General features: G+C 68.6%; 48 protein-coding genes (2 of these 48 cut by a window edge). 23 read left to right on the top strand and 25 right to left on the bottom strand.

Annotation, left to right across the window (positions count from 1 at the left end):
• The 6 genes from E2F49_RS08265 to E2F49_RS08240 form a co-directional block, all read left to right on the top strand.
• Positions 1-270: the 3' end of a family 43 glycosylhydrolase gene (locus E2F49_RS08265; RefSeq protein WP_165971166.1), read on the top strand. 1,296 nt of this gene lie to the left of the window's left edge; 270 of the gene's 1,566 nt are visible here — the last part of the coding sequence; its start codon lies off the left edge, out of view; its stop codon occupies positions 268-270.
• A 94-nt stretch (positions 271-364) separates the two neighbouring features.
• Positions 365-1,417, top strand: a complete 1,053-nt coding sequence (locus tag E2F49_RS08260; RefSeq protein ID WP_133393352.1) for a LacI family DNA-binding transcriptional regulator — start codon at positions 365-367, stop codon at positions 1,415-1,417.
• A 140-nt stretch (positions 1,418-1,557) separates the two neighbouring features.
• Positions 1,558-2,406 (top strand): 5-dehydro-4-deoxy-D-glucuronate isomerase, encoded by an 849-nt coding sequence (kduI, locus tag E2F49_RS08255; RefSeq protein WP_133393351.1) that lies wholly within the window; start codon positions 1,558-1,560, stop codon positions 2,404-2,406.
• 44 nt (positions 2,407-2,450) lie between these two features.
• Entirely contained in the window at positions 2,451-3,206 is a 756-nt protein-coding gene (gene kduD / locus E2F49_RS08250) for a 2-dehydro-3-deoxy-D-gluconate 5-dehydrogenase KduD (protein WP_133393350.1), read from the top strand.
• 82 nt (positions 3,207-3,288) lie between these two features.
• Complete coding sequence (locus tag E2F49_RS08245; protein WP_133393349.1) at positions 3,289-3,927, top strand: RpiB/LacA/LacB family sugar-phosphate isomerase; 639 nt, start codon at positions 3,289-3,291, stop codon at positions 3,925-3,927.
• 81 nt (positions 3,928-4,008) lie between these two features.
• Positions 4,009-5,118: a GDSL-type esterase/lipase family protein gene (locus E2F49_RS08240; RefSeq protein ID WP_133393348.1), complete on the top strand. Its 1,110-nt coding sequence runs from the start codon at positions 4,009-4,011 to the stop codon at positions 5,116-5,118.
• 33 nt (positions 5,119-5,151) lie between these two features.
• Here E2F49_RS08240 and E2F49_RS08235 read toward each other — a convergent pair whose 3' ends face one another.
• Positions 5,152-5,400: a hypothetical protein gene (locus E2F49_RS08235; protein ID WP_243713514.1), complete on the bottom strand. Its 249-nt coding sequence runs from the start codon at positions 5,398-5,400 to the stop codon at positions 5,152-5,154.
• Between the two features lie 61 nt (positions 5,401-5,461).
• Here E2F49_RS08235 and E2F49_RS08230 point away from each other — a divergent pair, with 61 nt between their 5' ends.
• Positions 5,462-6,238: an SDR family oxidoreductase gene (locus E2F49_RS08230; RefSeq protein WP_055249652.1), complete on the top strand. Its 777-nt coding sequence runs from the start codon at positions 5,462-5,464 to the stop codon at positions 6,236-6,238.
• An 18-nt stretch (positions 6,239-6,256) separates the two neighbouring features.
• Here the strand turns inward: E2F49_RS08230 and E2F49_RS08225 are convergent, their stop codons facing one another.
• Positions 6,257-6,913: a DUF4124 domain-containing protein gene (locus E2F49_RS08225; RefSeq protein WP_133393347.1), complete on the bottom strand. Its 657-nt coding sequence runs from the start codon at positions 6,911-6,913 to the stop codon at positions 6,257-6,259.
• Positions 6,913-7,602 (bottom strand): DUF4124 domain-containing protein, encoded by a 690-nt coding sequence (locus tag E2F49_RS16335; RefSeq protein ID WP_165971150.1) that lies wholly within the window; start codon positions 7,600-7,602, stop codon positions 6,913-6,915. Before E2F49_RS16335 ends, E2F49_RS08225 begins: the two co-directional genes overlap by 1 nt.
• A 611-nt stretch (positions 7,603-8,213) precedes the next feature.
• Here E2F49_RS16335 and E2F49_RS08215 point away from each other — a divergent pair.
• Together E2F49_RS08215 and E2F49_RS08210 are read left to right on the top strand one after the other, a co-directional pair.
• The gene (locus tag E2F49_RS08215) at positions 8,214-11,264 is read left to right on the top strand and encodes a TonB-dependent receptor domain-containing protein (protein WP_133393345.1); all 3,051 of its coding nucleotides are present in this window, start codon (positions 8,214-8,216) and stop codon (positions 11,262-11,264) included.
• A gap of 85 nt (positions 11,265-11,349) precedes the next feature.
• Positions 11,350-12,864: a tryptophan halogenase family protein gene (locus tag E2F49_RS08210; RefSeq protein WP_133393344.1), complete on the top strand. Its 1,515-nt coding sequence runs from the start codon at positions 11,350-11,352 to the stop codon at positions 12,862-12,864.
• A 246-nt stretch (positions 12,865-13,110) separates the two neighbouring features.
• Here E2F49_RS08210 and E2F49_RS08205 read toward each other — a convergent pair whose 3' ends face one another.
• The 10 genes from E2F49_RS08205 to E2F49_RS08160 all read right to left on the bottom strand — a co-directional run bounded on the left by E2F49_RS08205 (position 13,111) and on the right by E2F49_RS08160 (position 28,706).
• The gene (locus E2F49_RS08205; protein WP_133393343.1) at positions 13,111-14,595 is read right to left on the bottom strand and encodes an FAD-dependent oxidoreductase; all 1,485 of its coding nucleotides are present in this window, start codon (positions 14,593-14,595) and stop codon (positions 13,111-13,113) included.
• Positions 14,592-19,052, bottom strand: coding sequence for a glutamate synthase large subunit (gene gltB / locus E2F49_RS08200; protein ID WP_133393342.1), 4,461 nt, complete (start codon positions 19,050-19,052; stop codon positions 14,592-14,594). Before gltB ends, E2F49_RS08205 begins: the two co-directional genes overlap by 4 nt.
• A gap of 529 nt (positions 19,053-19,581) precedes the next feature.
• Positions 19,582-20,136, bottom strand: coding sequence for an L-threonylcarbamoyladenylate synthase type 1 TsaC (gene tsaC, locus E2F49_RS08195; protein ID WP_243713513.1), 555 nt, complete (start codon positions 20,134-20,136; stop codon positions 19,582-19,584).
• A 16-nt stretch (positions 20,137-20,152) separates the two neighbouring features.
• Positions 20,153-22,717, bottom strand: a complete 2,565-nt coding sequence (locus E2F49_RS08190) for a DNA topoisomerase I (protein WP_133393340.1) — start codon at positions 22,715-22,717, stop codon at positions 20,153-20,155.
• Positions 22,718-22,861: 144 nt separating this feature from the next.
• Entirely contained in the window at positions 22,862-23,848 is a 987-nt protein-coding gene (locus tag E2F49_RS08185) for an RDD family protein (protein ID WP_133393339.1), read from the bottom strand.
• A 38-nt stretch (positions 23,849-23,886) separates the two neighbouring features.
• Positions 23,887-24,876, bottom strand: a complete 990-nt coding sequence (locus E2F49_RS08180) for an RDD family protein (RefSeq protein WP_133393338.1) — start codon at positions 24,874-24,876, stop codon at positions 23,887-23,889.
• A 58-nt stretch (positions 24,877-24,934) separates the two neighbouring features.
• Positions 24,935-25,645 (bottom strand): GYF domain-containing protein, encoded by a 711-nt coding sequence (locus E2F49_RS08175; protein ID WP_165971149.1) that lies wholly within the window; start codon positions 25,643-25,645, stop codon positions 24,935-24,937.
• A gap of 159 nt (positions 25,646-25,804) precedes the next feature.
• Positions 25,805-26,278 carry a DUF494 family protein gene (locus tag E2F49_RS08170; RefSeq protein ID WP_055249642.1) on the bottom strand — a complete coding sequence of 158 codons (474 nt, stop codon included), beginning with the start codon at positions 26,276-26,278 and terminating at the stop codon, positions 25,805-25,807.
• A 33-nt stretch (positions 26,279-26,311) separates the two neighbouring features.
• A complete protein-coding gene (gene dprA / locus E2F49_RS08165; protein ID WP_133393336.1) occupies positions 26,312-27,460 on the bottom strand; it encodes a DNA-processing protein DprA in 1,149 nt (382 codons plus the stop codon).
• Positions 27,461-27,548: 88 nt separating this feature from the next.
• Positions 27,549-28,706, bottom strand: coding sequence for a LysM peptidoglycan-binding domain-containing protein (locus tag E2F49_RS08160; protein WP_133393335.1), 1,158 nt, complete (start codon positions 28,704-28,706; stop codon positions 27,549-27,551).
• Positions 28,707-28,841: 135 nt separating this feature from the next.
• Here E2F49_RS08160 and def point away from each other — a divergent pair, with 135 nt between their 5' ends.
• The 4 genes from def (at position 28,842) to E2F49_RS08140 (ending at position 32,543) form a co-directional block, all read left to right on the top strand.
• Positions 28,842-29,357 carry a peptide deformylase gene (gene def / locus E2F49_RS08155; protein WP_055249639.1) on the top strand — a complete coding sequence of 172 codons (516 nt, stop codon included), beginning with the start codon at positions 28,842-28,844 and terminating at the stop codon, positions 29,355-29,357.
• Between the two features lie 115 nt (positions 29,358-29,472).
• Positions 29,473-30,399 carry a methionyl-tRNA formyltransferase gene (fmt, locus tag E2F49_RS08150; protein ID WP_133393334.1) on the top strand — a complete coding sequence of 309 codons (927 nt, stop codon included), beginning with the start codon at positions 29,473-29,475 and terminating at the stop codon, positions 30,397-30,399.
• Positions 30,365-31,699, top strand: a complete 1,335-nt coding sequence (rsmB, locus tag E2F49_RS08145) for a 16S rRNA (cytosine(967)-C(5))-methyltransferase RsmB (protein ID WP_133393333.1) — start codon at positions 30,365-30,367, stop codon at positions 31,697-31,699. Before fmt ends, rsmB begins: the two co-directional genes overlap by 35 nt.
• A 10-nt stretch (positions 31,700-31,709) precedes the next feature.
• Positions 31,710-32,543 (top strand): glycosyltransferase family 2 protein, encoded by an 834-nt coding sequence (locus E2F49_RS08140; RefSeq protein WP_133393332.1) that lies wholly within the window; start codon positions 31,710-31,712, stop codon positions 32,541-32,543.
• Positions 32,544-32,649: 106 nt separating this feature from the next.
• Here the strand turns inward: E2F49_RS08140 and E2F49_RS08135 are convergent, their stop codons facing one another.
• Entirely contained in the window at positions 32,650-33,417 is a 768-nt protein-coding gene (locus E2F49_RS08135) for a glycosyltransferase family 2 protein (protein WP_165971148.1), read from the bottom strand.
• Positions 33,418-33,481: 64 nt separating this feature from the next.
• Here E2F49_RS08135 and E2F49_RS08130 point away from each other — a divergent pair, with 64 nt between their 5' ends.
• Positions 33,482-34,429 (top strand): glycosyltransferase family 2 protein, encoded by a 948-nt coding sequence (locus E2F49_RS08130; protein WP_133393330.1) that lies wholly within the window; start codon positions 33,482-33,484, stop codon positions 34,427-34,429.
• A 13-nt stretch (positions 34,430-34,442) separates the two neighbouring features.
• On the opposite strand, the gene E2F49_RS08125 is transcribed toward E2F49_RS08130, so the two are convergent.
• The 4 genes from E2F49_RS08125 to E2F49_RS08100 all read right to left on the bottom strand — a co-directional run bounded on the left by E2F49_RS08125 (position 34,443) and on the right by E2F49_RS08100 (position 39,218).
• Positions 34,443-35,999: a PH domain-containing protein gene (locus tag E2F49_RS08125; protein ID WP_133393329.1), complete on the bottom strand. Its 1,557-nt coding sequence runs from the start codon at positions 35,997-35,999 to the stop codon at positions 34,443-34,445.
• Positions 35,986-36,537, bottom strand: a complete 552-nt coding sequence (locus tag E2F49_RS08120) for a PH domain-containing protein (RefSeq protein WP_133393328.1) — start codon at positions 36,535-36,537, stop codon at positions 35,986-35,988. Before E2F49_RS08120 ends, E2F49_RS08125 begins: the two co-directional genes overlap by 14 nt.
• A complete protein-coding gene (locus tag E2F49_RS08115) occupies positions 36,534-37,454 on the bottom strand; it encodes a lauroyl acyltransferase (RefSeq protein WP_133393327.1) in 921 nt (306 codons plus the stop codon). The genes E2F49_RS08120 and E2F49_RS08115 overlap by 4 nt, the downstream gene beginning before the upstream one ends.
• Positions 37,455-38,351: 897 nt before the next feature.
• Entirely contained in the window at positions 38,352-39,218 is an 867-nt protein-coding gene (locus tag E2F49_RS08100; protein ID WP_055249630.1) for an outer membrane protein assembly factor BamD, read from the bottom strand.
• Between the two features lie 87 nt (positions 39,219-39,305).
• Between E2F49_RS08100 and rluD the strand changes: the two genes are divergently transcribed.
• Positions 39,306-40,295, top strand: a complete 990-nt coding sequence (gene rluD, locus E2F49_RS08095) for a 23S rRNA pseudouridine(1911/1915/1917) synthase RluD (RefSeq protein WP_133393325.1) — start codon at positions 39,306-39,308, stop codon at positions 40,293-40,295.
• On the top strand, positions 40,292-41,056 hold the full coding sequence (gene pgeF / locus E2F49_RS08090) for a peptidoglycan editing factor PgeF (protein ID WP_133393324.1): 765 nt from the start codon (positions 40,292-40,294) through the stop codon (positions 41,054-41,056). Before rluD ends, pgeF begins: the two co-directional genes overlap by 4 nt.
• A gap of 415 nt (positions 41,057-41,471) precedes the next feature.
• On the opposite strand, the gene E2F49_RS08085 is transcribed toward pgeF, so the two are convergent.
• Entirely contained in the window at positions 41,472-43,916 is a 2,445-nt protein-coding gene (locus tag E2F49_RS08085; protein ID WP_133393323.1) for a TonB-dependent receptor plug domain-containing protein, read from the bottom strand.
• Between the two features lie 232 nt (positions 43,917-44,148).
• Between E2F49_RS08085 and E2F49_RS08080 the strand changes: the two genes are divergently transcribed.
• From E2F49_RS08080 to gloA, 5 genes are all read left to right on the top strand, one after another.
• Positions 44,149-44,631 carry a DUF3574 domain-containing protein gene (locus tag E2F49_RS08080; RefSeq protein ID WP_133393322.1) on the top strand — a complete coding sequence of 161 codons (483 nt, stop codon included), beginning with the start codon at positions 44,149-44,151 and terminating at the stop codon, positions 44,629-44,631.
• Between the two features lie 26 nt (positions 44,632-44,657).
• On the top strand, positions 44,658-46,919 hold the full coding sequence (locus tag E2F49_RS08075) for a TonB-dependent receptor (protein WP_133393321.1): 2,262 nt from the start codon (positions 44,658-44,660) through the stop codon (positions 46,917-46,919).
• Positions 46,920-47,138: 219 nt separating this feature from the next.
• Positions 47,139-48,734, top strand: coding sequence for a SulP family inorganic anion transporter (locus E2F49_RS08070; RefSeq protein ID WP_133393320.1), 1,596 nt, complete (start codon positions 47,139-47,141; stop codon positions 48,732-48,734).
• Between the two features lie 140 nt (positions 48,735-48,874).
• The gene (locus E2F49_RS08065; protein WP_133393319.1) at positions 48,875-49,432 is read left to right on the top strand and encodes a DUF4166 domain-containing protein; all 558 of its coding nucleotides are present in this window, start codon (positions 48,875-48,877) and stop codon (positions 49,430-49,432) included.
• 38 nt (positions 49,433-49,470) lie between these two features.
• Positions 49,471-50,001: a lactoylglutathione lyase gene (gene gloA, locus E2F49_RS08060; protein WP_133393318.1), complete on the top strand. Its 531-nt coding sequence runs from the start codon at positions 49,471-49,473 to the stop codon at positions 49,999-50,001.
• A gap of 162 nt (positions 50,002-50,163) precedes the next feature.
• Here gloA and otsA read toward each other — a convergent pair whose 3' ends face one another.
• From otsA to otsB, 3 genes are read right to left on the bottom strand one after another with little or no spacing between them, the layout of a single operon-like run.
• Positions 50,164-51,537, bottom strand: a complete 1,374-nt coding sequence (gene otsA / locus E2F49_RS08055; RefSeq protein ID WP_133393317.1) for an alpha,alpha-trehalose-phosphate synthase (UDP-forming) — start codon at positions 51,535-51,537, stop codon at positions 50,164-50,166.
• Entirely contained in the window at positions 51,534-53,324 is a 1,791-nt protein-coding gene (locus tag E2F49_RS08050) for a glycoside hydrolase family 15 protein (RefSeq protein ID WP_133393316.1), read from the bottom strand. Before E2F49_RS08050 ends, otsA begins: the two co-directional genes overlap by 4 nt.
• The gene (gene otsB, locus E2F49_RS08045; protein ID WP_133393315.1) at positions 53,321-54,133 is read right to left on the bottom strand and encodes a trehalose-phosphatase; all 813 of its coding nucleotides are present in this window, start codon (positions 54,131-54,133) and stop codon (positions 53,321-53,323) included. Before otsB ends, E2F49_RS08050 begins: the two co-directional genes overlap by 4 nt.
• A 34-nt stretch (positions 54,134-54,167) precedes the next feature.
• On the opposite strand from otsB, the gene E2F49_RS08040 reads away from it, so the two are divergent.
• The gene (locus E2F49_RS08040; protein ID WP_243713512.1) at positions 54,168-54,599 is read left to right on the top strand and encodes a thiol-disulfide oxidoreductase DCC family protein; all 432 of its coding nucleotides are present in this window, start codon (positions 54,168-54,170) and stop codon (positions 54,597-54,599) included.
• 7 nt (positions 54,600-54,606) lie between these two features.
• Here the strand turns inward: E2F49_RS08040 and E2F49_RS08035 are convergent, their stop codons facing one another.
• From E2F49_RS08035 to E2F49_RS08025, 3 genes are read right to left on the bottom strand one after another with little or no spacing between them, the layout of a single operon-like run.
• Entirely contained in the window at positions 54,607-54,786 is a 180-nt protein-coding gene (locus E2F49_RS08035) for a hypothetical protein (protein ID WP_133393313.1), read from the bottom strand.
• A complete protein-coding gene (locus tag E2F49_RS08030) occupies positions 54,783-55,055 on the bottom strand; it encodes a hypothetical protein (protein ID WP_133393312.1) in 273 nt (90 codons plus the stop codon). Before E2F49_RS08030 ends, E2F49_RS08035 begins: the two co-directional genes overlap by 4 nt.
• A 17-nt stretch (positions 55,056-55,072) precedes the next feature.
• Positions 55,073-55,789, bottom strand: coding sequence for a glutathione S-transferase (locus tag E2F49_RS08025; protein ID WP_133393311.1), 717 nt, complete (start codon positions 55,787-55,789; stop codon positions 55,073-55,075).
• Positions 55,790-55,979: 190 nt separating this feature from the next.
• On the opposite strand from E2F49_RS08025, the gene clpB reads away from it, so the two are divergent.
• Positions 55,980-57,671, top strand: partial view of an ATP-dependent chaperone ClpB gene (clpB, locus tag E2F49_RS08020; RefSeq protein WP_133393310.1) — the 5' portion only. Its footprint extends 906 nt past the window's final position; 1,692 of the gene's 2,598 nt are visible here — the first part of the coding sequence; it begins with the start codon at positions 55,980-55,982; its stop codon lies beyond the right edge, outside the window.

Genomic DNA, 57,671 nt, shown 5'->3' with positions numbered 1-57,671 from the left:
ATGCATCGCTACGGCGAGGAGCGACCCACGCAGATCGCGCCCAGCGCGACCGGTGGCAAGCTGTGGATGCGGGTCAGGAACGACCAGCACATCGTCACCATCCACACCAGCACCGACGGGCAGACCTGGACCAAGTACCCGGTGCAGATGGAAATCTCGGGCTACCACCACAATGTCGCCGGCAAGTTCCTGGCGGTGAAGCCGGCGATCTACGCGGCCGGCGACGGCAAGGTGCATTTCCGCGACTTCCGGTTCCGCGCGCTCGACTGAGGCCCAAAGCACCCGGACGCTGCGGCGCCACATGGCGCGCCGGCATCTGCCGCTAGAATGGAAACCGCGCGACAACCGACGGACGGAACGGCCGATGCCCGCATCGAAGAAGACCACACAGGCGGGAACCGGGTTCGATCTCAAGCGCCCGGCGACGATCAACGACATCGCGCGCCTCGCCGGCGTGTCGAAGAAGACCGTCTCGCGGATCATCAACCACTCGCCGCTGGTCCGGCAGGACACCCGCGAGAAGGTCGAGGCGCTGATGCAGGAAGTTGGCTACGTGCCCGATCCGCTGGCACGCGGGCTGGCGTTCCGCCGTTCGTTCCTGATCGGCATGGTCTACGACAATCCGACCGCGCAGTTCATCGTCAACATGCAGTACGGCGCGCTGGACACCTTGCGCAATTCGGGTTTCGAGCTGGTGGTGCATCCCTGCGACAGCCGCAGCCCGAACTACATCGACGGCGTGCGCCGCTTCGTGCAGCAGCAGAAGCTGCACGGCGTGATGCTGGTGCCGCGCGTGTCCGAAGACCAGGCCCTGGCCGACATGCTGGCCGAGATCGACGTGCGCTACGTGCGCATCGCCGCGGTGTCGATGGACACGCCCGAGCGCATGGTCGTGACCCACGACCATGACGGCGCGGCCGAAGTGGCCGATTACCTGCAGTCCCTGGGGCATCGCGACATCGCGATGATCACCGGTCCGCGCGACTACCGCTCCTCGATCGAACGCACCAACGGTTTCATTTCCGGGCTGCAGCAACGCGGCATCGAACTGCCCAAGGCGCGGATCGTCGAGGCCGGTTACACCTTCGAGTCCGGCGTGGCCGCGGCCGAGAAGCTGCTGGGCGGCAAGAAGCGTCCCACCGCGATCTTCTGCGGCAACGACGAAATGGCCGCCGGCGTCTACCGCGTCGCGATGCGCGCGGGCATCAGCATTCCGCGCCAGCTTTCGGTCGTGGGCTACGACGACAGCCCGCTGGCCTCGCGCCTATGGCCGCCGCTGACCTCGGTACGCCGCGACACCCGCGACACGGGTCGCATCTCGGCCGCGATGCTGCTGCAACCCGAGGACGCGCCCCGCCAGCTCGCCAGCGTGCGTCCGCACCTGATCGTCCGCGATTCCTGCCAGCCGCCGGATTGATCCGCCCGCCGGGTCGCCCGGCCCGTGTCCCGCAGATGTCTCGCGCCACGCCCGCCATGTCGCGGCGCGGTATGACACCGGTTACCGGAGTGCCTACAATGGCGCGTGGGCGGGGGTGACCCTGCGTTCCGGAGGCCGGCATGTACGACAAGACGATCTACGCGACCCATCCCGGGGTCATGCAGGGTGTCGACAACGACACGCTGCGCGACCTGTTCCTGCTCGAAGGCCTGTTCGCCGACGATGCGGTCCGGCTGCAGTACACCCACTACGAGCGTTTCGTGATCGGTGGCGCGGCGCCGGTGACGGCCACGGTGTCGCTGCCGCTGCAGCACGAGCCGGCATCCGCCGCGGGTCGTCCGTTCCTGGAGCGCCGCGAGCTGGGCATCGTCAACGTCGGTGCGGGGTCCGGCACGGTCACGGTCGACGGCGTCGTCCATGCACTGGCGCCCCGGGACGGCCTCTACGTGGCGATGGGCAGCGCCGAGGTGGTGTTCGCCTCCGACGACGCAGCCACGCCCGCACAGTTCTATCTCGCCTCGACACCGGCGCATGCGCGCTTCGAGACGAAGAAGATCCCGATCTCCGACGCGGTGCCGCTCGAGCGCGGCGCACTGGACACCAGCAACGAACGCACGATCTACCAGTACATCGTGCCCGCTACCTGCCAGTCCTCGCAGCTCCTGCTGGGGCTGACGCTACTCAAGCCGGGCAGCGTCTGGAACACGATGCCGCCGCATCTGCACGACCGGCGCAGCGAGGTCTATTTCTACTTCGATCTCGGCGCGAACGATCGCGTCTACCACTTCATGGGCGAGCCGCACGCGCAGCGCCACATCGTGGTCCAGAACCACGAGGCCGTGGTCTCGCCGCCGTGGTCGATCCACATGGGCGCGGGCACCTCGAACTACGGCTTCATCTGGGCGATGGGCGGCGAGAACCTCGACTACACCGACATGCACGTGCTGGACATCTGCCAGCTCAAATGACCGGCCGCCCGGCCACCTCACGCATCGCAACAGGGAGCAACGCAATGAGCAATCCGTTCAGTCTCGAAGGCAAGGTCGCGCTGGTCACCGGCGCCAATACCGGCCTGGGGCAGGGCATCGCGGTGGCACTGGCGCAAGCCGGCGCCGACATCGCCGCGGCCGGCATCAGCCCGCCGACCGAGACCGAAGCCAAGGTCAAGGCGCTGGGTCGCCGTTTCGTGTCGATCGAGGCCAACCTGACCAGTATCGAGCCGGTCGCCCGCCTGCTGCAGGAAACGCTCGACGGCCTCGGCGGCCTCGACATCCTGGTCAACAACGCCGGCCTGATCCGCCGCGCCGACGCGGTCGATTTCAGCGAGCAGGACTGGGACGACGTCATGAACGTCAACATCAAGTCCGCGTTCTTCCTCTCGCAGGCCGTGGGAAGGCACTTCATCGCGCAGGGCAGCGGCAAGATCATCAACATCGCGTCGATGCTGTCGTTCCAGGGCGGCATCCGCGTGCCGTCCTACACGGCCAGCAAGTCGGGCATCGCCGGCATCACCCGCCTGCTCGCCAACGAGTGGGCCGGCAAGGGCGTCAACATCAACGCCATCGCGCCCGGCTACATGGCGACAGACAACACCGCGCAGCTGCGCGCCGACGAAGCCCGCAACAAAGCCATCCTCGATCGCATCCCGGCCGCGCGCTGGGGCGAGCCTTCGGACCTCGGCGGCACGGCGGTGTTCCTCGCCAGCCGCGCGTCCGACTACGTCAACGGCGCGGTGATTCCGGTCGACGGCGGTTGGCTCGCGCGCTGAGTCACGCACGTTTTCCGGCGAGCCCGCCCTGGCTGCGGGCCCGCCGCTTCTTCCCCCTTCGAACACGCAAGAGAGACATGTCATGAAAATCGCACTGATGCAGGAATTCAGCCAGGCCGCCAAGAACCCGGTCGTGCTGGAACAGCTCAACACGGTCGCCGCCGACAAGGGCCACACCGTCTTCAACGTCGGCATGGACGGCGACAACGACCACCGCCTGACCTACATCCACCTGGGCATCTGCGCCGCGCTGCTGCTGAACGCGAAGGCGGTCGATTTCGTCGTCGCAGGCTGCGGTACGGGCCAGGGCGCGATGATGTCGCTCAACGCATGGCCGGGTGTGTATTGCGGCTACTGCATCGAGCCGACCGATGCGTTCCTGTTCGCGCAGGTCAACAACGGCAATGCGCTGGCGCTGCCGTTCGCCAAGGGCTACGGCTGGGGCGCGGAAATCAACATCCGCTACATCTTCGAGAAGGCGTTCGACGGCGAGCGCGGCCAGGGCTATCCGGCCGAGCGCAAGGAATCGCAGATGACCAACGCCGGCATCCTGGCCGACGTCAAGAAGGGCGCCTCGAAGGATTTCGTTGAAGGCCTGAAGGCGATCGACCAGGACCTGGTGAAGCAGGCCGTCGGCGGCGAGCGCTTCCAGAAGGCGTTCTTCGACAACGCCCAGGACGAGGCCATCGTCGCCTACGTCAAGGGCGTGCTGGGCAAGTAAGCCCCGCGCGACACCGTTGTACGACGCAGGCCGCCGACGCGGCGGCCTGCGGTTTCGACCCGATTCGGACGGAGCGCCTGCATGAAGCAACTTCTGTTGTCGCTGCTGCTGTTGGGCGTCGCCGGCGGCGTATCCGCGGCGTCGCCCGCACCGCATCGCATCTTCATCGCCGGTGATTCCACCGCCGCGACCTACGGCGCCGAGCGCGCGCCACAGGCCGGCTGGGGCCAGAAGTTTCCCGACTGGATCCGCGACGGCTGGGAGGTCCGCAACCACGCGGTGGGCGGGCGCAGCACGCGCAGCTTCATCGACGAAGGCAGACTCGACGCGATCGCCGGCGAGATCCGCGCAGGCGACGTGCTGCTGATCCAGTTCGGCCACAACGATGCCAAGCGCGAGGACGCCACGCGCTACACCGATCCTGCGACCGACTACCCGCGCTTTCTCCAGCGCTACATCGAAGTCGCGCGCCAGAAAGGCGCCACACCGATCCTGATCACCCCCGTCGCGCGCCTGCTCTACGACTTCCGCGCGCTGGTCGACACGCATGGCCGCTACACGCTGGCGATGCAGGACCTGGCGACACGCGAGGGCGTCGCGCTGATCGATCTCAACGCGACGTCCAGCGACTGGATCCGCGTGCACGGTGAGGAGGGCGCCAAGCCCTACTTCATGTTCACGCAGGGCAAGGCCGACGGCACCCACTTCAGCGAGGCCGGTGCCGATGCGGTCGCCTGTCTCGTCGCGGCCGGCTGGCGCGGTCTCGATGTCGAAGCACCGGTGAAGGCCGTGACCGCGGACGCATGCAATGCCCTGCCGGCCCCGCCGCTGCCGCCCGTGTCGCAGTCGGTCGTCGTGCAGGAGCGCGACATCGCCATCGAACAGCCCGGGCCACACGAAGGACTCGGCACGACGACGGCATACCCGTTCTTCGCCGATGCCACCGGCTTCGATCTGATCTTCCGCAAGCGCGCCTTCCATCCCGGCGCGACCATCGGCGACCACGTCAACGACAAGGACGAGATTTATTACGTGCTGTCGGGCCGCGGCCGGTTGCAGTTGAACGACACCGTCCGCGAGGTCGGGCCGGGCGACGCGATCCTGACACGCAAGGGCGATCGCCATGCGCTCGCGCAGCTCGGTGACGAGGCGTTGGTGATCTTCATCGTCTACCGGCCGGTCGTGCGCTGACCGGTCCGGCCGTGCGTCGCGCGCCCGGCGCGCTCAGCCGCCGGCCGCTTCGATCGCCTGGCGCTGCTGCGCCGCCGCGTCTTCAACCGTCTTCTGCGTCTCGCGCGCCGCATCCAGCGGTTCGCGGATCGCATCGCGCAGGTGCGTGGCCGACGGCTCGACCGGTTTGTCGGTGGGTTCCTGCGGCGGTGGCGCGCAGGCGACGCAGGCCAGCGCGAGCGCACAGGGCAGGGCGGTGGCCACGATGCGACGCATCGTGGTGCACGTGGCGGACAACGGCATCGGCGGTCTCCGGGTGCGGGCTCGACGGTATGCTACGCCCATCGCAAGACGGGACACGACGATGGATCCGCACCGCTGGCGCCTGGATGGACAACTGGCCCTGGTCACCGGCGGCAGCGCCGGCATCGGCCGCGCGGTGGTGCGCGAACTGGTCGGCTTCGGTGCGACGGTGCTCATCGTCGGCCGCAATGGCGACGCGCTCGAGTCGACGCGCGACGACATGCTCGAGGAATTCCCGCAGGCCGACGTGCGCGCGCTGATCGCCGACGTCGTCGACGAGGAACAGCGCCGCGAGATCCTCGACTGGGTCGAGGACCAGGGCGACGGCCTCGACATCCTGGTCAACAACGCCGGCGGCAATCTCACGCGCGCCGCCAACGACTACGCCGAGGACGAGTGGCGCGAGATCTTCGAGGTCAACGTGTTCAGCGCGTTCGAACTCTCGCGCTACGCGCATCCGCTGCTGGCCAGTCGCGGCAGCTCGGCGATCGTCAACATCGGCAGCGTGTCGGGCATCACCCACGTCCGCAGCGGTGCGCCCTACGGCATGAGCAAGGCGGCGCTGCACCAGATGACGCGCAACCTCGCGGTGGAGTGGGCCGAGGACGGCATCCGCGTCAACGCGGTCGCGCCGTGGTACATCCGCACGCGGCGCACCTCGGGGCCGCTGTCGGACCCGGACTATCTCGACGACGTGCTCCTGCGCACGCCGATGGGCCGCATTGGTGAACCGGAAGAAGTCGCGGCCGCGGTCGCGTTCCTGTGCCTGCCGGCGTCGGCCTACATCACCGGCGAATGCATCGCGGTGGACGGCGGCTTCCTGCGCCACGGCTTCTGAGCGGCGCAGGCGCGACGCTTAGGGGGCGGAGGGGCGCGCGGGTCCGGCGGCTGCGCCAGCTGCCTGGCCGCAGGTGCTGTTGCGCCAGGTGTTGAACAGCTGTTCGTACTCGAGTCGCAGCGGATCCTGCGCACGACCCTGCGCGTAGCGCCAGCGGAACTCCGCCTCGCGCACGCGCGTTTCCCAGCTGCTGCACAGCGCGTCTTCGGCGACCGCTTCGCAAACGTCGGCCACCTGCTCGCAGGCCTGGCCAGCGCCCATGCCCGGCAGGCCGCCGATGCCCACCGTTCGCATGGGCCGGCAGCGCAGCGGCGGCGTGTCGTCCTCGCGCCAATAGGTGCTGTTGTCGTAGACGCGGCAGGCGAACAGCGCCGGCGGCGGTTCCGGGGTCGCGTCGTCTTCGGCAGCCGCTTCCGGCGTGGCCGGCATCTGCGAGATCAGCGGCACCTGCGGTGCCTGCAGGGGCGGCGCGGGTGCGGGTACGAAGGTCGGCATCGGAGATGCCATTTCGACGACCCGGCGCTCCTGCCTGTGACCGGCCGGGCAGGCCGTCCCGTTCTGGAAGGTCACCGCGCCCGACGGATCGGTGCAGCGGTAGATGACCGTGGTCGCCGCGTCGGCGCCGCCACTCGCCAGCGCGCAGACGAGTGCGCCGTACAGCGTCCATCCGCGCATCAGCGGCGACCGCAGTCCTGGGCGAGGCGGGCGTTGATGGTGCGCTCCTCGCCGGTCAGCTGGCTGCGCTCGGTGGGCTGCGCATTGAAGAAGCGGCGGCGGATCTCCTCGCGGCGATCGGTCAGGATGCCGCAGACTTCGGACTGGGGCATGGGCCGGCATTCGTCGCGGATCCAGGTGCCAGCGCCGTAGAAACCACCGCGGTCGATCGGCCGCCCGGGGCGGCTGTCGATGTCGACCCGGCCACCGCCGTTGCCCACTTCGACCCCGACCCGCGTCGATGGGCCGCGTCGCACCGGACCGTAGCCCGTGGTCCACAACGGCACCCAGCGCGGATTGCCGTCCGAGGTGTCGCTGGTGTAATTGCTGCCGTCCGGGCGCACGCAGCGATACATCGGCTGCGGTGGCCGCATGACGATGACCTGCGGCGCAGGCGGATCGACGACCGCCGCCGCGGGTGCTGCCGGGCGCGCCACGGGCGTGCCGTCGACCGGGCGCAGCATGCTGCGGATCTCCTGGCTCTGTCCGTCGCTGCACGGCGTGTCCCCGATCGCGACGCGACCATTGGCATCGGTGCAGCGATACACCGTGACCTGGTCGGACGTCTGCGCAGAAGCGGGCAAGCAGACCAGGCCTGCCAGCAGAGCGGACAGGACCGGCGCGTGCATCGGGGAAAGGCGGCGGCGCATGTCGACATCATGCGATGTCCCGATCGTGGGGGAAACCCGCTTCCCAGAACATGCCGGTGTGCGATCGGGGCGCTTTCCGATTGACGCCGGGCGGATCGCGTCGACCCGTTTGCTGCGCTGCAAAATGTAACCGTTTCCAAGCAGTGCTAGCGTCCGCCTCAACGGGCTTGGGGGCTGCGTGGGATGGGGAGTGGGCGCATGGTCGGGGACTGCCGCGGCACGCATTCGCGAGGCCGTCCGGACGCCTGTTCGCGGTCGATTGCGGCCCACGTAGACGGCAGCGTGCGGCGGGATTACGATGCGCGCCGAATCGCACCCGCGCGTCCCGCTCCCGCCCAGGGAGATCACGCGATGACGCGATCGTCGGCGCCCGGCCACGTCCACCTGCCCCCGCATGTGATGTGGCCTGTCGTGACCGGTGGGATACCGGTCCGGCCTGGCTGTGGATGCACATCGGCATCCGCCTCCATCCCGTCGCTCTCACGTTTCCAGACGCTCCGGCCCCGGCTGGCGCGTCTGTGCGCATGGATGCGTCGCAGTGCTGTGCCCGCTCTCCCGCCGTCCATAACGATTCGAAACCACGTCTTGGTAGTCCCTTGGAGGGGAACCCCATGAAAGCCAATCGCACCCTGCGTGCACCCAAGCCCAGCCTGCTCGCAGGCGCGCTGGCCACCTGCCTCGTCGTTGCGACGCCGGCGTTCGCACAGTCCACCGCGGCGACCCTGCGCGGACAGGTGACGTCCCAGGCCGGCGCCGAGGCTGGCGCCACGGTGACCGCGACCAACATCGCCACCGGCGCCTCGCGTCGCGTGCAGACAAACGCCAACGGCAGCTACACCCTGCCGGGCCTGCCGCCGGGCACCTACCGCGTCGACGCCGGCGGTGCCTCGCAGACGGTCACCGTGACGGTCGCCTCGACCTCGACACTGAACCTCACCGGCACCACCAGCGAGACGCCGACCCAGGGCGACGGCGTGACCGACATCGGCGCGGTGCGCGTGACCGCGCCGGTGCTGCGCGAGGTCAAGACCTCCGAAGTGGGCAACACGATCTCGCAGCGCCAGATCGAGCAGCTGCCGCAGGCGACCCGCAACTTCCTGGAGTTCGCGGACGTTGTGCCGGGCATGGTCTTCGAGATCGACGGCAACGGAAACACCAAGCTGCGTGGCGGCGCGTCGAACGCCAGCGCCGGCAACCTGTACATCGACGGCGTCGGCCAGAAGGGCTACGTGCGCAGCGGCGGCATCGCCGGCCAGGCCGACACGCAGGGCAACCCGTTCCCGCAGCTCGCCGTCGGCGAGTACAAGGTCATCACCTCGAACTACAAGGCCGAGTACGGCCAGATCAGCGGCGCGGCCATCACCGCGGCGACCCGCTCGGGCACCAACGCGTTCGAAGGCGAGGCGTTCTATCGTTTTACTAATCAAGACCTGCGTGAAGAGCGTCCGGACGAAGCCGCCAAGGGAAAGATCGACTCGCAGACGAAGGAGTTTGGCTTCGCCCTCGGCGGCCCGATCATCCAAGACCGTCTGCACTTCTTCGTGGCCTACGAAGGCAAGAAGAATGTCGTCCCCAAGAGCATCCAAGCCGAGAACAACGCGCTGCCGTACGTCGGCGTGCTGCCGCCTAGCATCTCGGGCCAGTATGGTGCGGCCAACATGCCGTTTGAGCAGGATTTGGTCTTCGGCAAGCTGACCTTCGAGGCCGGCGAAAACGACCGCATCGAACTGAGCACGCTGTACCGCGATGAGACCCAGATCGCGAACGTCGGCGGCACCCTAAACCTTGAGCAGGCCACTGAGAAGCTGAACACCGACAAGCGCACCAATCTGCGCTGGCAGCACTATTCGGATAACTGGCTCAACGAGCTGATCATCGGCACCGAGGACTCGTCCAACAACCCTTACGCGACGAGTTTGGGGAACGGCATTATCTACAAGTATCTCGCGCCACGTCAGGGCTCGACAGATCTGGACGAGTACACCTTCTTGGCGACCGGTCCTGCGGATGGCAAGGCTGTGCAGAACAAGAGCCAGAAGGGCTGGTTCCTGCAGAATGCGATCACGTTCAACAGCTTTGAGTGGGCCGGCGAGCACACCTTCAAGATGGGCTTCAACTACAAGGATGTGGAGCTGACCGCGCAGGACGCGGCGTCGGTGAACCCGCAGTTCTCTTATCAGGTGAGCGCGGCCGGCATATCCGCGACGCCGTATCGCGTCGACTTCATTGCGCCCTACACCACGCCGGGCCAGCGGGCGACAGTGGTGTCGCCGTCCAAGCAATACGGTTTCTTCATCCAGGACGACTGGGCCGTTACGGACAAGCTGCTGCTCAATCTGGGTGTCCGATACGACTACGAGGACACGCCGGCCTATACCGATTTCGTGACTTCGCAGGGCATGGTCGATGCGCTGTACTCGAACGATCCGGCCAATCCTGGCCAGCCGTGGGCAAACCGTCTGCTGGCCAGTGGCATCAACGTGGCCGACTACATCAGCACCGGCAACAACCGCGAAAACTTCAAGGACGCGTGGGCGCCGCGCTTTGGCTTCTCCTACGACTTCCTCGGTGACGAGACGGCCGTGCTCCATGGCGGCGCAGCGCGCTCCTACGACCGTAATCTATTTGAGCAACTCGCTCTTGAGACAAGTAAGGCGGCTCTCTCGCCTGTCGCAGTGTATTTCCAGGATCCAGTAACGGGTCTTTGCTACCGCGGAGACGATCGCGTCTGTGTACCGTTCGAGCAGCGGTATCTTGATGGAGTTGATCAACTCAATACGATTCCGGGCGTTGAGGGCAGCGCTGAACTCTTTATGTTCCACAACAAGCTCAAGACCCCGTACAGCGACCAGTTCAGTCTTGGCATCAGCAACCAGGTCGGTGAGTGGCTGACTGATGTGACCTTCCAGCGTGTGCTCAGCTATGACGGCTTTGCAATGTCGCTGATCAATCGCTATCCCGACGGTTCCTATTTCCAGAATGGCGATGCGCCATGGGGACAGCCAGTGCCTGGTTTCAAAAACACCATTGTCGGCATGAACGGCTTGGAGCAGCGTAGCAGCCAGATTCTGCTGTCGGCCGAACGTCCCTACACCGAGGAATCAGGCTGGGGCCTCAATCTGGCCTATACGCACACCAGCGCCCGCCAAAACCGTAACATCGATGAGCCCTATGCCTTTGACAAGCCGACGATCCACGAATATCCGTTCGTGAAGTCGAACGCCGTCGCGGCGCACCGCTTCGTCGCATCGGGTTCGATCGACGGCCCGTGGGACATCACCTTCGGTGCCAAGATCGTGCTGGCCACGCCCGAGCCGATCAACACGATCGCCTGCTTCGGCTTCACCGACCCTGACGGCGCGACCTGCCAGCAGGTGGCGGCCAAGCCGCCGGGCGCGGGCAAGTTCATCATCGGCGGCGACATCTGGGGCTACCGCACGGTGGACTTCCAGGCGAGCAAGGACTTCACCATCGCCGGCGACTTCAAGCTCTCGGCACGCGTGAACCTACTCAATGCGTTTGACTTCAAGAACTACTCGACCTATGCCTACAACGGTTTCGGCAGCAATGGCCGGTTCGACCCGGACCTGACGATCAACCGCACCGGCGAAATCCTCTACGTGCCGCGTACGGTGACGTTCGAGATCGGCGCGAAGTTCTGACGCAGTCTTCGCGTTCGCGTGACCACGACGGGACCTGCGGGTCCCGTCGTGCTGTGTGAGCCTTCAATCGAGTCCGGAGATCGGAATGGACCATCTGCAACGCATCGTCATCGTCGGCGGCGGCACCGCCGGCTGGATGACCGCCGCGGCACTGTCGCGCGTGCTCGGACCTGCCTACGACATCGCCTTGGTGGAGTCGGAGCAGATCGGAACCGTCGGCGTCGGCGAGGCGACGGTGCCGCACATCAAGGCCTTCAACCAGTTGCTGCGCATCGACGAGGCCGACTTCGTGCGCAGCACGCAGGGCAGCTTCAAGCTGGGCATCGAGTTCGTCGACTGGCTGGACGTCGGTGAACGCTACATCCACGGCTTCGGCACCGAGATCGGACACCCGCTGGGTCTGTTGCCGTTCCACCAGTACTGGCTCAAGGCGCGCGCCCAGGGCCGAGCCGGTCCGCTCGGCGACTACACGCTCAACACCCTGGCCGCGCAGCGCGGCCGCTTCATGGTCTCGGCGACCGACGTGCCGGCGGGGTCGCCGCTGTCGAACATCGCCTACGCCTACCACTTCGACGCCGGCCTGTATGCGCGCTACCTGCGCCGCTACGCCGAGCAGCGCGGCGTGCGTCGCCACGAAGGCATGATCGACCACGTCGCGCAGCATCCCGAGAGCGGCTTCGTCAGCGCGGTCCGCCTGCAGGACGGCACCATGCTCGAGGGCGACCTGTTCGTCGACTGCTCGGGCTTCCGGGGTCTGCTGATCGAGCAGACGCTGCAGACCGGTTACCACGACTTCACGCAGTGGCTGCCCTGCGACCGCGCGTTGGCCGTGCCGACTGCGAACGTCGGTCCGCCCGCGCCGTTCACCCGCGCAACCGCGCGTCCGGCCGGCTGGCAGTGGCGCATTCCGCTGCAACACCGGACCGGCAACGGCTACGTGTATTCGAGCGCGCACATTAGCGACGACGAAGCTGCTGCGACGCTGCTGGCGAATCTCAAAGGCGAGGCGCTCGGCGATCCGCGCCCGCTGCGTTTCGTCACCGGCCGCCGCAAGCAGTGCTGGAACCGCAACGTCGTGGCCATCGGCCTGTCGAGCGGCTTTCTCGAACCGCTGGAATCGACCAGCATTCATCTGATCCAGTCGGGGATTTCCAAACTGCTGGAGCTGCTGCCGCGCGAGGGGTTCAATCCGGTGCTGGCCGAACGCTACAACGCGCAACTGGCCTTCGAGTTCGACCGCATCCGCGATTTCATCGTGCTGCACTACAACGCCACGCGCCGCGACGATACGCCGTTCTGGCGTCACTGCCGCACGATGGAGATTCCGGCGGAACTGCGCACGGCGATCGATCTGTTCCGCGACAGCGGCCGGTTCTTCCGCAACGCCAGTGAGATGTTCGACACCATCAGCTGGGTGCAGGTGATGATCGGGCAGGGGATCGTGCCCCAGGGCTGGCACCCGCTGGTGGACAACCTGCCCGACGAGGAGATCGCGCGCTTCGTCGACAGCGTCGGTCGCACGCTCAACGCCTGCGTCGATGCGATGCCACCGCACCAGGCCTTCATCGACCGGCATTGCAAGGCGTCGCCGCCGGCGTGAGCTCCAGAGTTCGCGGCGAACCGAAGCCCTCCTCCGCTTGCGGGGGAGGGTTGGGTGGGGGCGAACGATCAGGTCATTGTTTCCCAAGCCGCGTGCTGATGCGGTTGAGCGATTGCGCCCGATGCATTGCGTTCGGCACACACGTCCCGCCCCCATCCCAGCCTTCCCCCGCACGCGGGGGAAGGGGCGGAATGCGGCGTCTCCCCGCATCCTCCTGGTCCTGGACCAGCAGGCGGTGTCGAACCTTCAGATCGCGTCGAGCGCCGCCTTGGCGGGCCGCGTGGCCTTGCGCAACATCCGCGCGATGCTGGCCGCGGCGTCGCGGCCTTCCTGCACGGCGGTGACCACGAGGTCGGCACCGCGCACCGCGTCGCCGCCGGCGAACAGCTTGGGATGCGCGGTCTGGTAGGGCAGGCGACGTTCGCCGCCGACGCGGATGCGGCCGTTGCCCTGCGCTTCGACGCCCTGAGTACTCAGCCATTCCGGCACGGTCGGCGAGAAGCCGAAGGCGATGATCACGACATCCGCCTCGATCAGCGACTCGCTGCCCTCGATCGCCACGGCGGCGCGACGGCCATTCGCGTCCGGCTCGCCCAGTGTCGTCTCGATGACACGCACGCCGCTGACGTTGCCGTCCGCATCCTGCTCGATCGACAGGGGCTGCCGGTTGAACAGGAAGCGCACGCCTTCCTCGCGTGCGTTGCCGACCTCGCGCGCGGAGCCGGGCATGTTGGCTTCGTCGCGGCGGTAGGCGCAGGTCACGCTCGCGGCGCCGAGGCGCACGGCCGAGCGCACGCAGTCCATGCCGGTATCACCGCCGCCGAGCACGACGACACGCTTGCCTGCGAGCTTCGGCAGCGTGAGCGTCGTTTCCCAGCCGGCGACCGGCCGGCCCCAGGTGTCGCCGCCGGTGACGATGCGGCCGTTGTGCACGAGGAAGGGCAGCGCGGGCAGCACGTCCGGCAGGTCCTGGCCGGGCAGGCCGCCGTCGGTGTAGCGATAGGCGCCAGTGCCGAGGAACACCGCGTCGAATTCCTCGAGCAGCGCGTCCACCTGCACGTCGCGGCCGATCTCCACGCCGAGGCGGAACTCGACGCCCATGCCTTCGAGCACTTCGCGGCGCTTGGCGATCACCGACTTGTCGAGCTTGAAGCTCGGAATGCCGAACTGCAGCAGTCCGCCGATCTGTTCGTAACGGTCGAACACCACCGCGTCGATGCCGGCGCGGACGAGACGATCCGCGCACGCGAGGCCCGCCGGGCCTGCGCCGATCACCGCCACCCGCTGTCCGGTCGCGACGACCTTCGACACATCGGGCCGCCAGCCCTGCGCGAACGCGGTATCGACGATGTACTTCTCGACTGCGCCGATGGTCACCGCGCCGAAGCCGTCGTCGAGCGTGCACGCGCCTTCGCACAGGCGATCCTGCGGGCAGACGCGGCCGCACATCTCCGGTAGCGGATTGGTTTCGTGGCACAGCGCCGCGGCTTCAACGATGCGCCCTTCCTGCACCAGCTTGAGCCAGTTCGGAATGTAGTTGTGCACCGGGCACTTGGCTTCGCAGTAGGGATTGCCGCAGTCCAGGCAGCGATCGGCCTGATGGGCGGCCTGCCGGTCCTCGAAGCGGCCGTAGAGCTCGTTCCAGTCGCCATCGGTGCGCAGCGGCAACGGCACCTTGGCAGGCATCTCGCGCGGTTCCTTGAGGAACCGGAACACGTCGCGCTTCATCACGCAGCCCTCCTGAGATCCTCGGCCAAGGCTTCGAGGCTCGCGGCCTTGGGCTTGACCAGCCAGAACTTTCCGACGAAATCGCGGAAGTCCTCGAGAATGCGGCCGCTCCACGCGCTGCGGGTCAGGCGGGCGTGCGTCTCGATCAGATCGCGCAGGTGCGAGCGGTAGTTGTCGAAGGCTTCGGGGGTCACGCGCAGGATGTCGATGAGTTCGTGGTTGTAGCGGTCGACAAAATCGCGGTCGAGATCGAGCACGTAGGCGATGCCGCCGGTGAAACCCGCGCCGAAGTTCAGCCCGATGCGGCCCAGCACCGCGACCGCGCCGCCGGTCATGTATTCGCAGCAGTGATCGCCCGCGCCCTCGATGACCGCGACCGCGCCGGAGTTGCGCACGCCGAAGCGTTCGCCAGCGCGCCCCGCGGCGTAAAGCTCGCCGCCGGTCGCGCCGTACAGGCAGGTGTTGCCGAGGATCGGCGTCTCGCGCGATTCGAACACGCTGCCCGTCGGCGGACGCAGCACGATGCGACCGCCGGCCATGCCCTTGCCGACGTAGTCGTTGGCTTCGCCTTCCAGATCGATCTGCAGGCCGCCGGCATTGAACGCACCGAGACTCTGGCCGGCCGTGCCGCGCAGCTGCAGCGTCACCGGACGATCGCTCATGCCGGTGTTGCCGTGGTGGAGCGCGATCCGGCCCGACAGGCGCGTGCCGATGCTGCGGTCGGTGTTGCGGACCTCGAAGTCGAACTCGCCGCCCTCGCCGCGTTCGATGACCTTGGACAGGCGCGCGTCGAGCGCGGCCGACAGGCCGTCGGGCGGTGCCTGCAGTGCAGGCGAGCCGCAGTAGGCCAGCGGCTTGTCGGGGTCGCGGCGCAGCAGCATCGACAGGTCGATGTCCACCGCATCGCGGGTGTAGTGCAGGCACTGCTCGAGCAGATCGGTGCGGCCGGTGATCTCGCCCAGCGAACGCACACCCAGCGCGGCCAGATGTTCGCGCACGTCCTCGGCGACATTGCGGAAGAACGTCTCCACGCGCTCGGGCAGACCCTTGTAGTGGTTGGCCCGCAGGCGCTCGTCCTGCGTGGCCACGCCGGTCGCGCAGTTGTTGAGATGGCAGATGCGCAGGTACTTGCAGCCCAGCGCGATCATCGGCGCGGTGCCGAAGCCGAAGGTGTCGGCGCCGAGCATCGCGGCCTTGATGACGTCGAGACCGGTCTTCAGGCCACCGTCGGTCTGCAGCAGCACCTGGCCGCGCATGTCGTTGAACTGCAGTGCCTGGCGCGCCTCCGACAGGCCCAGTTCCCACGGCGCACCGGCGTAGCGGATCGAACCCAGCGGACTCGCACCGGTGCCGCCGTCATGGCCGGAGATCGTGATCAGGTCGGCGCCGGCCTTGACCACACCGGCGGCGATCGTGCCGACGCCTGCATGGCTGACCAGCTTCACCGAGATCAGCGCCTCGGGATTGACCTGGCGCAGGTCGAAGATCAGCTGCGCGAGATCCTCGATCGAATAGATGTCGTGATGCGGCGGCGGCGAGATCAGGCCGATGCCGGGCTTGGCGTAGCGCAGGCGTGCAATCAGCGGGTTGACCTTGCTGCCCGGCAGCTGGCCGCCTTCGCCGGGCTTGGCGCCCTGCGCGACCTTGATCTGCAGCACCTCGGCGTTGATCAGGTATTCGGGCGTGACACCGAACCGGCCGGAAGCGATCTGCTTGATCTTGCTGCGGCGATCGGTGCCGTAACGCTCGGGGTCCTCGCCACCTTCGCCGGAATTGCTGCGGCCGCCCAGACGGTTCATCGCGATCGCCAGCGCTTCGTGCGCCTCTGGCGACAGCGCGCCCAGACTCATCGCGGCAGAGTCGAAGCGACGCACGATCGCCGAGACCGGCTCCACTTCTTCGAGCGGAATTGGAGACGCATCTGATTTCGGGCGCAGCAGATCGCGCAACGCAGCTGGCGGGCGCGTGTCGACGAAATCGCTGTAGCGCTTCCAGTCGGCGCGATCGCCGGTCAGCACCGCACGCTGCAGCGAGGTGACGACGTCGGGATTGAACTGGTGGTACTCGCCGCCGTGCACGTAGTGCAGCAGGCCGCCGGGCTCGGGCAATGCGGTGTCGTCCCAGCCCTGTTCGGCGAGATGGCGGGCGTCGGCTTCCAGTCGCGCGAAGCCGGCACCGCCGATGCGCGACGGCGTGCCTTCGAAGCATAGCGACACGACCTCCGGCGCGAGGCCGACGATCTCGAACAGCTGCGCGCCGCGATAGCTGGCGATGCTGCCGATGCCCATCTTGGACATGATCTTCAGCAGGCCCTTGCGGATGCCGCGGCGGTAGCTGCGGCCCAGCTGCAGATGCTCGTTGCCGACCTTGGTCGCCAGCACGCCGCGACGGCCCAGCGCGTGCAGCGTCTGGAACGCGAGATAGGGATAGACGGCCGTCGCGCCGAAGCCGATCAGGCAGGCAAAGTGGTGCGGGTCGCGCGCGGTGCCGGTCTCGATCAGCAGGTTCACGTCGCAACGCAGACCGGCGCGCACCAGGTGCAGATGGATCGCACCGGTGGCGAGCAGCGCGTGCACCGGCACCATGCCGCGCTTGGGGTAACGGTCGCTGAGCAACAGGATCTCGACACCGGCGCGCGTCGCGGCTTCGGCCTCGGCGCACAGACGCTGCAGCGCGCCTTCGAGCGTCTCGGCCTCGGCGTCGAAATACAGCGGCAGCAACAGGTTCGATTCGGCGAAGCGCGGCAGCGCCAGCAACTGGCGCAGTTTGCGCTGCGAGAGCACCGGCGAGTTCAGCAGCACGTGGTGCACGTTCGCGGGATCGTCGACAAAGATGTTGCCCTCGCGTCCGATCTGCGTGGACAGCGTCATCACCGCGCCCTCGCGCAGCGGATCGATCGGCGGGTTGGTGACCTGCGCGAAGGCCTGACGGAAACAGTCGTAGAGCGGACGCACGCGCTGGCTGATCGCGGCCATCGGCACGTCGTCGCCCATCGAACCGATGCCTTCCTGCTCGGTCTCGGCCAGCGGCCGCAGCACGGATTCCTGTTCCTCGCGCGTGAGCTGGAACAGCTTCTGGAACGCGAGCAGGGTGTCGGGCGCGAACGGTTCGGCAGCAAGCGCGGGATCGATCAGTTCGGTGTGCAGATAGCTCATGCCGCGCTTGAGCCACTGCTTGTACGGCGCACGTGCACGGTTGACCGCGTCGATGGCCTCGTTGTCGAGCAGCGTGCCCGAGCGCAGATCGATCGCGACCATCTCGCCCGGGCCAAGCTTGCCCTTGGCCTGGACACGCTCGGGCGCGATGTCCCACACGCCGGTCTCCGACGCGATGACGAAGATGCCGTCGCGCGACAGCGTCCAGCGCGCCGGGCGCAGGCCGTTGCGGTCGAGCGTGCAGGCCGCATGGCGGCCGTCGCACATCACCACACCGGCCGGGCCGTCCCACGGCTCGGAGTTGATCGCGTAGTACTCGTAGAACGCGGCGAGGTCGGCGTCCTTGTACTCCAGCGACTGCGTGGCCGGCGGCATCAGGATGCGCATCGCCTGCAGCAGGTCCATGCCGCCGAGCAGCATCCACTCGAGCATGTTGTCGAGCGTCTGCGAGTCGGAGCCGTGCATGGTCACGGTCTCGTCGAACTCGGAAATGTCGAGCGCAGGCGCAGCCCAGACACCGCGACGCGCCTGCGCCCAGCGCCGGTTGCCCTCGATGCTGTTGATCTCGCCGTTGTGCGCCAGGCGACGGAATGGATGCGCCAGCTTCCAGCGCGGCAGGGTGTTGGTCGAGAAGCGCTGGTGGAAGACCACGGTCTTCGCCGCGAGGTCGCTCCGGCCCAGGTCCGGGAACAGCTGCGTCAGATGGCTCGGCAGCACCATGCCCTTGTAGCCGAGCAGGCCCGGCGTCAGACCGACGACGTAGAAGTCCTCGATCGCGCGCAGACGCTGTTCGGCACGGCGACGCGCGAGATACAACGCACGCTCGAAGGCCTGCGTGTCGTCGCCGTCGGCGGTGACGAAGATCTGTTCGATGCGCGGCATCGAACCGCGTGCGAGTGCGCCGAGCGCAGCGGTATCGAGCGGCACTTCGCGCCAGCCAGCGACGCGTACGCCGACGTCCTGCAGCAATGTGGCGAACGTCTCGCGGCACTGCGTGGCAGCGTCGGTCGCGTGCGGCAGGAACACCATGCCGGCCGCGCGCTGCGTGGCGTCGAAATCGAAGCCGCTCTCTTCGGCAAGCGTGTCGACGAACGCATCGGCGGCATACAGCAGCACGCCGCAGCCATCGCCCGACAGGCCGTCGGCAGCAATGCCACCGCGGTGGGCCATGCGCGCGAGGGCCTGCAGCGCGCCGTCGACGATCTCGCGCGACGCATCGCCGCCGATCGTCGTAATCAGGCCGAAGCCGCAGGCGTCGCGTTCGTCAGCGGGGTCGTAGAGACCCCGGGCCGGGAGTTCCCGCATCGTCGTCGTCACTCGTGTGGAGTCGAACATGGCTGGCGCAGGAATCGGAGCGCCAAGGTCCTTGCATCGCGACAACGCATCCACGCCGGCCCACGAATAGAGCACAGTTTGTGCAGTGCGGCAACCGGATTTCCAGCGCGATTTCGGTTGCGAATGCAACCGCAATCCAACGGTCGTGAATGTACGCGTATGCGGCGGATTCAGCGGTTTCGACGACCGATGGGGAGCGCCTTTAAGGACAACCGTGCGCCAGGCGGCAGTACGTCGCCCGTCAATGCATGCGAATCCTCGACGGGCTGATACCTCTTAGCGAGCGGCCGCTTGAAGCCCTCCCCCGCGACGCGGGGGAGGGTTGGGTGGGGGCGAACGCTCCGATCGCGGCCTCACTGGCCAAGGGCGTATTCGCCTTTGACACTCACGCCCGATGCATTTGCTCGACACGTACAGGCCGCCCTGTCCCAACCTTCCCACTCACGCGGGGGAAGGCACAGATCAAGATGTGTCCGGCTCGACGGAAACGCGACGCAGATCAGGCGCGCAGCACGTCGCCCGTCATTGCGTCGCGGATCGTCGACGGACTGGTGCGCCCGCCGGTCTCGCCGGCGAGCACGCCATCCACGCGTGCGAGCAGGCGCGGGTCCAGCGCGTCGCGTGATGCGACCGCCGGCTCGCCCGACAGGTTGGCGCTGGTCGACACCAGCGCGCCGCCGAACGCCGCGCACAGCGCGACGACCTCCGCCTGCGCGCTGACGCGCACCGCGACACTGTCGTGCGCGCCGGTGATCCAGGCGGGCACATCGGCGCGCGCCGGTACGACCCAGGTATTCGGCCCGGGCCAGCTGTCGTGCATGCGTGCGCGCGCCGCGTCGGGCAGGCGCGCCCAGTCGACGATCGCGTCGAGTTGCGATGCATCGCCGGCGATCAGGATCACGCCCTTGTCGACGCTGCGCTGCTTGATGTCCAGCAGCCGCAGCACGGCCGCTTCATCGAAGGGGTCGCAGCCCAGGCCCCACACGCCTTCGGTGGGATAGGCGAGCACACCGCCGCGCGCGAGCAGCGTGGCGGCGGCGGGGGCGTCGAGCAACCCTGCGGTCATTCGATCAGAACGACGCGTCGTCCGATGCCGGCTTGTCGCCACCGGCCTTGATCACGCGCTTCTTGCCCGGCGCGACCTTGGACGGCGTGAGCAGCGACTTGGCCGGTTCGGCAACGGGCGCGGCCGTCTTCTTGGCGACCTTCTTCGTCGTCTTCTTCGCGGTCTTCTTGGCGGCTTTCTTCGCAGGCGCCTTCTTGGTCGCGGCCTTCTTCGCGGCAGGTTCCTTCTTCGCCGCGACCTTCTTGGCCGGCGCCTTCTTGCCGAAACCCTTGCGCACCGGCTTGCCAGTCTCTTCCAGCAGCTTGGTCACTTCTTCGAACGTCAGCGAAGCCGGCTCGCGATCCTTGGGGATCTTGCCGTTGAGCTTGCCGTCGCTGATGTAGGGACCGAAGCGGCCGTTGAGCACCTGGATGTCGCTGCCGTCGAACTCCTTGATGATGCGGTTGCGCGCGATCTCTTCCTTTTCCTCGATCAGGAACACCGCACGCGCGAGGTCGATCTTGTACGGATCGTCCTCCTTCTTCAGCGAGGCATAGGTGCTGCCGCGCTTGGCGAAGGGGCCGAAGCGGCCGATGCCGACGCTGACCTGTTCGTCCTTGTCCTCACCGAGGATGCGCGGCAGCAGGAACAGCTCCAGCGCGTCCTCAAGCGAGATCGTGTGCATGGACTGGCCCGGACGCAGCGAGGCGAACTTGGGCTTGTCCTCGGCATCCTCGGCAGTGCTGCCGATCGCCGCATACGGCCCGAAGCGGCCCAGACGCACGCTGACCGGCTTGCCGGTCTTGGGATCGGTGCCCAGTTCGCGCGCGCCGGTGGCTTCGGTGCGATCCACGGACTCGGTCTTGTCGTCGACGAGCTCCTTGAACGGCCCCCAGAACTTCTCCATCAGCGGAATCCAGTCCTCCTCGCCGCGGCTCACCGCGTCGAGCTCGTCTTCCAGGCGCGCGGTGAAGTCGTAATCCACGTAGCGGGTGAAGTGGCTGGACAGGAATTTCGACACCGCACGGCCGACGTCACTCGGGCGGAAGCTGCGGCCCTCCATCTCGACGTACTTGCGGAACAGCAGTGTCTGGATGATCGAGGCGTAGGTCGACGGACGGCCGATGCCGTATTCCTCGAGCGCCTTGACCAGCGCCGCTTCGGTGAAGCGCGGCGGCGGCTGGGTGAAGTGCTGCTCGGCAACGATGCGGTCCAGCGGCACGCGGTCACCGGGCTTCATCTGCGGCAGCTTGCGGCCCTCGTCCTCGTCGTCCTTGCCCTTAGTGTCCTTGCCTTCCTCGTACACGGCCAAGAAGCCTGGCACGACGACGGTGGTGCCGCTGGCGCGGAAGCTGTGCTCGCTGCCGGCCGCCAGATCCACCGACACGGTGTTAAGCGTGGCCGGGATCATCTGCGAGGCGACGGCGCGCTTCCAGATCAGCTCGTACAGGCGACGCTCGTCGTCGGTGAGGAAGCGCGCGACCTGCGCGGGCGTGCGCAGCGCGGACGTCGGACGCACGGCTTCGTGCGCTTCCTGCGCGTTCTTGGACTTGGTGGTGTAGACGTTGGGCTGGTCCGGCAGCGAGGACGTGCCGTAATCGCGCGCGATGACGTCGCGGATCTCGCCCAGCGCGTCCTGCGACAGGCTTACCGAGTCGGTACGCATGTAGGTAATCAGGCCGACCGTGCCCTCGTCGCCAATCGCCACGCCCTCGTAGAGCTTCTGCGCGACCTGCATGGTCTTGCGCGTGGTGAAGCCGAGCTTGCGCGCGCCTTCCTGCTGCAGCGTGGACGTAGTGAACGGCGCGGCGGGGCGACGCTTGCGCTCCTTGGCGCCGACGTCGGTGACGTGCAGCGCGCCTTGGGCGGCGGCCTGGATACGGCTGCGCGCGCTTTCGGCGGTGTCGCCGTCGGTGACGGTGAACTGTTCGAACTTCTGCCCGTCGAGCCTGGTCAGGCGCGCGCTGAACGGCTGCGAAGGATGGGCGAGCGCGGCCTCGATCGACCAGTATTCGCGCGCGATGAAGGCTTCGATCTCCTCCTCGCGCTCGACGATCATGCGCAGCGCCGGCGACTGCACGCGGCCGGCCGACAGCCCGCGCTGCACCTTGCGCCACAGCACCGGCGAGAGGTTGAAGCCGACGAGATAGTCGAGGGCGCGACGGGCCTGCTGGGCATCGACCAGATCCGACGCGATCGCACGCGGCTTCTGCATGGCTTCCTTGATCGCGCGCGGCGTGATCTCGGTGAACACCACGCGCTGCAGGTTCTTGTCCTCCAGCAGGCCGCGCTCTTTCAGGATCTCCGCGATGTGCCAGCTGATCGCCTCGCCTTCGCGGTCCGGGTCGGTTGCGAGAAAGATGTCGTCGACACCCTTGGCCGCCTTGGCGATGGCCTCGACGTGCTTCTCGTTCTTGTCGATCAGGTCGTAGCGCATCGCGAAGTTCTGCGCCGGGTCGACCGCGCCTTCCTTCGGAATGAGATCGCGCACGTGACCGTAGGAGGCGAGGACGTGGTAGTCCTTGCCCAGGTACTTGTTGATCGTCTTGGCCTTGGCGGGCGATTCGACGATGAGGAGGTGCTTGGCCATGTCGGCGACATCCGGGCAGGCACGCGGGGACGGCCTGCGAAAAAGGTGAAGATGACGACGCCCGGGGACAGGCCCCGGGCGTCGGTTGCTTTTATAGTGGAATCACGCGGGCAGGCAGCTGTCAAGCGCCGGCGTGCGGGGCGGTCAGGCGAAGGCAGCCAATCCGGCAGCTGCCAGGAGCAGCAGCACGCCCAGTCCCAGCAGCACGCCGAACAGCACCAGCACCACGATGGTCACCGTCCCCAGCTCGCGGCGCTGCAGCTCGGGCTGCGCCGTGAACGCCCACCTGTCGACCACCAGCGTGTCGCAGACCAGGTCGTGCAGGGCCTGCTTGCGGGCGGTGAATGCGGCCATGAAGAAGCCGATCAGCAGCGGAATCGTGCTCAGGATGGTGGCGAAATAGCGGCCGATGCTGCGGGCAAGCGAGAGTCGCTCGCCGTTCAGTCTCACCACCTTGATGCCGATCGCCATCTTGCCCGGCGTCGCCATCGAGCGGGACGCGTGGAACCAGCCGTAGTAGGCCGCGCCGAGCGCGAGCGACAGCAGATTGGACACCACTTGGATCACCAGCAGCGTCGTGCCCCCGCCGACGCCGCTCACGCCCACCAGTCCGCCGATCACGCCACCGACGATGCCGCCGACGACCATGCCGCCGACCCCGACGATCAGACCGTCGATGAGGTAGGCGGCCAGCCGCTTGCGGAAGCCCGCCAGCACCACCTCGCCGCCTTGGACGACGGCGTCGGGCATGGCCACCGGCGCGACTGGCGGTGCGTAGGGCGACGCCGCCATCCCGCCTGCCGTGCTGCCGTCGGCGACGGGGCGCCAGGCGTTGCCTGCATCGTCGTCGGGCGTCGATGCGCCGGTACGCGGTTCAACCTCGGCAAGCGTCCAGCGCGCATCGGACGTCGCGTCCGGTGCGGGTGTCGCGACGTCCGGCGGTGGCGTCGGTTGTGCGACCGTGCCGAGCTCGTGCGCGAGCGCCCGCAGCGGCAGCCAGCCGTCGAGGCCCTCGCGCCACAGCAGCGTGTCGTCGTCGATGCTGCCGGCCTGGCGCAGCTGCACCACGGTGCTGGTGGGCACCGGGCCCTGTCGGGTCTTCGGCGTGTCGGCGTAGTACCAGTCGGTCATCGGGCGGTTCCGGGTCTCGGGACTGAAGAAAGTGGCGATCAGGTGCCGGCGGCCGCCAGCAGGCCGGCGAGCACGAGGAAAACGATACCGAGCACGAGCAACGCCGCCCAGATCACCAGGATCACGATGGCGACGGTGCCGAGCTTGCGTTCCTGCCGGTCCGGAAACGCCGTGTAGGCCCACTGGTCGACCACGTAGGTGCTGGCCACCATGTCGTGCAGGCCCTGCTTGCGCTGGGTGAACAGCGCGACCAGATAGCCGATGTAGAACGTGAAGTAATTGATCAGGTGCGAGGCCCAGCGGCCCAGCGCGCGCCCGCGGCTGATGCGCCCGCCGTCGAGTCCGGTGACCTTGATGCCGACCGCCATCTTGCCCAGCGTGGCTTGGCGGGCCGACGACTCCATCGGCACGAAGTACAGACCGCTGATCAGCGGATAGCCGAGATAGATCACCGCGACCAGGCCGATGGCCCCGGCGCCGAAGTCGGCCCCACCCGTGCCGAATCCGCCGAGTGCGCCGCCGAGGCCGAAGAGCATCATCACCGCGAAGATCAGGACGTACCAGACGGCGCTGATCAGCAGGCCATCGATCAGCAGCGCCGCGGCGCGCTTGAGGAAGCCCGCGTCGACCACGTCGCCGCCATGCACCGCGGCCGCGGTGTGCGCGAGCGGGGCCGTCGGCGGCGCGTAGGGCGACGCGGCCGCCGGCGCCGGGTCATGGGCAGGCGCGACGGCAGCCTGGGCATCGACGTCGGCTGGCGGCGACCAGCCCGGCGCAGGGTCGACGAGGGCAGCGTGCGCGGGACGGGTGCCCGGGCGCAAAGCCTGGAGGTCGGCATCCGATACCGGCGGCGCACCGTCCACCAGCTCGTGCATCAGATCGCGCAGGGGCAGCCAGCCGGGCAGGCCGTCGCGCCACAGCAGGGTGGCCTCGCCGATCGATCCCTGCTGGCGGAGTTGCAGCAGGGCCGGCGTCGTGACCGGCCCCTGGCGGGTGTTGGCGGCGTCGGCGTAGTACCAGTCGGTCATCGGGCGGGTCCTGTGCGTGCGGTGGGTCGGGCCATGGGTGGATCCCTGCCCGGTGGCATCAGTCGCGGCAATCCGCGGGCAGGTGGCGTCTGGCGACACTGGCGCTGCAGGTCCAGGCGCCGTCCGCGGGGTCGAGCGTCCAGCTCAGTGCGCGGTCGTCGAGACCGCTGCGCTCGAAGCCGCGCAGCCCGATGCGGACCACGCAGGCCGTCGCCGGGTCGCCCTGCGTGGTCACGACGTATTTGACGTGCCGGTGCGCGTGCAGCGTCGACAGCGGCATCTCCAGCGCGGCGGACGGCAGCGCCGGGAGCGCGGCATCGGCCTGTATCGCGGTGACCGGGCAGGCGCCGGTCTCGGCCGCAGTCTGCTGCACGGCGACCCGCAGCGGCGCGGAGGCGGCGATCACCTCCGTCACGCCCGCGCGGTGGCGGTAGTCGTTCCTGGCCGGCACGGCGATCGCCGCGACGATGGCCGCGACCGGCACTGCCGCACAGGCCAGCGCCAGCAGCACGATCCAGATCCAGTGCAGGCGGCGGCGCGGCGGCGGCAGCGGCGCGGCAGGAATCGGCGGCGGCAACGGGGGTGGGGTGGACACGCCCAGGGACGCGGTGACCGATGCCAGCGGCGTCCAGCCGGCCATTCCGGTGCGCCAGACCGGCGTCGTCGAGAAGATGCGACCGGCCTGGTAGAGACGGACGAGGTCGTCGGCGGTCATCGGGCCGCCGCGCTCGCCGGCGGGCGTCGCGTGGTACCAGGCCTGCTCGGGCATCGCGATCCTTCGCACCGGTATGCGCGCACGACGTGCGGCTTCGGACCGGTGGTGTTTCCCCGCGTTCATCCTACCGCGGCCGCCGGCGTGACAGGACGCCGCAAACGCGACAGGCGCCCCGGAAGGCGCCTGTCGAAGGATCGGACAACGGCGGTGTCGTCAGTGCACCGGCTCGGGCTCGTCGACGAACATCTGGGTTTCCATCCAGGCGTAGGCCGCCTCGCTGCCGGGCTGGTTGAACAGCACCATCAGCACGACCCACTTGAGGTCGTCGAGGTCCAGCTCGTCCTGGTCGAGCGCCATGACGCGGTCGAGCACCAGCTCGCGCTGGTCGGCGTCGAGCACGCCGTGCTGCTCGAGGAACATCAGGAACCCGCGGCACTCCACGTCGAGACGGTCGAGTTCGGGGCCGGCGTAGACGCGGGTGGGGCCGTCGGCGCGGACCACCGGCACGCCCGGGCGCTGGTCGGCCAGCGCGTCGAGCCAGTCGAAGGCCTTGCTGACTTCTGCGGGGCTGAAACCGGCCTGGAGCAGGCCGTTCTGGAGGGAGTCGCGGTCGCGGACGAGGTCCGCATCCTCGGTGAAGTAGTGCTCGAACAGGTACAGCAGGACATCCAGGATGCTTTCTTTCATTTCCCCTCGGCCTGCGCCTTGCGGCGCGTCGTGTCAGGACTTTCGGGAATACCGACCGTGTGCGCTGGTCACACGTCCATCCAGCTCCATGGACAGCAGCATGGCCGAGGCCTTGGCGACCGTCAATCCACTACGTGAGACCAGGTCATCCATACCGGTTGGGTCGTGCCCGATAGCCTTCCACAACCGGTTGTAGTCCGGGTCCACGTCGTCGATGCCGGGTGCCGCGTCGGAATCGGCCGTGTTCAGTATCGTGTCGGCCTCTTGGATGGGGGCGTGAAGACGTCCCTGCAAGGCGTCGGCAAGCCCGGCGGCGATCGGGCCGAGGGCTGCGGTCACCTCGTCGGGCGATTCGACCAGCGTCGCGCCGTCGCGCAGCAGGCGGTGACAGCCGCGGGCCATCGGGTTGTGGATGGAGCCCGGAATCGCGAACACCTCGCGGCCGGCATCCGCCGCCAGCCGCGCGGTGATCAGCGCGCCCGAGCGCTGCGCGGCTTCGACGACCAGCGTGCCCAGGGCAAGGCCGGCGACGATGCGGTTGCGGCTGGGGAACTGCTCGCGCCGCGCCGGGGTGCCGGGCGGGTATTCGCTGACCAGGGTGCCTTCGGCGGCGATGCGCGCGTGCAGGCGCAGGTTCGAGCGCGGGTAGGCAATGTCGATGCCGCAGCCGAGCACCGCGACGGTGTCGCCGCCGGCATCGAGCGCCGCGATATGGGCGGCCGCATCGATGCCGCTGGCCAGGCCGCTGACCACCGAGAACCCGGCGCCGGCGAAGTGGCGCGCGAACGCGGCGGCCGTGTCGCGCCCGCCGGCCGTCGGCGCGCGGCTGCCCACGACGGCGATGCCCGCCCGCCACAGCCGGCAGGGATCGCCTTCGACGAACAGCGCCAGCGGTGGCGCGGTCATCCGCCGCAGCAGAACCGGGTAGTCGGGGTCGTGCCAGCCGATCAGGTGGCGCCCGGGCGCGCCGGTCAGCCACGCCCGCGACGGTGCCAGCACGGCTTCGTCCGCCATTGCCGCGCACTGCCGCGCATCCAGACCTGCGGCACGCCATGCCGGCGGACCGCCGGCCAAGGCCGCTGCCGGGCCGACCGGCGCGGACAGCAGTGCGCGCCGGGGCGCGGTGGCGCCGCCGGCGTGTACCAGACGCAGCAGGGCCTGCAGATCGGGTGCGATGTCCATGCGACCAGCCTAGGCCGCACATGAAAACGGCACCCGAAGGTGCCGTCGTCGTGTCCCGTCGGGAAAGCCCGCTGCGGCGGGCCCGCCGTCACTGCTCGGCGTCGGGGTGCTTGACCGTGTAGCCGACCTGCGTGGGTTTTTCGCCTTCCATGATCAGCGCGTAGCTCACGAAGTCGAAGGTCCGGAACACCATCGCGTGCGCGGCGTACTCGTCGGGCATGCGGTCGCGGCGCGTGCCGGCGTCGGGCGAGGAGGTGATGCGCGACGTGTTGGGATGGGCGACGCGGTCCACCACGTGCGCGCCGTTGCGCCACACCGAGAACACCGTGCCGTTGTCGACGCCGTTCTGGTGACCGGCCGAAATCGCGATGACGTCGCGCGGGCCGCCGGTGACCAGCATGTCGGCGACGGCGATCACGCGCGCGTCGGCCGACAGCGCGTCGGCGGTCGGCGGATGCGGGAAGAACTGCAGGTCGTAGGGCTGCGGATCGACGGGCACGATGCGGTCGCCGACGCGGGCCTCGAAGCCGTCGTTGTCCAGCGCGATGGTGGTCATCTCGCTCTGCGCCGTCGGGCCGTGGACGACCGTGCCCACGCCCATCTGCACCATCTCGAAACCGAGGAAGGCGTCCTGCTGGCGCGCCTTGGGCTGCGTGTGCGACCACAGGTTGCTCTCGCCCGGGATGCGCTTGCCGCGGAAATCGAGGTCACGCGAGCGGCGCGCGCCGTAGAACTCGGTCGCCGCGCGGAGCACCGCGTAGCGTTCGCCCGGACGCGCGTTTTCCAGACCCTTGATGTAGACGTTGCGGTCGGTGCTGCCGCGCAGGCGGTCGTCTTCCTTGCCGGCCACGTAGGGCAGGCTCTCGAATTCGAACACGATCCGGCGGTTCTTGAGGAACGGCTCGATGTCCGACAGCGGGATGGCGTTGATCGGCGAGGCGTCGACCGGGCGCGGGCCCGGGGTCATCGTCACGCGGTTGAGGTAGGCCAGGCTGATCACGTCGCCCGGGTAGATCAGGTGCGGGTTGGCGATCTGCGGGTTGGCCTGCCAGATTTCCGGCCACAGCCACGGCTTGTCGAGGAAGCGGCCGGCGATGCCCCACAGGGTGTCGCCGCGGACCACGACATAGGTCTCGGGATGATCGCCGCGCATCTGCTGGGCAGCCGCGAACGTGGTGACGGTCAGCAACGCGACGGCGCAGCCCGTGCGGAACGACCTTGAAAGGCGTTGAAGCGTGCCGGCCATCTACCTGCTCCCCTTGGATTTTTCCCCTTGCAGCGGCGCAATATAGCCCGAAAGTCTTGCGCGGACGCAAGTAGCGGGCTTGTTACAATTCTCCGTTCGACCCCGCGGCTGTGACCGCCTTCGCTGTTTCCCGACATGGCCCTGCTCGAGATCCTCGAATACCCCCATTCCCGCCTGCGCAAGCTGGCCGACCCCGTGCCGGCCGACCGCTTCGCCGATCCGGCGTTCCAGCGCCTGCTCGACGACATGTTCCAGACCATGTACGAGGCGCCCGGCATCGGCCTGGCCGCAACCCAGGTCGACACCCACGAGCGCTTCATGGTCATCGACGTGACCGAGGGCCGCGAGCAGCCGCTGGTGTTCGTGAATCCCGAGATCCGCGACCGCTCGGCCGATCTGCGCGTGCATACCGAGGGTTGTCTGTCGATCCCGGGCGTGTTCGCCGACGTGACCCGCGCCGACGGCATCACCGTCACCGCGCTCGACCGTCACGGCAAGCCCTTCGAGCTGTCGGTCGACGGCCTGCTGGCGACCTGCGTGCTGCACGAGATCGACCATCTCGACGGCAAGCTGTTCATCGACTACCTCTCGCCGCTCAAGCGCGACCGCGCGCTGAAGAAGCTCGAGAAGATCCGCAAGGGCCGGGACTGATCCCGGCGATGCGCGCGCCGTCCACGGGCGCGCGCACGACCCGCCGCGCATCGAAGCGCGGCTGCCGCCCAGCGGCACTGCCGGTCCGCCCGGCCACGACCAGGACATCCGCGCCATGAGAATCGTCTTCGCCGGCACGCCCGAGTTCGCCGTCCCGTCGTTGCTGGCGGCCGATGCGCGCAACGAGGTTGTTGCCGTCTACACCCAGCCCGATCGTCCCGCCGGCCGTGGCCGCGCGCTGACCGCATCGCCGGTCAAGCAGGCCGCGCTCGAACGCGGCCACGTGGTGCACCAGCCCGAAAAGCTCAAGGGCACGGACGCGCTCGACACGCTGCGCGCGCTGGAACCCGACCTGATGATCGTCGTCGCCTACGGCCTGCTGCTGCCGCAGGCAGTGCTCGACATTCCGAAGTACGGCTGCTGGAACGTGCACGCCTCGCTGCTGCCGCGCTGGCGTGGCGCCGCGCCGATCCAGCGCGCGATCCAGGCCGGCGATGCCGAAACCGGCGTCTGCCTGATGCAGATGGAAAAGGGCCTCGACACCGGCCCGGTGCTGCTGCGCCAGACCACGCCGATCGCGCCGGAGGACACCGGCGGCAGCCTGCACGACCGCCTCGCGACGCTGGGCGCGCAGGTGCTGGCCGATGGCCTGGGCCTGCTGCGCGCGGGCATGCAGCTCGGCCCCAACGTGCAGCCCGAAGCCGGCGTGACCTATGCGCACAAGCTCGACAAGGCCGAGGCGCGACTGGACTGGGCGCAGCCGGCCAGGGCGCTTGCCGACACCGTGCGTGCCTTCAATCCCTGGCCGGTGGCCGAGGCCGACGTCGCCGGCGAGCGTTTGCGCATCCACGCCGCGACCGCGTTGCCGCTCGCGCACGGGCGTACCCCGGGCAGCGTGCTGTTCGCCGGTCGCCAGGGCATCGACATCGCCTGCGCCGACGGCGCGCTGCGCCTGCAGCGCGTGCAGCGCGCCGGCGGTCGTGCGATCGACGTGGCCGACTATCTCAATGCGCGCAGCGATCTGCGCGGCGCGGGCGCCTGACGTGGACGGCGGGGCACAGGCACGCCTGGTCGCGGCGCGCGTCATCGACGCGGTGCTGCATCACGGGCGCTCGCTGAAAGGCGAACTGTCGACGGCGCTGGCCGGCATCGACGATGTGCGCGACCGCGCGCTGGTCGAGGCCATGGCCTTCGCCGCCGTGCGCCAGCAGGGCCGGTATGCCGCCGCGCTCGCGGGCTGGATGCCGCGCCCGCTCGGACAGCGCGACGCGCCACTGCGCGCGCTGCTCTACGCGGGGCTGGCACAGCTCGATCCGATGGGACTGCCGGCGCACGCCGCCCTCAACGCGACCGTCGATGCCGCGCGCCTGCTGGGCCGCGCGCACCAGGCCAACCTCGTCAATGCGCTGCTGCGCCGGGCGCAGAAGGAAGGTCTGCCGGAGGCTGACGCCGACGCGGCGTGGCCGAAGTGGCTGCTGGCCGAACTGCGCGCCGACTGGCCGCAGGCGCACGAGGCGATCGTCGCCGCGAGCGCGGCGGCCGCGCCGCAATGGCTGCGGGTCAACCGGCGTCGCGGGACGCGTGACGCGTATTACACGCGGCTCGTCGCGGCCGGGTTACAGCCCGAGATGATCGACGATCTGCCCGATGCCCTGCGTCTCGCGACGCCCGTTCCGGTGGACGCGCTGCCGGGTTTTGCGGACGGCGACGTGTCCATCCAGGACGGCGCCGCGCAGCGCGTGGCCGAGGCGCTGATGCCGGCGTCGGGTGCGCGCGTGCTCGACGCCTGCGCCGCGCCCGGTGGCAAGAGCGCGCACCTGCTCGAGCGCGATCCCGCCCTGCGGCTGCTGGCGATCGACGTCGCCGCGCCCCGCGCAGCGCGCATCGACGAAACCTTCGCGCGTCTGGGCCTCGGCGCGCAGGCGCGCGTGCGCACCGCCGATGCCCTCAAGCCCAACCAGTGGTGGGACGGTACGCCCTTCGACGCGGTGCTGCTGGATGCGCCGTGTTCGGCGACCGGCATCGTGCGCCGCCAGCCCGACGTGCTGCTGCACCGCCGGCCGAAGGATCTCGACGCGCTGGTAACGCTGCAGGCACAGCTGCTCGACGCGCTGGCCGGTGTCGTCGCACCGGGCGGCACGCTGCTGTACGCGACGTGTTCGATCCTGCATCGCGAGAACCGCGCGCAGGTCGAGGCCTTCCTCGCGCGCCACGGCGACTTCGTGCTCGAACCGCTGGACGCACGCTTCGGCCGCGACACCGGCGCCGGCCACCAGCGCCTGCCGGGCGAGGGCGGCATGGACGGCTTCTTCTACGCGCGGCTGCGTCGCGCCACGCGCTAGGATCGCGGCCATGACGACACCTGCCGCCAGCCTGGTCATCAGCACCTACAACAACACCGACTGGCTGCAGCGCTGTCTGTGGGGCTATGCGCAGCAGGACCGGATGGACTTCGAACTCGTCGTCGCCGACGACGGCTCGGGCCCGGCGACGCGCGAGATGCTCGAGGCGATCGCGTCGACGCTGCCGTATCCGCTGCGCCACGTCTGGCACGAGGATGCGGGCTTCCGGAAGTGCACGATCCTCAACCGCGGTATCGAGGACGCACGCGCCGACTACCTGATCTTCTCGGACGGCGACTGCGTGCCGCGCGCGGATTTCGTCAGCCAGCACCTGCGCCTGCGCGAGCCCGGCCGCTATCTGGGCGGCGGCTACTGCAAGCTGCCGATGGACGTGAGCCTGAAGATCGACCGCGAGGTCATCACCCGCGGCCTGCACACCGATCTGGACTGGCTCAAGGCCAATGGCCTGCCGCGCAAGAAGCGCTCGCTGAAACTGTGGGCGCGTCCGGGCTGGCGCGAGCGTCTGCTCAATGCGACCACGCCGACGAAGCCGCGCTGGGCCGGCAACAACGCCTCGGGCTGGAAGGCCGACCTCGTGCGCGTCAACGGGTTCGACGAGCGCATGACCTACGGCGGCGAGGATCTCGAACTCGGCGAGCGTCTGGCCAATGCCGGCGTGACCGGCAAGCAGATCCGCTTCTCGGCGGTGTGCATCCACCTCGACCACGCCCGCGGTTACGTCAAGCCGGAAATGAAGGCGGCGAACCAGAAGATCCGCGATGCGGTGCAGGCCGGCAAGCTGACGTGGACCGAGTACGGGCTGGTGCACGGGCCGAAGGGCTGAGGCGCGGTCTGCATCGTGCAGATGCTTCGTAGGATGGGTAGAGCGCAGCGAAACCCATCGCGCGATCGGTCATGGCAATGATGGGTTTCGCTGCGCTCTACCCATCCTACGCGTGTGACAGCACGCGCAGCCGCCGGTATTTCTCCAGCACGTAATCGGCCTGCGCCTTGTGGAAGCGCCAGCCGGCGGTACCGTCGAGGAACGCGCCACGCAGCAGATACTGCTTGAGCAGATACGCGACCGCGTGGAGCGGTCCGTCGAGCGCATGGGCGCGCTTGCCGGCCTCCTGTCGCTGCTGCGCCCACAGCGCCGCGTACTTCGACAACTTGGCGACGTGCTCGGCGTGGCTGCGCGAGGTGTCGTGTTCGAAGTCGGCGTCCATCGACCGGATCGTCTTGCCTGCGAGATCCGGCCGTTCGTGCACCTGCGAGGGCAGATAACGCCAACCGGCGCGCACCAGCCGCTCCATCGGCTCGCCGCCGCGCAAGCGGTGGCCGAGGAACCAGTTGCGGCGGGTCAGCAGCCAGCCGTCCGCGGATTCGACGCGGCCATCCGCAAAGAGGGCGCGGATCTTCGCGTCGGTCCCCGGCGACAGCCATTCGTCGGCGTCGAGCAGCAGCAGCCAGTCGTGCACGGCAAGCGTGTTGGCGAAAGTCTTCTGCGCCGCATACCCCAGCCAGTCCTGATGCACCACGCGCGCGCCGTGCGCGGTGGCGATCGCGATGGTGTCGTCGGTCGAGCCGGAATCGACGACGATCATCTCGGCGCAGAGCGCGCGCATCGAATCCAGGCAACGACCGATGCGGTCGGCCTCGTTCCGGGTAATGACGACGCCGGAGACCGGCAGCGGGGCAGGGGTAGCGGATGTCGACATGCGGCGATTGTCGCCCATCGCGCAACAGGCCGCGCCAGGGGCGTTGTTATGATGCCGGCGCCGCATGCGCGGCGTCGCCACGATCTCCATGACCGCGTCCAACCGCCCCACCGTCAGCGTGCTCGTCTCGAGCTACAACTACGCCGCCTTCGTCGTCGAGGCGATCGAGTCGGTGCTCGCGCAGACGGAACCCGCGCTGGAAATCATCATCGTCGACGACGGCTCTCGCGACGGCTCGCCGGCACTGCTGCGCCAGCACTACGGCGCGCAACCGAAGGTCACACTGATCGAGCAGGCCAATGGCGGCCAGCTGCAGGCCTGGATCACCGGCTTCGCGCAGGCGCGTGGCGATGTCGTCGCACTGCTCGACTCCGACGACCGCTGGAACGTCGATTACCTGCACCGCATCGTCGACGTCTACGCCGCGCGTCCGGAAGTCGATTTCGTCTACACCAACATGCAGCTGTTCGGCGATGTCGACAAGCCGATGTTCAAGCCCGGCCCGGACCGCGACCTCGGCCTGTCGATCCTGCTCAACGCCTACTACCACCGCTTCCAGGGCGCCGCGACGTCGGCGGTGAGCCTGCGCAGCGCGCTGATGCGGCGCCTGCTGACGCTGCCGCCCGAGCGCGCCGCCGACTGGCTCTCGCGCCCGGACGATTGCATCGTCTACGGCGCCGACATTCTCGGTGCGCACAAGGTCTATCTGGCCGACACGCTCGTGGGCCACCGCGAGCACGGCAGCAATGCGCTCAAGTCCTTCGGCCCGTCTCCGTTGCGCGTCTACCGCCACGTCGTCGGCAGCGAGCGCATGCTCGAGTTCTATCGCCAGCAGGCCGGCATCACCCCGCGCTGGCTGCGCATGGCCAAGGCCGAGTTCCGCACCAAGCCGGCGCCGACGTTCTGGGAACTGCGGGCCTACAGCTGGTTGCTGTTCCAGGCGCCGATGCCGCTGACCAAGCGCATCGAGCAATGGGTCGGCATGGTGTCGCACTACTTCAAATCGCGCTGAGCGACCCGACGCCTCACCAGCGCAGCGGACGCCGCGCGATCTCGCCGGCCAGCGTGGCGTGCACGCGCTCGGCCTCCGCGAGCGGCAGGAAACGCAGCCGCAGCGGTGTGGACAACGGATTCGCGCCCGCGGTGTCGAACCAGACCGAGGCCATGCCGAAGCGGCGATCCAGCGGCGACTGGCGCAGCTCGACCGCCTGCAGCTTGCCGATCTCGGCGAAGCGCCACGTCCGCTTCCACCAGCCCTCGCGCACGGCGACGAACGCCGCGTCGACCGCATAGCCCGCGCGGGCGGCGTGTCGGCGTGCGACGAACATCGACCACGGCAGCCACAGCAGGCCCAGCGCGCCCCAGCCCCGTAAGAACCACGCCAGCGCGACGCACAGGCCCACGGTCACGAACACGTCGCCGAGCATCAGCCGCAGCCATGCCCGCGGATGCAGCGGCTGCCAGCGCGCCGGCGGCCACGAACGCAGCAGGGCGATGTCATGGACGATGGCATCGCAGGTCGCGGGCGGGGCGATCGGCGCCAGCGCGTCCAGCCCGCGCTGTGCGTTCCCATTGCCCTGGCCGTCATTGCCGCGCGCGCTCGCGGTATCGATCTCCAGCGTGCGCCGGGCGAACAGCCGATGCAGCACGCCCTCGCGCATCGTCCAGGCCTGGATGCGTCGACGCGGCACGCTGCTGCGCGAGCGGCTGAGCAGGCCGCGTTCGACGGTCAGGCGCCGGCCCTGCCGCTGCAGGCGGAAGCCGTGATAGCGCAGCAGCGCCAGCAATACCGAGAACGCGCGGATCAGCAGCAGCGCGAACGCGAGCACCCCCGCAATCGCCACGCCCTTGGCAAGCCAGGTCGTCGCGAAGCCGCTGGCATAGCCGAAGGCTTCGCGTCCGTAGTCGACCAGCCAGCGGCCCATCGTGCGTTCCGGCAGCGCCTGGAACGAGAGGGCGAGGGCACCGGCGACGACGACCATGCCGCGGTTGGAGATCAGGCCCAGCTTGACGATCTCCCAGCTCGACAGCGCCAGCAGCGTGATGCCAGCCGGTTCGGTCACGGGCGCCGTCGCGCCGTCCATCGTCGGCGCAGCATCCTGGCCCTGTCCGCGATCGCGGATCAGCTGCTCCAGCGCCAGCGCTTCGGGCATGCGCAGCACGCGCATCTGCGCCTCGGGCTTGGTGCCGCCGGCCGATTCCAGACGCACCTCTGCCACGCCCATCAGCTGGTGCAACAGGTTCTGGTGGATCGCGACGTTGTGGATGCGCGAGTACGGAATCTGCCGCACGCTGCGCTCGAGCAGGCCGCTGCGCACGATCAGCCGGTCGTCGTCGATGCGGTAGCGGAAGGTCAGGTACTGCCAGACCGACACCACGACCAGCGCGCCCACGCCGATCAGCGGCAGCCACCACGGATACCCGTCGTCGCGACGACCGCCGGCGAACAGCAGCACCAGCAGGGGCACGATGAACTGCCGGAGGTTCTGCAGCAGCACGAACAGCCACGAGCCCGGATGCAGGCGCCGCTCGTGGTCCCCGGGCAGCAGCGCCTCGGGCGCGGCCGGCTCAGGCGTCGTCATGGTCGTCGTCGCGGGCGGCGCGCGCGGCCAGGGTGTCGCGCAGACGTTCGGCTTCCTCGAAGTCCAGACCCGACAGCGCCAGCGCGCTATTGCGCGTGCCGGCGGTATGCACGATCAGCGTGGCCAGTCCGAATGCGCGCTCCAGCGGGCCGCGCCGCACGTCGAGATGCTGCACGCGGTTGCCCGGCACGCGAACATCGCTGCGCCACAGGTGGCCGCGCCGCACGCCGAAGCCGTCGTCGTCGATGCGCCAGCGCGTGCGCAGCCAGCGCCGGCGGGCGATGAAGACCGCCCAGGCGGGAATCAACAGCAGCAGCGCGCCGGCGATCGCGAACGACAGCGATTGCCGGTCGGCCGCGATCAGGCCCACGCCGAGCGCGATGGCCAGCGGGACCAGCGTGCCGACCAGCGCGGAGATCGTCGCCAGCGTGCGCGCGCGGACCGGCAGGGGCTGCCAGACATCGGTTTCGACCTGCGGCGCAGGCGGCGCCGGCTCGGGCAACGGGGGCGGTGTCGCGTCGAAGTCGCTGCCGGTCATCGGCGTCGTTCCAGGTCGAGATAGGGGTTGTCGTCGCCCGAACCGGACGGGCGGGCCTTGTAGCGCTTGTAGGTCCACTGGTACTGCGCGGGATCGCGACGGGCGATGTGTTCGACGCCGGCGTTGAGCGCGGTGGTGGCGCGCACGAGATCGGCATCGGCGATCGCCGGATGTGCAGGTTCGATGCGCAGCGAGAAGTCGGGGCCATCGCCGATGCGCTCGCAGTAGGCGAACAGCACCGTCGCGCCGGTGCGCTCGGCGAGGCGAGAGGTCAGTGTCATCGTCAACGCCGGCATGCCGAAGAACGGTGCGAATTCGCCGTCGCCGGCCTTGGGCTGCTGGTCGGGCAGGATGCCGACCACGCCGCCATCCTTGAGCGTCTTCCAGAGCTGGCGCACGGCCGGCCCCTCGGCCCGCACCTGGCGCACGCGATCTGGCACGCCGGCGCGGACCAGGCGCAGGAAGGCCTCGCCGACCTTCGAGTCGGGCGCGCGATAGAGGATCGAGATCGGCGTGCGCGCAGCCAGCCACTGATTGAGCAGTTCCCAGTTGCCGTAATGCGGCGCGCAGACGATCAGGCCGCGACCGTCGGCCAGCGCCGCGTCGAACAGGCCGACGCCGTGCTGCTCGCGCAGCAGGCGCAGGTTCTGGGCGTGCGGACGCGTCCACAGGCGCAGCGTTTCGAGCGTCTGCAGCGCCGTCGTGCGCAGAATGGCCTTCTGCAGCGCATCGCGTTCGTCTGCGGTCAGCTCGGGATAGGCCAGTTCGAGATTGCGCAGCGCGACGCGGCTCTCGCGACTGCCGGTCGCACGACCGAGCATCGCGACGGCACTGGCGATCCCGCGCTGCACGAACGCGGGCAGCGCGCCGACGAGGGTGGCAAGCAGATAGAGAAGGCGGGCGATGAAGTCCTGCATGGCGGAAGTCTATCGGGTGGGGCGGGAGTTCGGAGATGCCCTGCGTCGGGGCGCTGGGCGTGCAAACAGTCGCCAGGGTTCCGATCTGGCTGTTGCTGTTGCTGCTGCTGTTGCTGTTGCTCGGCTCTTGACCTTTCGAGCCGTAAAGCGAGCCGAGCATCGCAGGATGACGGGGTCGAAGAGCAGCCCATGTCTGAGCGTAGCGAGTTTGGGCTGCGTGCCCCGTCTTCCGAGAAGCGCAGGGGACCGATGCGGCTGTATCGCATCGGATCGCGTCCGGCGAAGGCGGTTTTGCTTCCTTTTGACAAGACAAAAGGAAGCCGCGCGCGGCGCGTGCGGAAGCCTTGGGCTTGATCTTGATTTTTGTTGTTGTCGGCAACGGCAACGGCAAAGCGAACAACTGAAGCAAGTGCAGGGCTTTCGCCCGCTGCGCGTGCGAGTTTCTTTTGGCGGGACCCAAAAGAAACCAAAAGGTCCCTTCGCCGGACGCGATCCGCCGCATGAAGCCGCGGCGGTTCCCTCCGCGCTTCGCCTGACGCGGCACGCAGCCCAAACTCGCTACGCTCAGACATGGGCTGCTCTACGGCCGCGCCAGGCTGCAGTGCTCGGCTCGCTTTACGGCTCGCAGATCAAAGGCTGAAAGCCAAAGCCAAAGCCAAAGCCAAAGCCAAAGCCAAAGCCGAAGCCAAAGCCAAAGCCGAAGCCAGAGCAAGAGCTGGAGCCGGAGCTTGAAGGAAGATCAAGATGGATCCCGCGTGACCCGACATGCGGCTGTTGAAAGCCGCGAGGATGACAGCAAGGCAACACGACGCGTGAAGCTCAGCCGTCAACGGAACTGCAACCCCAAAACGCAGAACGCCGCCCGAAGGCGGCGATCCGGAGGTCACACCCGAAGGCTCAGTCGCGATCGTTGTCGATCGCCGTGCGCTCCGTCGCGAACGGGTTGAGGCGACGGATGCGCCACGGCTCGTTCGGCCAGTTCTCGGTCAGCGCCGGGTGGTCGGGCTCGTTCTGCTGCAGCACGCGACGGGCGTCGGCGGCGAGGGTTTCGTTGCCGAGGCGGGCGTAGCTGACCGCGAGCAGGGCGACGGCGTCGTTCTGGTACTCGCTCTGCGGATAGGTTTCCAGCAGGTAGGTCGCGCGCTGGGCGGCGGCGACGTAGGCCTCGCGGCGCAGGTAGTACAGGCCGCTCTCGATCTCGTGGCGGGCGAAGGTGTTGCGCAGCGCGACCATGCGCTGGCGCGCGTCGGCGGCGTAGCGGCTGTTCGGGTAGCGGTCGGCGACGGTGTTGAAGTCCGAGTAGGCCTGGTTCGGCGAGGCCAGGTCGCGACGGCTGCTGTCCAGGCTCCACACGCGCTGCAGAAACACCGTGTCACGGCTGGAGTTCACCAGGCCACGCAGGTAGTACATGTAGGGGATGTTGCGGTGCGTGGGATAGGTGCGGATGAAGCGGTCGATGCCCGAAATCGCCTCCTCGTTGTTGCCCATCTTGTAGTTCGCGTACGCGGTCTCGACCAGCGCCTGCTCGGTGTAGGGGCCGTAGGGGTACTGGGCGACGAGGCGGCGGAAGGTCACCGCGCCGTTGTTCCAGTTGCCCTTGCGCATCGAGTCGTGGCCCTTCTGGTAGAGCTCGGCGACGGGCACGCCCTCGTTCTCGTCGTCCTTGGTGTTGCGCGAACAGCCGGTGGCGACCAGCGCGGCCAGCAGCAGGAGCACCGAGGCGCGGGCCAGGGCGCGGAACGGCGAGGCGGAACGTGGGGTCATGGGTGCATTGGGCGTCTGGGCACGAACGTCGGATAATAACAGTCCGGGCCACGTGCCCGTCTCCCACGCCTGAACCCGAGCCTTCCGATGTCCGAAACCCCCGACGACCTCCTCGACCAGCGCACCGCCACGGTGCCCGATGCCTCGGCGGGACGGCGTTTCGACGCGGTGCTGGCCGAGCTGTTCCCGCAGTTCTCGCGCTCCAAGCTCACCACCTGGATCAAGTCCGGCGAGGTGCTGCTCGACGGCGAAGTGCCGCGGCCGCGCGATCCGGTGGTCGGCGGCGAGACCGTCAGCCTGAACGTGGTGCTCGACACCCAAACCCAGGCCGAGCCGCAGGACATCCCGCTGTCGGTGCTGTTCGAGGACGACCAGGTGATCGTGGTCGACAAGCCGGCAGGCCTGGTCGTGCACCCCGGCGCCGGCAATCCCGATGGCACCCTGGTCAACGCCCTGCTGTTCCGCGATGCCTCGCTGGCGACGCTGCCGCGCGCGGGCATCGTGCACCGGCTCGACAAGGACACCTCCGGCGTCATGGTCGTCGCGCGCACGCTCGAAGCGCACAACGCGCTGGTCGAACAGCTCTCCGCGCGCGACGTGCATCGCCAGTACGTCGCGGTGGTCGTCGGCGCGCTGGTGTCGGGCGGCACGGTCGATGCGCCGATCGACCGCCATCCGCGCGATCGCATCCGCATGGCCGTCCGCGAGGACGGCCGTGACGCGGTGACCCATTACCGGCTCAAGGAGCGGTTCCGCGCGCACACCGCGCTCGAATGCCGGCTCGAAACCGGCCGCACGCACCAGATCCGCGTGCACATGGCGCATCTGCGGCACGCGATCCTGGGCGATCCGCTGTACGGCGGATCGCTGAAGCTGCCCAAGGGCGCGTCGGACGAGATGATCGCCGCGCTGCGCGGCTTCCGTCGTCAGGCGCTGCACGCCGAGACGCTGGAGTTCAAACACCCGGTCAACGGCGAGGCGGTGCGCTGCACCGCGCCTCTGCCCGAGGACATGCAGCAGCTGATGAAGACGCTGCGGGCCGACGCGCTGGCGCATCCGGAGCTGGGGCGCCGATGAGCGCGCTGCTGCACGCCGACTGGCCCGCGCCACGCGGCGTGCATGCACTGACGACGCTGCGCCACGGCGCCGGCGCGTCGCAGGCGCCGTTCGACAGCTTCAATCTCGGCAATCACCGCAGCGCCACCGGCGACGATCCGGAGGCGGTCGCGCGCAACCGCGCGTCGCTGGTCGACGTGGCGGGACTGCCGTCACCGCCGCACTGGTTGCAGCAGGTCCACGGCGTGGACGTCGTGCGCTTCGCCGCGCCGGCAGGCGAGGGGCAGCAGGCGCTGGTCGAGGCGGATGCGGCGGTGACGTCGGAGGCGGGTGTGGTCCTCGCGATCCTCACCGCGGACTGCCTGCCGGTGGTGTTCGCCAGCGACGATGGCCGCGAAATCGGCGCCGCGCATGCGGGCTGGCGCGGACTGGCGGCGGGGGTCCTCGAAGCGACGGTGGCGAAGATGCTCGCCGCGCCGTCTGCGGTGCGCGTCTGGCTGGGGCCGGCCGCGGGACCGGCGTCCTACGAGATCGGGGCGGAGGTCCGCGACCCCTTCGTCACTGCCGATCCCGGCGCGGAAGCGGCGTTCGTGGCGACGCGGGCGGGGCATTGGCGCGTCGATCTGTACGCACTGGCGCGGCGCCGGCTCGAAGCGGTCGGTATCCGCCGCGATGCGATCCATGGCGGCGATCGCGACACGATCGGCGAGCCGGATGCGTTCTTCTCGCATCGCCGCGACCAGCGCACGGGACGGATCGCGACGCTGGTGTGGATGACTTGAGCCCTCCCCCGCAAGGCGGGGAAGGGGTGGGTGGGGGCGAACTCTCAGGCTTGCGCTGACAACGACTCGAGCCAGGCCCACGCTCGGGATCGGTTTCATGAGTCCGGAGGGTTTGCCCCCATCCCGGCCTTCCCCCGCGCGCGGGGGAAGGGGCGAATCATGCTTCTCGCATCGCCGTGACCAGCGCACGGGACCGATCGCGCGCTGGTGTGGATGGCTGGAGACTGAGCCCTCCCCTGCGAAGCGGGGGAGGGTTGGGTGGGGGCGAACTTTCAGGCTTGCGCTGACAACGATTTCAGCCAAGCGCCCGCTTGAAGTCGATCGTCCTTCGATCTGAGGACTTGCCCCCATCCCAACCTTCCCCCGCATGCGGGGGAAGGGGCGAGTCATGCGGGCTGCAACTCTGCGGCCAGACTCAGAACGCGTACCGCACCCGCCCGTAGTAGTAGGCGCCGCTGCTGCCGATGCCCGACAGCACGTCGTAGGGCAGGTTGCCGAAGTAGAAGATGTCCTCGTTCGACAGGTCGGCGTATTCGTCGGTCAGGTTCAGGCCACCGATCGCCAGCGTCCACTTCTCGCCGAGGCGCACTTCGGCTTCCGCTTCGAGCTGCCATTTGGCGCCGTAGACCTGCTCGGGCTCGAAGCCGCCGCCGAAGTTGAAGACGCGTCTGGTGCTGCCGTGGCGGGTCACGCGGGCGAGCAGATTCCAGCGGTCGTCGTTCCAGCTGGCGGTGAAGGCCGAACGCGTGCGCGGCGCGGCATCGGTCAGGGTGTTGCGTTCCTCGACGCCGAACAGCACCGCATCCGGCACGACCGCCGATAGCGCGGCCGGCGTGGCGACGACGCGCTTGATCTCGGTCTCGGCATAGCTCCAGGTGCCGGTCAGCAGCAACTGTCCGCCGGCCAGCGGATGACGCCAGTTGGCGACCGCTTCGGCGCCACGCGTCTGCGTGTCGGCGGCATTGGTGAAGAAGCTCACGCTCTCCACGCCCGGCACGCCGAAGGTGCTGTCGATGTAGGCGGTCAGTGCATCGCTGGTGATCGCTTCCGACAGCGCGACGCGGTCGTCGATGTCGATCTGGAACAGGTCCAGCGAGAAGTCGAAGGTCTCGCCGACGCGACTGGTGAAACCGAGGCTCGCGTTGAGTGCCTGCTCGGGCGAGAGGTCGGTCGCGCCGAGTGCGCGCGCGATCGGGTTGTTGACCGACAGCAGGCGGCTCTGGATCAGCTGGCCGGCCGAGTTGTAGCCGGTGCCAGTGGACTCGAAGCCGCTCTGGCCGAGCGACGGCGCGCGGAAATTCTTCGACAGCGCACCGCGCAGCGCGAACGCCGGCACGAACTCGTAGCGCGCGGCGAGCTTGCCGGTCACTTCGCCACCGAAATCGCTGTAATGCTCGTAGCGCACGGCGGCGTCGGTGCTGAAATTCTCGCCGAAACTGCTCGACAGGCTGGCGTAGACGCTGGCGACGTTGCGATCGAGATCCGCCTCGTCCTGCGGCGTCAGGCCACCGCCGGCCTGCGAGCCGGTCGGACGATCCGTGAACGGGCCGGCCGCGTAGCTGGCCGGGTCGCCGGCGCCGGTTTCGTAATGCTCCACGCGGTATTCGACGCCGGTGGCGAAGGTGTGCAGGTTGTCGCCCTGCGAGAACAGGCGGCTGATGTCGACGTTCGCCAGCGTCTGGTCGAAGCGGTAGTCGCCGGTCTTGAAGCGCGTGGGGCTTGAGGGCCCAAGCGATGCATTGAGCGAGTTGCGCAGGCGGTAGGTGTATTCGTTGCGGCCATGGTTGAGGCTGGCGTCAATGTCCCATTCGCCCACGTGGCCGCGCACGCCGGCCACGCCGGCGACGTCGAGGTTCTCGCCGATCGAGACCGGGCGGTAGCCGTTCGGATACACCTCCGGCCAGTTCGCTTCGCCATCGGGGTAACGGAAGTAGTTCGCGCCTTCGGTGTCGCGCTGGTTGTAGGTGCCGAACGCATAGAACACCGCCGATTCGCCCAGCGGAATCTCGCTGTTGAACCAGCCGTTGATGTCCTTGGCCGCGCCATTGCCGTGCTGGTAGTTGCGCTGGCCCTGCACGGCGAGGTTGGCCGGCGTCTGGTCCCACGGCGGAATCCGGTCGAAGCCGGCGCGGTTGGTCGGCGAGAGTTCCTTGTATTCCAGACCCACGCGCAGGAAGCCATCGTCGCCGAGCGAGGTGCCGACCTTCGCTGCAAGCGACGCGCTCTGGCCGTCGGTCAGCGTGCGGTCGATGGGCTCGAGCTTCGTGTGGTGCGCGCCGTAGCGCGCTTCGATCGCGCCGCCGTCGCCGGCATCGTCGAGGATGATGTTGATCACGCCGGCCACCGCATCCGCGCCGTACTGCGCGCCCGCGCCGTCGCGCAGCACTTCGATGCGCTTGATCGCGCTGAGCGGAATCGCGTTGAAATCGACCGGCGTGTTGCCGCGGCCGACCTTGGAACCCGTGGTCACCAGCGCCGAGACATGGCGGCGCTTGCCGTTGACCAGCACCAGCACCTGGTCGGGCGAGAGGCCACGCAGCTGCGCGGCGCGGATGTGGTCGGCGCCGCCCGAGTTCGACTGGCGCGGCATGTTGAACGAGGGCAACAGCGCCTGCAGCGCGCTGCCGAGTTCGCCGTTGACCGCACCGGCGCGGCGCAGGTCTTCGGGCGAGAGCACGTCGATCGGCGAAGTCGATTCGAGCACCGCGCGGTCGGTGGCCCGGGTGCCGGTGACGATCACCGCATCGAGGCGCGTGGCGCCGTCGGCCTCCTGCGCGTGTGCGACCACCGGCAGTGCCAGACCGCAGGCGACGGCCAGCGCCAGGGGTGTAGACACAAGGCGGGCGTTCGGCATGGGCATGGCGGTTCCTGATGGAGGCGGGGGGGAGAGGGGCGGTGCCGGGCGCCGACCTTGGGGAGGGGCGACGTGGCGCCCGGCACCGCGGCCACGCTGGGCGCGGCCGGCCTGCCATTGGGCACCTTCCATATTCATACGTCCATCGCGATCAAGCGATACAGTGTTGCGGCATTGCAACAATTCGCGGGCCGCCACGCCTCTAGCATGGCGCCCCCGCACCTGCCGGCCGCCGTCCATGTCACTGTCGTTCCGCCCCATCCTGTCGGCGCTCGCCGCATCGCTCCTCGCCGCCTGCGCCACCGGTGCGCCCGCACCCGCGCCGGGTGTGCCGGCCGTCGTGACCTCGGCCTATCACGGCGACGCCGCGCGACCGGCGGAAGGCCGTGGCTGGGTGCGCACCGAGCTGTACTTCGCCACCGGCCGTTGGGATGCCACGCCCGAAGACGCCGCAGCGGCCGAACAGCGCTGGCTCGATTTCCTCGACCGCGAGGTCACCCCGCGGTTCCCCAAGGGCCTGAGCGTGATCGACGTCTACGGCCAGTGGCTGCCGCCGGGCTCGGATACGCCCTCGCGCCTGCGCTCCAAGGAGCTGGTGGTGCATCATCCCGATACGCCGGAGCAGGCCGCCGCGATCGAGGCCATCCGCACCGCATGGAAGCAGGAAACCGGTCACCTGTCGGTGCTGCGCTCGCAGCTGCACGCCGACGTCTCCTTCTGATGCCCACGCCAGCCCCGAGGCCGCCCATGTCGTCCAGCCGCGTGTCCAAGACCGCTTATCGTCCCGCCCGTCTCGCGCTCGCAATGGCCTGCGCCCTGCCGGTCACCGTGCTTGCCCAGGAAGCAACGACGACGGCCTCCACGCCGGCCACGCTCGACGCGGTGCAGGTCACCGCGCAGCGCCGTGTGGAGAACATCCAGGACGTGCCGGTCTCGATCACCACGCTCGATGCCGAGACGCTCGGCGTGCTCGGCAGCGGCGGCACCGACATCCGCTTCCTCAGCGGTCGCGTGCCCAGCCTCAACATCGAATCGAGTTACGGCCGCGCGTTCCCGCGCTTCTACATCCGCGGCCTCGGCAACACCGACTTCGATCTCAACGCCTCGCAGCCGGTCTCGCTGATCTACGACGACGTGGTGCTGGAGAACCCGCTGCTGAAGGGTTTCCCGGTGTTCGACATCGCCGGCGTCGAAGTGCTGCGCGGCCCGCAGGGCACGCTGTTCGGCCGCAACACGCCGGCGGGCGTGGTCAAGTTCGACTCGGTGCGCCCGAGCCAGGATTTCGAGGGCTACGGCAAGCTGGCCTACGGCAGCGACAACATGTGGAACTTCGAGGGCGCGGTCGGTGGCGCGCTGACCGAGCGCTGGTCGGCGCGCGTGTCGGCGCTGTACCAGCGCCGCGACGATACGGTGCGCAACACCTTGGCCGGTGCGCCCAACGACGGTTTCGAGGGCTACGACGAATCCGCCGCGCGCGTGCAGTTCCTCTACGAAGGCGACGGCTTCGAAGGCCTGTTCAATCTGCACCGCCGCGATCTCAACGGCACCGCGCGCCTGTTCCGCGCCAACATCGTCGAGCCGGGCAGCAACCGCTTCCGTCCCGGTTTCGATCGTGAGACCGTCTCGCTCGACGGCGTGAACTTCTCCGACCTCGAGACCTGGGGCGGCAGCGCCCGCCTGCGCTGGGATTTCGGCCGGTACAGCCTGTACTCGATCACCGGTTACGAGACGCTGGAATCCTTGAACCGCGGCGACATCGACGGCGGCTACGGCGCGGTGTTCCTGCCCGACTCGGGCCCTGGCCTGATTCCGTTCGCGTCCGAATCGGCCGACGGCATTCCCGAGCACAAGCAGATCAGCCAGGAAGTGCGGCTGGAATCGAACCTCGACGGCCCCTTCGACTGGCAGGCCGGCGCGTTCTGGTTCCGCGAGGACCTCACTGTCGACAGCTTCAACTACGACTCGCTGAGCCCGGGCAATCCGCAGACCGGCCACGCCGTGCAGGAACAGCGCAATACCGCGTGGGCGCTCTTCGCATCCGGCGAGTACGCCGCAACCGACAAGCTGAAACTTCGCGGCGGCCTGCGCTATACCCAGGACAAGAAGGACTTCAGTGCCAGCGTGCTGCAGGCGGTGCCGTTCGGCACGCCCGTCGGTGGCCCGTTCTTCGAGAACACCGACGTCGACGACATCAGCTGGGACGCCAGCGCGGTCTACGAGTTCAACGACGACGTCAACGTCTACGGCCGCGTCGCCAAGGGCTTCCGCGCGCCGTCGATCCAGGGGCGCCTCGCGTTCGGCGGCATCTCGGTCGCCGATTCGGAAGAAGTGATCTCCTACGAAGTCGGCGTCAAGGCCGACCTGTGGGACCGTCGCGGCCGTATCGGCTTCAACCTGTTCCGCTACGACGTCGACGGCCAGCAGCTGATCGCCGTCGGCGGCGCGACCAACCAGGCGATCCTGCTCAACGCCGACAAGTCGATCGGGCAGGGCGCCGAACTCGACCTGCAGGCCTGGCTCACCGACACGCTGCTGGTGACCTGGGGCACGAGCTACAACGACACCGAGATCGACGACCCGAACCTCGCGGTCGCGATCTGCGGCGGCGGCTGCACCATCACCGACCCGACGACGGTCATCAACGGTCAGACTTTCGCCCTGGTCGACGGCAATTCGCTGCCGCAGGCGCCGAAGTGGATCCACAACCTCACCGCGCGCTGGGGCGTGCCGGTGGGCGACGACGCCGAGTTCTACGTCTACACCGACTGGGCGTATCGCGGGCAGGTCAACTTCTTCCTGTACGAGTCGCCGGAATTCCGCGGCCGTTCGACGCTCGAAGGCGGCCTGCGCGTGGGCACCAACTGGAACCAGGGCAATTACGACCTCGCCGTGTTCGGCCGCAACATCACCGACAGCACGCGCATCGTCGGCGGCATCGACTTCAACAACCTCACCGGCTTCGTCAACGAGCCGCGGACCTGGGGTGTGGAGTTCACGGCGAAGTTCTGAGGGTGATGTCTGGTCCGTCGACGATGTCCGTGACGGGTTCGGATTCGTGGCGTCGCGCTCGGTCGCGTGTGCCCAGATGTCCGTCATCCCGGCGAAAGCCGGGATCCAGCGACTTCCGCGCAGGCATGCGCCAAGCCGAACGTGAAAAGCACAGACGCTGGATTCCGGCCTTCGCCGGAATGACGGGTCAGAGAGATTTCTTTCAGTTCCGGGAAACCGATGTCCACTGCAACCCCCACCCACCGCCCCCGCTGGTTCGTCCCCGGCGACATCAACGGCTTCTTCGGCCTCGTCGTCGACAATCTGTCGATCCTCGGCTTCATCGCCGCGGCGCTGGTCGGGATCTTTGGCGTGCCGGCCGACATCGTGTTCGGGCGCATGTTTCCGGGTACCGCGTTCGGGGTACTCGTCGGCAACCTGATGTACACGTGGATGGCACGCCGCCTCGCGCAGCGCACCGGCCGCGACGACGTGACCGCGATGCCGCTCGGTCTCGATGCGCCGACCAGCATCGGCATGGCCCTGCTGGTGCTGGGCCCGGCCTTCCTCGCGTTCCGCCAGCAGGGCCTGGATGCCGACGGCGCCGGCATCGCGACCTGGCAGCTCGGCATGGCGTCCCTGGTGGTGATGGGCATGCTGAAGCTCGTGCTGTCGTTCGCCGGCGACTGGATCACGCGCGTCGTGCCGCGTGCGGCGCTGCTGGGCTCGATCGGCGGCGCGGCGCTGATGCTGCTCGGCTTTCTGCCGTTGATCGAAACACTGCGCTCGCCGGTCGCCGGGTTCGCGACGCTCGGGCTGCTGCTCTACGTGCTGGTCGCGCGTGGCCCGGTGCCGCTGCGCCTGCCCGGCGTGCCATTCGCGCTGCTGGTGGGGCTGGCGCTGTACTACGGGCTCGGACTCGCCGGCCTGTCGCCGGGCTTCGCCTTGCCGGATGCGAACTGGCCCGCCCCCGCGTTGCCGGTGCCCAACCTCGGCTTCGTCGACGGCCTGTCGTCGACGCTGCCGTATCTGTCGCTGCTGCTGCCGTTCGGTCTGCTGATGGTCGTCGGCGGTATCAACGTCAGCGAGAGCGCGCGCGCCGCCGGCGACGACTACCGCACGCGTGACGTGTTGCTGGTCGAGGCCATCGCGACGCTGGTCGCCGGCGTCTGCGGCGGTGTCGCGCAGACCACGCCCTACATCGGCCAGCCGGCCTACAAGCACATGGGCGCGCGCAGCGGGTACACGCTGCTGACGGGTTTGTTCATCGGCTTCGGCGGCATGCTCGGACTCGTGTCCGGCCTGGTGCAGTGGCTGCCGGTGGCGGTGCTCGCGCCGATCATCGTCTTCGTCGGCATCGACATCACCGTGCAGGCCTTCCACAGCACGAAGCGCGAACACGCCATCGCGGTGTCGCTCGCGTTCCTGCCGGCCATCGCCTACCTGCTCAACATCAAGTTCGGCAATCCGGCGTGGATCGATCCCGAACGCATGGCCGCGCTCTACGCGCAGCTCGATGCCGGTCACGGTCTGCCGGAGATGGCGACGATCGTGGTGCTCGGCAACGGTTTCATCATCACCGCGATGCTGTGGGCGACCGCGCTGGTCGCACTGGTCGACCGGCGCCCGGGGGTGGCCGTCTCGGCGCTGCTTGCGGCCGCGGTGGCGTCGCTGTTCGGCGTGATCCATTCGGTCCATCCGACCGGCGCACTGGTGCTGCCGTGGCAGCTCGAGGGCCTGCGCCAGGCGATCGCGTTCCAGTTCGCGGCGGCCTACGCGGTGCTGGCGGTGATCGTCGGCCTGCTGTCGCTGCAGCGGCAACCGAAGCCTGTCTGAGCACCTGTCCAAAGTCCTGCTGCGCTTTCTGCGCGCCGGCACGCACCATCCGACTGCGCGCGCGACGGACTTTGATCAGGGTCTGAATCCTTGCGACGCGCAGCGGCTATCCTGCGCGCCCGATCCAGTGATGCGCCACGATGACGCCGACGCTCTACCAGACCCTGCTCGGCGCTGCGTTCTTCCGCCTGCCTGATACATTGCGCGCGCTACACGGCGTGCACGGTGCCGCGCGCTATTCGGGTGAGGTGACAGTCGTGCGCGGCAGCGGCCTGCTGTCGCGACTGTGCGCACGCGTGGCGGGCCTGCCGCGTGCGATGGCCGATGCGCCGGTCACGGTGGAGTTCGCCAGCGGCCCCAAGGGCGAAATCTGGGCGCGCGCGTTCGGCGCGGCGCCCAAGGTCTCGCGCATGCGTTCGAAGCTGTGGCATCGCGACGGCCAGTTGCGCGAGCGCCTGGGCCCGCTGCAGTTCCGGTTCGTGTTGCACACCTGGGACGGCACGATCTTCTGGAACGTCGTCGGCGTGCGCCTGCTCGGCATCCTGCCGCTGCCGGCGGCGCTGTTCCGCGACGTGCGCTGCAACGAGCGGCAGGTCGACGGCCGCTATGCCTTCGAAGTGGACGCCGCGATGCCGCTGGTCGGTCGGATCGTCCACTACCGCGGCTGGCTGCTGCCCGACGCCGGCGATCACGCCTGATCGTCGATAATGGTCGGCCCCTTCGAAGGAGCCGTGCCATGACCGGACAGACCGTCGCCGATCTCGCCCGGGTGCCGGGCGTCGCGCCTCGCGATGCCGCCACCCGAAATTTCGTGTTCAACCACACCATGCTGCGGGTCAAGGACGCGACGGCGTCGCTGGACTTCTACACCCGCGTGCTCGGCTTCACCCTGGTGCGCAAGGCCGATTTCGAGCAGGCGAAGTTCTCCCTGTTCTTCCTCGCACTGGTCGACGACGTGAGCGTGATTCCCGATGACGAAGCGGCGCGCCGCGAATGGATCGCGCGTCAGCCCGGTGTGCTGGAACTCACCCACAACCACGGCACCGAATCGCAGGACGGCCCGGTCTATCACGACGGCAATAGCGACCCGCGGGGATTCGGCCACATCTGCGTCAGCGTGCCGGACATCCATGCGGCTTGCGCGCGTTTCGAGGACCTCGGCGTGCCGTTCCAGAAGCGCCTGACCGACGGCACGATGAAGTCGATCGCCTTCATCAAGGACCCGGACGGCTACTGGGTGGAGATCATCCAGCCGACGCCGCTCTGAGGTACGCCTTGGCCCGCGTGCGGCGAGGTCGTGTCGCGAAGCACGGCACGCGCCTGTGAGACGCTGACCCACTGCGGTTCGCGCTGGCGATGTTCCCGGCGACCCGGTGGTTTGCCCCAGTCAACCCTCCCCCGCACGCGGGGGGAGAGCGCCGGAAGACGTTCAGCCGCGGGTCGCCGCCAGCGTCTTGAGGAAATCCTTCCGCCATGCGTGGATGTCGTACTCGCGGATGCGGGCGATCATCGACTGCCAACGCTCGCGCCGCGCCTCGCGCGGCATCGCCATGGCGGCGGCGATGGCATCCGACACGCCGTCGCTGTCGAAGGGATTCACCAGCAGGGCGCCGTCGAGTTCGCGCGCGGCGCCGGCGAAGATCGACAGCACCAGCGCGCCGGGATCGTCGCCGTCCTGCGAGGCCACGTATTCCTTGGCGACGAGATTCATGCCGTCGCGCAGCGGCGTGACCAGCCCCATGCGTGACAGGCGGTAGAAGCCGGTCAGCGCGGGATGCGGGTAGGTGCGATTGACGTAACGCACCGGCGTCCAGTCGGGCTCGGCATGCGCGCCGTTGATGTGGCCGGCGTACTGCTCCAGTTCGCGTCGCAGGGCGCGATAGCTCGCCACGCCGCCGCGCGAGACCGGTGCGATCTGCAGATAGGTCATCTTGCCGCGCTGGTCGGCATGGCGCTCGAAGAAGCGTTCGATCGCGCGGAAGCGTTCGGGCAGGCCCTTCGAATAGTCCAGCCGGTCGACGCCGATCGCCAGTGCGCGTCCGTTGAGGCTGGCGTGCATGCGCTTGGTCACCGGACTGCGCGCCGCGGTGGCGGCCAGCGATTCGATCGCGGCCGCATCGATGCCGATCGGGAAGGCGGCCGCGACGAACTGGCGGCCATCGTGGTCGCGCAGGTCGCCCTGGCCGGCCACGCGTCCGCCGCGGAACAGGCGGATGTAATCCTGGAAGCGCTCCAGGTCGCGCTCGGTCTGGAAGCCGACCAGGTCGTAGGACGACAGCGCACCGAAGGTCTTCTCGTGATGCGGCAGGCCGGCGACGATGTCGGCCGAGGGAAACGGCACGTGCAGGAAGAAGCCGATGCGCGCGCGCACGCCGCGCTTGCGCAGTTCCTGCGCCAGCGGGAACAGGTGGTAGTCGTGCACCCAGACGATGTCGTCGTCGCGCAGTTCCTTGGCCAGCTTCTCGGCGAACAGCGCATTGACGCCGCGATACGCAGCCTGGGTCATGGCGTTGTAGTCCACCAGGTCCAGCCGGAAATGCAGCAGCGGCCACAGCGTGCGGTTGGCGAAGCCGTTGTAGTAGCCCTCGTAATCCTCCCGCGACAGGTCGACGGTGAGGTAGGTGATCTCGCCGTGCGCCTCGCGGTGCACCTCGCCCGAATGCGCGCGCGCCACCTTGCCACTCCAGCCGAACCACAGGCCGCCGGTTTCCTTCAGCGCCGCGTCGAGCGCCGTTGCCAGGCCACCGCTCTGGCTCGCGCCCGGCAAGGCGACGCGATTGGAGACGACGACCAGGCGGCTCATGCGGCCTCCTGCCAGCTGCGCGACAGGCGCATCGCGGCCATGATCAGGCCGACGTGCGAATAGGTCTGCGGGAAGTTGCCCCAGGCCTCGCCGGTCTCGAACGACAAGTCTTCCGACAGCAGGCCCAGATGGTTGCGGCGCGAGAGCAGTGTCTCGAACAGTTGCCGCGCCTCGTGCGTGCGGCCGATGGTCGCGAGCGCATCGATGTACCAGAACGTGCAGATGGTGAAGCTGGTCTCCGGTTCGCCGAAATCATCGGGCGTGACGTAGCGGAACAGGCCGTCGCCATGCCGCAGCGCCTGTCCGATCGCCTCGACCGTCGCGACGAAGCGCGGGTCGTCCGGCTTCACGAAGCCCAGATCGGCGAGCAGCAGCAGCGAGGCATCAAGCCGGTCGCCGCCGAAGGCATCGCCGAAATGGCCGGCCTCCGCATTCCAGGAGGCTTCGAGGATGCGCGTGCGCATCGCATCGGCGCGCGTGCGCCAGTAGCCCACGCGATTGGCCAGTTCGAGCTGGCCGGCAATGCGCGCGAGCCGATCGCAGGCGGCCCAGCACATCACCGCCGAGTAGGTGTGCACGTGCGCCTTGCCGCGGAATTCCCACAGGCCCGCATCGGGCTGGTCGTAGAGCTTGAAGGCCAGTTCGCCCAGCGGCTCGAGCTTGCGGAACGTTGCCGCATCGCCGCGATGCTCCAGGCGCCGGTCGAAGAACAGCTGGGTGGAGGCCAGCACCACGCTGCCGTAGGTGTCGTGCTGGCGCTGCACGTAGGCCAGGTTGCCGCGGCGCACCGGACCCATGCCGCGATAGCCGGCCAGCGCGGGCATCTCCTCTTCCAGCAGCTCGTGCTCGTAGGCGATGCCGTACAGCGGCTGCATGTCGCCGTCGTCGCTGACGGTGAGGTTGAAGATGTAGCGGATGTACTCCTCCATCGTGCGCGTGGCGCCCAGACGGTTGAGCGCGCGCACGACGAAGGCCGAATCGCGCATCCAGCAGTAGCGGTAGTCCCAGTTGCGCGGCGTGTCGGGCGCCTCGGGGATCGAGGTCGTCATCGCCGCGATGATGCCGCCGCTTTCCTCGTACTGGCTGAGCTTGAGCGTGATCGCGCTGCGGATCACCGCCTCCTGGAAATCCAGCGGGATCGACAGGTAGCGCACCCACTCGCGCCAGTAGTTCGTCGTGCGGTGCAGGCCGTCGCGTACGAACTCCACCAGCGGCTGGGTCAGCGTCTCGTCCGGGCCGAGGATGAAGTGCAGGTCGCGATCGAGCACGAAAGGCAGGCCGTCGCGCAGCAGGCGGATCGGCATGTCGGTCGTCGCGCGCAAGGTGAAGCCCGGCAGCACGAAACGGATGTGGTTGCTGCCCCAGGTGCTGTCGGGCGCGCGGGCGCCCCAGTCCGCGAGCGGGCGCAGCAGCACGCGGATGCGCGGGCTGCCCGAGAGCAGGCGCACGCGGCGCATCAGCATCACCGGACGGTAGAAGCGGTCGTGCTGGCGCCAGCGCGGCGCGAAGTCGGTGATCTCGATCGAGGCGCCGTGGCGGTCGTGCAGCACGGTGCGCAAGATTGCGGTGTTCTCGATGTAGTGTTGCTCGCTGCGCTCGAAATCGTCGAGTTCGATCGACCAGTCGCCGTGGCCGTCCTTCGGCGAGAGCAGAGCGCAGAACGCCGGGTCGCCGTCGAATGCGGGCAGGCAGGACCAGACGAGGCGCGCGTTGCGGTCGAACAGCGCGCCGAAACTGCCGTTGCCGACCAGGCCGAGATCGAGGCTGGGTGCTGCGGGTTGCGTCATGCGGGCGTCTCCGGGGTGCGTTCGGGCACGCCGAGCCAGCGATGCACGGCGGCGGTGTCGGGCAGGCGGTGGCGGGCGGCGCTGCCGGCGCGGTCGCCGACCAGCACGCTGATGCCGCCATGCGCATTGACGGCCGAGAAACCCGGCTCGTCGGTGAGGTCGTCGCCGGCGAACACCGGCACGCGGCCGGCGAACGGCGGTTCTTCGAGAAAGGCGAGAATCGCGCTGCCCTTGTCGGCGTGATGCGGGCGCAGTTCGATCACGTGGTCGCCGGGCTGCAGCTGGTAGCCCGGCAACTGCGTCAACGCGTGTTCGGCGAACGCGCGCAGCGCGGCGGCGGTGGCGTCCTTGTGCGGCTCGGGCGTCATGCGCCAGTGCAGGGCGATCGCCGCGCCCTTGTCTTCGAGCAGCGCGCCGGGATGCGTTGCGATCAGGGCCAGGCCCGCATCGCGCACCTTCGGCAGTGCGGCGGGCACGACCCCGGTACCTCCGGTATCGCCCGCGCGTCGCCGTTCGACGCCGTGCAGGCCGGCCGCCGTGAACGCACCCGGCGCGAACAGCGCATCGAGCGTGGCGAGATTGCGGCCGCTGACCAGGGCAAGGGCGCCGCCGAGCGCGCGCTGCAGCGCCGTGAGCCGCGCGACGAGCGCGGGCGGGACGTCGACCGCGTCAGGCCGCGGCGCGAACGGCAGAAGACAGCCGTCGACGTCGAGGAACAACGCAGCGTTCGCCGGCAGTGCGGGCGGTGGCGGCAGCGCGGTGGCGGCCGGAGATGGTATGAGCGGACTTGCCTCGGGGGATTGGCGCATTGCAGCATCATCGTCAGACTGCAGGAAAACCGATGTGAATCCGTCCGCAACACACGAAACGTCCCCGATCTCCGAGGGCCCCGTCGTCGTCTTCGACGGTGTCTGCGCCCTGTGCAGCGGCTGGGTACGCTTCCTGCTGCGTCACGACCGGCGCGGCGTGTTCCGCTTCGCGGCGATGCAGGACCCCGTCGGCCGCGGGTTGCTGGTCGCCCATGGCATCGACCCGGACGATCCGGTGTCGTTCCTGCTCGTCGACGGTCCGCAGGGCTGGCACGACAGCGACGGCGTACTTGAAGTGCTGCGGCGGCTGGGTGGTGTCTGGCGGGTCGCGACCGCGCTGCGCATCATCCCGCGGCGCCTGCGCGATGTGGCCTACCGGTCTCTGGCCCGCAACCGCTACCGGGTGTTCGGGCGTCGTGACAGCTGCATGCTGCCGCCGCCCGGCACACGCGAGCGGTTTCTGTGACGGCGGCTCAGAACGGAATCCAACTGCTCCGGTAGGGGCCGCCGCAGGCGATCGCGATGTCACGCTGGAACATGCGCGTTGGCGCTTCGTCCCCACCACTGCCGCCGCCCAGCGTCACCTCGTCACCATCGAACACCGCATTGCCGTTGCCGTCGCTGACGCCCCTCCGGCCATCGCTACCGGTCACTGATCGATAGCTGTGGGGCCAGATGAGGGTGGCATCCCCGGGCGGCGAGGCGCGTTCGAGACGGAAGAGCCGTTCCGATAGGCGAGCCGGCCCGTGGACGATCCGGTCAGCCAGACCTCTTCCAGTCCCGGGGGCGGTGGCTCGTAGCGCACGAGGTCGTTCGGCACGACCGGTGCAATCGATCCGTGCGCACATGCCGTTATCGCCAGCACGGCGGGCAGCACCCAGCCGCGCGCGGCCCGGTATGCGTGATGGACATCCTTGCGCATGTGCGTCTCCGTGATGATCAGTCCTCGATACCGCCATCGAGCTCCGGATAGTGGCGGAAGATCCCCTGCGTGTTGAACGCCAGCCGGCGCTCCGATGCCAGATAGGCCGCGATGTTCGGACGCTCGGCGATCCGCGCTTCCAGTGCGCGCAGATGCGGAATCTTCGGCGCCAGCGCGTCCATCGCCTTCGGATACGCGTAGTCGAGTCCGCGCACGATCTGGAACAGCGAGAGGTCGACGTAGGAGTGGCTGCGCAGTGCGTGCAGGCCGCCGGCCTGCGCCAGCACCTGTTCGAAATGGCCGAGGAACTTCGGCAGCCGGTTGCGGCGCAGGTCCGCGGCGCGCTGCCTGGCGGCGGCCTTCTGGTCTTCGTAATAGGCCGCGCTGGCGATCGGGTGGTGGCTGTCGTGGATCTCGGTCACGAGGTCGGCGATGGTCAGCTGCAGCTGCAGCGCTTCCAGTCGACGCGATTCGGCCTCCGGCACCAGACCCAGCTGCGGGCCGAGGAAGTGGAGGATGTTGGCGACCTGCGCGATGACCAGCCGGCCGGCCTTGAGGAACGGTGGCGCAAACGGACGGGCGCCCGCCTCTGCGCCGTCGAGGAACGGCTGCAGGACCTCGTCGCCGTGATCGCGCGCGACGTCGGCGTAGTCGGCCCCAGCGTCCTCCAGCGCCAGCCGCACGAACTCGCCGCGGCCCTGGATGCCGGTCCAGTAATAGAGCTGGTAATGCATTTGCGGCTCCGTTGTCGGGTGAGGTGCCACCGTAGGCCGGTCGCCGCAAGGCGCGGGTGAGGGACGCGGCAGGATTCCGTCAGGTCGGCTTCGCATCCCCGGCCGCCGGGCGCTTGCAACACGCCGCTTCGACCGCATCTGGAGGACATTGCCGGCCCGGCCGGCCCTTCTCTTCCCCGAGGATTTCCCGATGCGGATGGACAAGCTCACTTCGCGCTTCCAGCAGGCCCTGAGCGACGCGCAGTCGCTGGCCGTCGGGCGCGACCACAACTTCATCGAACCGGTGCATCTGCTGCTGGCGCTGATCGACCAGCAGGGCGGCGGCACGCGCCCGCTGCTCGGCCAGGCCGGCGTGAACGTGCCGGTGCTGCGCGAGCGGCTGACCGAGGCGCTCGAGCGCATGCCCAAGGTCACCGGACAGGCCGGCCAGCTGTCGGTCGGCAACGATCTCTCGCGCCTGCTCAACGTGACCGACAAGCTGGCGCAGCAGAAGGGCGATGCGTTCATCGCCTCCGAGCTGTTCGTGCTCGCCGCGCTCGACGACACCGGAGACGCCGGCAAGGCGCTCAAGGCGGCCGGCGCCGACAAGGCGCGGCTGGAGGCCGCGATCGCCAAGGTGCGCGGCGGCGAGAGCGTGCAGGACGAAAACGCCGAGGAATCGCGCCAGGCGCTGGAGAAGTACACGATCGACCTGACCGCGCGCGCCGAGAGCGGCAAGCTCGATCCGGTGGTCGGGCGCGACGAGGAAATCCGCCGCACGGTGCAGGTGCTGCAGCGGCGCACCAAGAACAATCCGGTGCTGATCGGCGAGCCGGGCGTGGGCAAGACCGCCATCGTCGAAGGCCTGGCGCAGCGCATCGTGAACAACGAAGTGCCCGAGGGCCTGCGCGGCAAGCGCGTGCTCTCGCTCGACATGGGCGCGCTGATCGCCGGTGCGAAGTACCGCGGCGAGTTCGAGGAGCGCCTGAAGGGCGTGCTCAACGATCTGGCCAAGAACGAAGGCCAGATCATCCTCTTCATCGACGAGCTGCACACCATGGTCGGCGCCGGCAAGGCCGACGGCGCGATGGATGCGGGCAACATGCTCAAGCCCGCGCTCGCGCGCGGCGAGCTGCACTGCATCGGCGCAACGACGCTCGACGAATACCGCAAGTACGTCGAAAAGGACGCCGCGCTGGAGCGCCGCTTCCAGAAGGTGTTCGTCGGCGAACCGAGTGTCGAGGACACGATCGCGATCCTGCGCGGCCTGAAAGAACGCTACGCGGTGCATCACGGCGTGGAGATCACGGATCCGGCGATCGTCGCCGCGGCCACGCTGTCCAACCGCTACATCGCCGACCGCCAGCTGCCCGACAAGGCCATCGACCTGATGGACGAGGCGGCGAGCCGCATCCGGATGGAGATCGACTCGAAACCCGAGGAACTCGACCGCAAGGAACGCCGACTGATCCAGCTCAAGATCCAGCGCGAGGCGCTGAAGAAGGAGCGCGACGCCGAATCGAAGCAGCGCCTCGCCGATCTGGAAACCGAGATCGAGTCACTCGAGCGCGACTACAACGATCTGGAAGAGGTCTGGAAGGCCGAGAAGGCCACCGTGCAGGGCGCGACGAAGATCAAGGAGCAGATCGAGGCGGCCAAGCTCGACCTCGAATCGGCGCAGCGCACGCAGGATTACGCGCGCATGAGCGAGATCCAGTACGGGCGCATTCCCGAGCTCGAAAAGCAGCTCCGGGCCGCGCAGGAAGCCGAAACGCAAGGCTTCACCCTGCTGCAGGACAAGGTCACCGCCGAGGAGATCGCCCAGGTCGTCGCGCGCTGGACCGGCATTCCGGTCAGCAAGATGCTCGAGGGCGAGCGCGAGAAGCTGCTGGCGATGGAGTCG

Source organism: Luteimonas terrae, from assembly GCF_004358165.1.
GTDB lineage: Bacteria > Pseudomonadota > Gammaproteobacteria > Xanthomonadales > Xanthomonadaceae > Luteimonas > Luteimonas terrae.
This window is presented reverse-complemented; position numbering and strand designations above follow the sequence as displayed.

Coding starts and splice junctions, on each gene's coding strand:
- gltB (WP_133393342.1), bottom strand. CDS start 19,052: ATGCGGGAACTCCCGGCCCGGGGTCTCTACGACCCCGCTGACGAACGC.
- kduI (WP_133393351.1), top strand. CDS start 1,558: ATGTACGACAAGACGATCTACGCGACCCATCCCGGGGTCATGCAGGGT.
- fmt (WP_133393334.1), top strand. CDS start 29,473: ATGAGAATCGTCTTCGCCGGCACGCCCGAGTTCGCCGTCCCGTCGTTG.
- E2F49_RS08030 (WP_133393312.1), bottom strand. CDS start 55,055: ATGCGCAAGGATGTCCATCACGCATACCGGGCCGCGCGCGGCTGGGTG.
- E2F49_RS08140 (WP_133393332.1), top strand. CDS start 31,710: ATGACGACACCTGCCGCCAGCCTGGTCATCAGCACCTACAACAACACC.
- E2F49_RS08260 (WP_133393352.1), top strand. CDS start 365: ATGCCCGCATCGAAGAAGACCACACAGGCGGGAACCGGGTTCGATCTC.
- E2F49_RS08085 (WP_133393323.1), bottom strand. CDS start 43,916: ATGCCCATGCCGAACGCCCGCCTTGTGTCTACACCCCTGGCGCTGGCC.
- rluD (WP_133393325.1), top strand. CDS start 39,306: ATGTCCGAAACCCCCGACGACCTCCTCGACCAGCGCACCGCCACGGTG.
- E2F49_RS08050 (WP_133393316.1), bottom strand. CDS start 53,324: ATGACGCAACCCGCAGCACCCAGCCTCGATCTCGGCCTGGTCGGCAAC.
- E2F49_RS08210 (WP_133393344.1), top strand. CDS start 11,350: ATGGACCATCTGCAACGCATCGTCATCGTCGGCGGCGGCACCGCCGGC.
- E2F49_RS08115 (WP_133393327.1), bottom strand. CDS start 37,454: ATGCAGGACTTCATCGCCCGCCTTCTCTATCTGCTTGCCACCCTCGTC.
- E2F49_RS08170 (WP_055249642.1), bottom strand. CDS start 26,278: ATGAAAGAAAGCATCCTGGATGTCCTGCTGTACCTGTTCGAGCACTAC.
- E2F49_RS16335 (WP_165971150.1), bottom strand. CDS start 7,602: ATGCGCCGCCGCCTTTCCCCGATGCACGCGCCGGTCCTGTCCGCTCTG.
- E2F49_RS08065 (WP_133393319.1), top strand. CDS start 48,875: ATGACGCCGACGCTCTACCAGACCCTGCTCGGCGCTGCGTTCTTCCGC.
- E2F49_RS08175 (WP_165971149.1), bottom strand. CDS start 25,645: ATGCCCGAGCAGGCCTGGTACCACGCGACGCCCGCCGGCGAGCGCGGC.
- E2F49_RS08070 (WP_133393320.1), top strand. CDS start 47,139: ATGTCCACTGCAACCCCCACCCACCGCCCCCGCTGGTTCGTCCCCGGC.
- E2F49_RS08180 (WP_133393338.1), bottom strand. CDS start 24,876: ATGACCGACTGGTACTACGCCGACGCCGCCAACACCCGCCAGGGGCCG.
- gloA (WP_133393318.1), top strand. CDS start 49,471: ATGACCGGACAGACCGTCGCCGATCTCGCCCGGGTGCCGGGCGTCGCG.
- kduD (WP_133393350.1), top strand. CDS start 2,451: ATGAGCAATCCGTTCAGTCTCGAAGGCAAGGTCGCGCTGGTCACCGGC.
- E2F49_RS08100 (WP_055249630.1), bottom strand. CDS start 39,218: ATGACCCCACGTTCCGCCTCGCCGTTCCGCGCCCTGGCCCGCGCCTCG.
- E2F49_RS08190 (WP_133393340.1), bottom strand. CDS start 22,717: ATGGCCAAGCACCTCCTCATCGTCGAATCGCCCGCCAAGGCCAAGACG.
- E2F49_RS08080 (WP_133393322.1), top strand. CDS start 44,149: ATGTCACTGTCGTTCCGCCCCATCCTGTCGGCGCTCGCCGCATCGCTC.
- E2F49_RS08075 (WP_133393321.1), top strand. CDS start 44,658: ATGTCGTCCAGCCGCGTGTCCAAGACCGCTTATCGTCCCGCCCGTCTC.
- E2F49_RS08130 (WP_133393330.1), top strand. CDS start 33,482: ATGCGCGGCGTCGCCACGATCTCCATGACCGCGTCCAACCGCCCCACC.
- E2F49_RS08185 (WP_133393339.1), bottom strand. CDS start 23,848: ATGACCGACTGGTACTACGCCGACACGCCGAAGACCCGACAGGGCCCG.
- E2F49_RS08225 (WP_133393347.1), bottom strand. CDS start 6,913: ATGCGCGGATGGACGCTGTACGGCGCACTCGTCTGCGCGCTGGCGAGT.
- E2F49_RS08160 (WP_133393335.1), bottom strand. CDS start 28,706: ATGGCCGGCACGCTTCAACGCCTTTCAAGGTCGTTCCGCACGGGCTGC.
- E2F49_RS08135 (WP_165971148.1), bottom strand. CDS start 33,417: ATGTCGACATCCGCTACCCCTGCCCCGCTGCCGGTCTCCGGCGTCGTC.
- E2F49_RS08215 (WP_133393345.1), top strand. CDS start 8,214: ATGAAAGCCAATCGCACCCTGCGTGCACCCAAGCCCAGCCTGCTCGCA.
- E2F49_RS08120 (WP_133393328.1), bottom strand. CDS start 36,537: ATGACCGGCAGCGACTTCGACGCGACACCGCCCCCGTTGCCCGAGCCG.
- E2F49_RS08025 (WP_133393311.1), bottom strand. CDS start 55,789: ATGCATTACCAGCTCTATTACTGGACCGGCATCCAGGGCCGCGGCGAG.
- E2F49_RS08125 (WP_133393329.1), bottom strand. CDS start 35,999: ATGACGACGCCTGAGCCGGCCGCGCCCGAGGCGCTGCTGCCCGGGGAC.
- E2F49_RS08230 (WP_055249652.1), top strand. CDS start 5,462: ATGGATCCGCACCGCTGGCGCCTGGATGGACAACTGGCCCTGGTCACC.
- def (WP_055249639.1), top strand. CDS start 28,842: ATGGCCCTGCTCGAGATCCTCGAATACCCCCATTCCCGCCTGCGCAAG.
- pgeF (WP_133393324.1), top strand. CDS start 40,292: ATGAGCGCGCTGCTGCACGCCGACTGGCCCGCGCCACGCGGCGTGCAT.
- rsmB (WP_133393333.1), top strand. CDS start 30,365: ATGCGCGCAGCGATCTGCGCGGCGCGGGCGCCTGACGTGGACGGCGGG.
- dprA (WP_133393336.1), bottom strand. CDS start 27,460: ATGGACATCGCACCCGATCTGCAGGCCCTGCTGCGTCTGGTACACGCC.
- E2F49_RS08235 (WP_243713514.1), bottom strand. CDS start 5,400: ATGCCGTTGTCCGCCACGTGCACCACGATGCGTCGCATCGTGGCCACC.
- E2F49_RS08245 (WP_133393349.1), top strand. CDS start 3,289: ATGAAAATCGCACTGATGCAGGAATTCAGCCAGGCCGCCAAGAACCCG.
- otsA (WP_133393317.1), bottom strand. CDS start 51,537: ATGAGCCGCCTGGTCGTCGTCTCCAATCGCGTCGCCTTGCCGGGCGCG.
- otsB (WP_133393315.1), bottom strand. CDS start 54,133: ATGCGCCAATCCCCCGAGGCAAGTCCGCTCATACCATCTCCGGCCGCC.
- E2F49_RS08240 (WP_133393348.1), top strand. CDS start 4,009: ATGAAGCAACTTCTGTTGTCGCTGCTGCTGTTGGGCGTCGCCGGCGGC.